This is a genomic window from Brevundimonas sp., from assembly GCF_041919755.1.
Classification (GTDB): Bacteria; Pseudomonadota; Alphaproteobacteria; order Caulobacterales; family Caulobacteraceae; genus Brevundimonas.
Map to the genome: position 1 here is coordinate 1 of NZ_JAYRTD010000013.1, position 56,266 is coordinate 56,266.

At 63.6% G+C, this 56,266-nt stretch carries 54 protein-coding genes and 1 other RNA gene (1 of these 55 cut by a window edge); 46 read left to right on the plus strand and 9 right to left on the minus strand.

Annotated features, from left to right (window positions below; translation table 11 throughout):
* Window positions 1-3,385 (minus strand): M10 family metallopeptidase C-terminal domain-containing protein (locus ACE3TH_RS13335; RefSeq protein ID WP_374600397.1); only part of this gene is annotated, 3,385 nt, incomplete at its 3' end.
* Between the two features lie 217 nt (window positions 3,386-3,602).
* Here ACE3TH_RS13335 and gmd point away from each other — a divergent pair.
* The 10 genes from gmd to ACE3TH_RS13385 are packed head-to-tail and all read left to right on the plus strand — an operon-like array spanning window position 3,603 to window position 12,189.
* Window positions 3,603-4,715, plus strand: a complete 1,113-nt coding sequence (gmd, locus tag ACE3TH_RS13340) for a GDP-mannose 4,6-dehydratase (protein ID WP_374600399.1) — start codon at window positions 3,603-3,605, stop codon at window positions 4,713-4,715.
* Window positions 4,716-4,720: 5 nt separating this feature from the next.
* Window positions 4,721-5,194 (plus strand): dTDP-4-dehydrorhamnose 3,5-epimerase family protein, encoded by a 474-nt coding sequence (locus tag ACE3TH_RS13345; RefSeq protein ID WP_374600401.1) that lies wholly within the window; start codon window positions 4,721-4,723, stop codon window positions 5,192-5,194.
* A 2-nt stretch (window positions 5,195-5,196) separates the two neighbouring features.
* A complete protein-coding gene (locus tag ACE3TH_RS13350) occupies window positions 5,197-5,967 on the plus strand; it encodes a glycosyltransferase family 2 protein (protein ID WP_374600403.1) in 771 nt (256 codons plus the stop codon).
* On the plus strand, window positions 5,964-6,713 hold the full coding sequence (locus ACE3TH_RS13355; protein ID WP_374600405.1) for a cytidylyltransferase domain-containing protein: 750 nt from the start codon (window positions 5,964-5,966) through the stop codon (window positions 6,711-6,713). Before ACE3TH_RS13350 ends, ACE3TH_RS13355 begins: the two co-directional genes overlap by 4 nt.
* Before the next feature lie 2 nt (window positions 6,714-6,715).
* The gene (locus tag ACE3TH_RS13360; RefSeq protein ID WP_374600406.1) at window positions 6,716-7,891 is read left to right on the plus strand and encodes an N-acetyl sugar amidotransferase; all 1,176 of its coding nucleotides are present in this window, start codon (window positions 6,716-6,718) and stop codon (window positions 7,889-7,891) included.
* Window positions 7,892-7,902: 11 nt separating this feature from the next.
* Window positions 7,903-8,526 carry an imidazole glycerol phosphate synthase subunit HisH gene (hisH, locus tag ACE3TH_RS13365; protein ID WP_374600408.1) on the plus strand — a complete coding sequence of 208 codons (624 nt, stop codon included), beginning with the start codon at window positions 7,903-7,905 and terminating at the stop codon, window positions 8,524-8,526.
* Window positions 8,526-9,302: an imidazole glycerol phosphate synthase subunit HisF gene (gene hisF / locus ACE3TH_RS13370; protein WP_374600410.1), complete on the plus strand. Its 777-nt coding sequence runs from the start codon at window positions 8,526-8,528 to the stop codon at window positions 9,300-9,302. The genes hisH and hisF overlap by 1 nt, the downstream gene beginning before the upstream one ends.
* A complete protein-coding gene (locus tag ACE3TH_RS13375; RefSeq protein ID WP_374600412.1) occupies window positions 9,299-9,964 on the plus strand; it encodes a hypothetical protein in 666 nt (221 codons plus the stop codon). The genes hisF and ACE3TH_RS13375 overlap by 4 nt, the downstream gene beginning before the upstream one ends.
* 9 nt (window positions 9,965-9,973) lie before the next feature.
* Window positions 9,974-11,374, plus strand: a complete 1,401-nt coding sequence (locus ACE3TH_RS13380) for a glutamate-1-semialdehyde 2,1-aminomutase (protein WP_374600414.1) — start codon at window positions 9,974-9,976, stop codon at window positions 11,372-11,374.
* Window positions 11,374-12,189 (plus strand): SDR family oxidoreductase, encoded by an 816-nt coding sequence (locus ACE3TH_RS13385; RefSeq protein WP_374600416.1) that lies wholly within the window; start codon window positions 11,374-11,376, stop codon window positions 12,187-12,189. The genes ACE3TH_RS13380 and ACE3TH_RS13385 overlap by 1 nt, the downstream gene beginning before the upstream one ends.
* A gap of 14 nt (window positions 12,190-12,203) precedes the next feature.
* Here the strand turns inward: ACE3TH_RS13385 and ACE3TH_RS13390 are convergent, their stop codons facing one another.
* Window positions 12,204-12,431, minus strand: a complete 228-nt coding sequence (locus ACE3TH_RS13390; protein ID WP_374600417.1) for a hypothetical protein — start codon at window positions 12,429-12,431, stop codon at window positions 12,204-12,206.
* On the opposite strand from ACE3TH_RS13390, the gene ACE3TH_RS13395 reads away from it, so the two are divergent.
* From ACE3TH_RS13395 to ACE3TH_RS13405, 3 genes are read left to right on the plus strand one after another with little or no spacing between them, the layout of a single operon-like run.
* A complete protein-coding gene (locus tag ACE3TH_RS13395) occupies window positions 12,420-13,460 on the plus strand; it encodes a lipopolysaccharide biosynthesis protein (RefSeq protein ID WP_374600419.1) in 1,041 nt (346 codons plus the stop codon). The two genes, ACE3TH_RS13390 and ACE3TH_RS13395, sit on opposite strands and share 12 nt — an antisense overlap.
* Window positions 13,457-14,404: an NAD-dependent epimerase/dehydratase family protein gene (locus ACE3TH_RS13400; RefSeq protein WP_374600421.1), complete on the plus strand. Its 948-nt coding sequence runs from the start codon at window positions 13,457-13,459 to the stop codon at window positions 14,402-14,404. Before ACE3TH_RS13395 ends, ACE3TH_RS13400 begins: the two co-directional genes overlap by 4 nt.
* Window positions 14,401-15,855, plus strand: coding sequence for a hypothetical protein (locus ACE3TH_RS13405; RefSeq protein WP_374600423.1), 1,455 nt, complete (start codon window positions 14,401-14,403; stop codon window positions 15,853-15,855). The genes ACE3TH_RS13400 and ACE3TH_RS13405 overlap by 4 nt, the downstream gene beginning before the upstream one ends.
* On the opposite strand, the gene ACE3TH_RS13410 is transcribed toward ACE3TH_RS13405, so the two are convergent.
* Window positions 15,839-16,669 (minus strand): 2OG-Fe(II) oxygenase, encoded by an 831-nt coding sequence (locus ACE3TH_RS13410; protein WP_374600425.1) that lies wholly within the window; start codon window positions 16,667-16,669, stop codon window positions 15,839-15,841. The genes ACE3TH_RS13405 and ACE3TH_RS13410 overlap by 17 nt on opposite strands.
* Before the next feature lie 218 nt (window positions 16,670-16,887).
* Here ACE3TH_RS13410 and ACE3TH_RS13415 point away from each other — a divergent pair, with 218 nt between their 5' ends.
* Genes ACE3TH_RS13415 through ACE3TH_RS13450 form a run of 8 tightly spaced genes read left to right on the plus strand, consistent with a single transcriptional unit; the run spans window position 16,888 to window position 25,131 of the window.
* Window positions 16,888-17,991: a phytanoyl-CoA dioxygenase family protein gene (locus tag ACE3TH_RS13415; protein ID WP_374600427.1), complete on the plus strand. Its 1,104-nt coding sequence runs from the start codon at window positions 16,888-16,890 to the stop codon at window positions 17,989-17,991.
* A gap of 37 nt (window positions 17,992-18,028) precedes the next feature.
* Complete coding sequence (locus ACE3TH_RS13420) at window positions 18,029-19,366, plus strand: oligosaccharide repeat unit polymerase (RefSeq protein WP_374600428.1); 1,338 nt, start codon at window positions 18,029-18,031, stop codon at window positions 19,364-19,366.
* Complete coding sequence (locus tag ACE3TH_RS13425) at window positions 19,359-20,297, plus strand: NAD-dependent epimerase/dehydratase family protein (RefSeq protein WP_374600430.1); 939 nt, start codon at window positions 19,359-19,361, stop codon at window positions 20,295-20,297. Before ACE3TH_RS13420 ends, ACE3TH_RS13425 begins: the two co-directional genes overlap by 8 nt.
* Entirely contained in the window at window positions 20,294-21,340 is a 1,047-nt protein-coding gene (gene neuB, locus ACE3TH_RS13430; protein WP_374600432.1) for an N-acetylneuraminate synthase, read from the plus strand. Before ACE3TH_RS13425 ends, neuB begins: the two co-directional genes overlap by 4 nt.
* Window position 21,341: 1 nt before the next feature.
* Window positions 21,342-22,472, plus strand: a complete 1,131-nt coding sequence (gene neuC, locus ACE3TH_RS13435; protein WP_374600434.1) for a UDP-N-acetylglucosamine 2-epimerase — start codon at window positions 21,342-21,344, stop codon at window positions 22,470-22,472.
* A gap of 2 nt (window positions 22,473-22,474) precedes the next feature.
* Window positions 22,475-23,095 carry an acetyltransferase gene (locus ACE3TH_RS13440; RefSeq protein WP_374600436.1) on the plus strand — a complete coding sequence of 207 codons (621 nt, stop codon included), beginning with the start codon at window positions 22,475-22,477 and terminating at the stop codon, window positions 23,093-23,095.
* Entirely contained in the window at window positions 23,092-24,567 is a 1,476-nt protein-coding gene (locus ACE3TH_RS13445; RefSeq protein ID WP_374600438.1) for an aminotransferase class I/II-fold pyridoxal phosphate-dependent enzyme, read from the plus strand. The genes ACE3TH_RS13440 and ACE3TH_RS13445 overlap by 4 nt, the downstream gene beginning before the upstream one ends.
* Before the next feature lie 3 nt (window positions 24,568-24,570).
* Entirely contained in the window at window positions 24,571-25,131 is a 561-nt protein-coding gene (locus ACE3TH_RS13450) for a sugar transferase (protein ID WP_374600440.1), read from the plus strand.
* Window positions 25,132-25,156: 25 nt separating this feature from the next.
* On the opposite strand, the gene ACE3TH_RS13455 is transcribed toward ACE3TH_RS13450, so the two are convergent.
* Window positions 25,157-27,094 (minus strand): UDP-N-acetylglucosamine 4,6-dehydratase family protein, encoded by a 1,938-nt coding sequence (locus tag ACE3TH_RS13455; protein ID WP_374600442.1) that lies wholly within the window; start codon window positions 27,092-27,094, stop codon window positions 25,157-25,159.
* Window positions 27,095-27,311: 217 nt separating this feature from the next.
* Between ACE3TH_RS13455 and ACE3TH_RS13460 the strand changes: the two genes are divergently transcribed.
* From ACE3TH_RS13460 to ACE3TH_RS13475, 4 genes are all read left to right on the plus strand, one after another.
* Window positions 27,312-29,525 (plus strand): AGE family epimerase/isomerase, encoded by a 2,214-nt coding sequence (locus tag ACE3TH_RS13460; protein WP_374600444.1) that lies wholly within the window; start codon window positions 27,312-27,314, stop codon window positions 29,523-29,525.
* A gap of 103 nt (window positions 29,526-29,628) precedes the next feature.
* The gene (locus ACE3TH_RS13465; RefSeq protein WP_374600446.1) at window positions 29,629-30,423 is read left to right on the plus strand and encodes a tyrosine-protein phosphatase; all 795 of its coding nucleotides are present in this window, start codon (window positions 29,629-29,631) and stop codon (window positions 30,421-30,423) included.
* 21 nt (window positions 30,424-30,444) lie between these two features.
* Window positions 30,445-31,140, plus strand: coding sequence for a polysaccharide biosynthesis/export family protein (locus tag ACE3TH_RS13470; RefSeq protein WP_374600447.1), 696 nt, complete (start codon window positions 30,445-30,447; stop codon window positions 31,138-31,140).
* A gap of 3 nt (window positions 31,141-31,143) precedes the next feature.
* Complete coding sequence (locus ACE3TH_RS13475) at window positions 31,144-32,181, plus strand: M48 family metalloprotease (protein ID WP_374600449.1); 1,038 nt, start codon at window positions 31,144-31,146, stop codon at window positions 32,179-32,181.
* Here the strand turns inward: ACE3TH_RS13475 and ACE3TH_RS13480 are convergent.
* Window positions 32,151-32,480 (minus strand): hypothetical protein, encoded by a 330-nt coding sequence (locus ACE3TH_RS13480; protein WP_374600451.1) that lies wholly within the window; start codon window positions 32,478-32,480, stop codon window positions 32,151-32,153. The genes ACE3TH_RS13475 and ACE3TH_RS13480 overlap by 31 nt on opposite strands.
* Before the next feature lie 250 nt (window positions 32,481-32,730).
* Between ACE3TH_RS13480 and ACE3TH_RS13485 the strand changes: the two genes are divergently transcribed.
* The 5 genes from ACE3TH_RS13485 to ACE3TH_RS13505 all read left to right on the plus strand — a co-directional run bounded on the left by ACE3TH_RS13485 (window position 32,731) and on the right by ACE3TH_RS13505 (window position 39,135).
* Window positions 32,731-35,004, plus strand: coding sequence for a GumC family protein (locus ACE3TH_RS13485; RefSeq protein WP_374600453.1), 2,274 nt, complete (start codon window positions 32,731-32,733; stop codon window positions 35,002-35,004).
* Window positions 35,001-36,293 (plus strand): hypothetical protein, encoded by a 1,293-nt coding sequence (locus ACE3TH_RS13490; protein ID WP_374600455.1) that lies wholly within the window; start codon window positions 35,001-35,003, stop codon window positions 36,291-36,293. Before ACE3TH_RS13485 ends, ACE3TH_RS13490 begins: the two co-directional genes overlap by 4 nt.
* A 139-nt stretch (window positions 36,294-36,432) precedes the next feature.
* On the plus strand, window positions 36,433-36,657 hold the full coding sequence (locus ACE3TH_RS13495) for a hypothetical protein (RefSeq protein WP_374600457.1): 225 nt from the start codon (window positions 36,433-36,435) through the stop codon (window positions 36,655-36,657).
* Between the two features lie 341 nt (window positions 36,658-36,998).
* On the plus strand, window positions 36,999-38,060 hold the full coding sequence (locus ACE3TH_RS13500; protein ID WP_374600458.1) for an O-antigen ligase family protein: 1,062 nt from the start codon (window positions 36,999-37,001) through the stop codon (window positions 38,058-38,060).
* Between the two features lie 52 nt (window positions 38,061-38,112).
* Window positions 38,113-39,135 (plus strand): NAD-dependent epimerase/dehydratase family protein, encoded by a 1,023-nt coding sequence (locus ACE3TH_RS13505; RefSeq protein ID WP_374600460.1) that lies wholly within the window; start codon window positions 38,113-38,115, stop codon window positions 39,133-39,135.
* Window positions 39,136-39,195: 60 nt separating this feature from the next.
* On the opposite strand, the gene ACE3TH_RS13510 is transcribed toward ACE3TH_RS13505, so the two are convergent.
* On the minus strand, window positions 39,196-42,006 hold the full coding sequence (locus tag ACE3TH_RS13510; protein WP_374600461.1) for a M16 family metallopeptidase: 2,811 nt from the start codon (window positions 42,004-42,006) through the stop codon (window positions 39,196-39,198).
* 311 nt (window positions 42,007-42,317) lie between these two features.
* Between ACE3TH_RS13510 and ACE3TH_RS13515 the strand changes: the two genes are divergently transcribed.
* Window positions 42,318-43,634: an ammonium transporter gene (locus ACE3TH_RS13515; protein WP_374600463.1), complete on the plus strand. Its 1,317-nt coding sequence runs from the start codon at window positions 42,318-42,320 to the stop codon at window positions 43,632-43,634.
* A 58-nt stretch (window positions 43,635-43,692) separates the two neighbouring features.
* On the opposite strand, the gene ACE3TH_RS13520 is transcribed toward ACE3TH_RS13515, so the two are convergent.
* Entirely contained in the window at window positions 43,693-44,424 is a 732-nt protein-coding gene (locus ACE3TH_RS13520) for a cytochrome c family protein (protein ID WP_374600465.1), read from the minus strand.
* 165 nt (window positions 44,425-44,589) lie between these two features.
* Here ACE3TH_RS13520 and ACE3TH_RS13525 point away from each other — a divergent pair, with 165 nt between their 5' ends.
* Window positions 44,590-45,327, plus strand: coding sequence for a 3-deoxy-manno-octulosonate cytidylyltransferase (locus ACE3TH_RS13525; protein WP_374600466.1), 738 nt, complete (start codon window positions 44,590-44,592; stop codon window positions 45,325-45,327).
* Here the strand turns inward: ACE3TH_RS13525 and nudC are convergent.
* Entirely contained in the window at window positions 45,324-46,253 is a 930-nt protein-coding gene (gene nudC / locus ACE3TH_RS13530; RefSeq protein WP_374600468.1) for an NAD(+) diphosphatase, read from the minus strand. The genes ACE3TH_RS13525 and nudC overlap by 4 nt on opposite strands.
* A gap of 55 nt (window positions 46,254-46,308) precedes the next feature.
* Here nudC and ffs point away from each other — a divergent pair.
* The 12 genes from ffs to ACE3TH_RS13590 all read left to right on the plus strand — a co-directional run bounded on the left by ffs (window position 46,309) and on the right by ACE3TH_RS13590 (window position 54,292).
* Window positions 46,309-46,404: signal recognition particle sRNA small type (ffs, locus tag ACE3TH_RS13535), an RNA gene on the plus strand.
* 181 nt (window positions 46,405-46,585) lie between these two features.
* Window positions 46,586-46,987: a DUF3597 domain-containing protein gene (locus tag ACE3TH_RS13540; protein WP_374600470.1), complete on the plus strand. Its 402-nt coding sequence runs from the start codon at window positions 46,586-46,588 to the stop codon at window positions 46,985-46,987.
* A gap of 61 nt (window positions 46,988-47,048) precedes the next feature.
* Window positions 47,049-48,920, plus strand: a complete 1,872-nt coding sequence (locus ACE3TH_RS13545) for a DNA polymerase III subunit gamma/tau (RefSeq protein WP_374600472.1) — start codon at window positions 47,049-47,051, stop codon at window positions 48,918-48,920.
* 47 nt (window positions 48,921-48,967) lie between these two features.
* Entirely contained in the window at window positions 48,968-49,297 is a 330-nt protein-coding gene (locus tag ACE3TH_RS13550) for a YbaB/EbfC family nucleoid-associated protein (RefSeq protein WP_296167823.1), read from the plus strand.
* 1 nt (window position 49,298) lies between these two features.
* Window positions 49,299-49,901 carry a recombination mediator RecR gene (recR, locus tag ACE3TH_RS13555; protein WP_374600474.1) on the plus strand — a complete coding sequence of 201 codons (603 nt, stop codon included), beginning with the start codon at window positions 49,299-49,301 and terminating at the stop codon, window positions 49,899-49,901.
* A gap of 83 nt (window positions 49,902-49,984) precedes the next feature.
* Window positions 49,985-50,377: a DUF4870 domain-containing protein gene (locus ACE3TH_RS13560; protein WP_374600476.1), complete on the plus strand. Its 393-nt coding sequence runs from the start codon at window positions 49,985-49,987 to the stop codon at window positions 50,375-50,377.
* A gap of 112 nt (window positions 50,378-50,489) precedes the next feature.
* Complete coding sequence (locus ACE3TH_RS13565; protein WP_374600478.1) at window positions 50,490-51,719, plus strand: DNA recombination protein RmuC; 1,230 nt, start codon at window positions 50,490-50,492, stop codon at window positions 51,717-51,719.
* Between the two features lie 74 nt (window positions 51,720-51,793).
* Window positions 51,794-52,234 (plus strand): hypothetical protein, encoded by a 441-nt coding sequence (locus tag ACE3TH_RS13570; RefSeq protein WP_374600480.1) that lies wholly within the window; start codon window positions 51,794-51,796, stop codon window positions 52,232-52,234.
* Between the two features lie 9 nt (window positions 52,235-52,243).
* Entirely contained in the window at window positions 52,244-52,435 is a 192-nt protein-coding gene (locus tag ACE3TH_RS13575; protein ID WP_292171488.1) for a helix-turn-helix transcriptional regulator, read from the plus strand.
* 41 nt (window positions 52,436-52,476) lie between these two features.
* Entirely contained in the window at window positions 52,477-53,475 is a 999-nt protein-coding gene (locus ACE3TH_RS13580) for a TraB/GumN family protein (protein ID WP_374600482.1), read from the plus strand.
* A gap of 287 nt (window positions 53,476-53,762) precedes the next feature.
* Window positions 53,763-53,939, plus strand: a complete 177-nt coding sequence (locus tag ACE3TH_RS13585; RefSeq protein ID WP_374600484.1) for a hypothetical protein — start codon at window positions 53,763-53,765, stop codon at window positions 53,937-53,939.
* Complete coding sequence (locus ACE3TH_RS13590; protein WP_374600486.1) at window positions 53,936-54,292, plus strand: hypothetical protein; 357 nt, start codon at window positions 53,936-53,938, stop codon at window positions 54,290-54,292. Before ACE3TH_RS13585 ends, ACE3TH_RS13590 begins: the two co-directional genes overlap by 4 nt.
* Before the next feature lie 103 nt (window positions 54,293-54,395).
* Here the strand turns inward: ACE3TH_RS13590 and ACE3TH_RS13595 are convergent, their stop codons facing one another.
* Window positions 54,396-55,190: a Bro-N domain-containing protein gene (locus ACE3TH_RS13595; RefSeq protein ID WP_374600487.1), complete on the minus strand. Its 795-nt coding sequence runs from the start codon at window positions 55,188-55,190 to the stop codon at window positions 54,396-54,398.
* A gap of 464 nt (window positions 55,191-55,654) precedes the next feature.
* Here ACE3TH_RS13595 and ACE3TH_RS13600 point away from each other — a divergent pair, with 464 nt between their 5' ends.
* Window positions 55,655-55,843 carry a type II toxin-antitoxin system HicA family toxin gene (locus ACE3TH_RS13600; protein WP_374600489.1) on the plus strand — a complete coding sequence of 63 codons (189 nt, stop codon included), beginning with the start codon at window positions 55,655-55,657 and terminating at the stop codon, window positions 55,841-55,843.
* Between the two features lie 16 nt (window positions 55,844-55,859).
* Window positions 55,860-56,266: the 5' portion of a type II toxin-antitoxin system HicB family antitoxin gene (locus tag ACE3TH_RS13605; RefSeq protein WP_374600491.1), read on the plus strand. It continues 100 nt past the right edge of the window; only the first 407 of its 507 coding nucleotides appear in the window; its start codon is at window positions 55,860-55,862; its stop codon lies beyond the right edge, outside the window.

A 56,266-nucleotide genomic window follows, 5' to 3' on the forward strand; every position in this document is an offset into this window, starting at 1 on the left:
CGATCAGGACGTCATAACCCGCCCCGCCGCGCAGGACATTCGAGCCCCCATCGCCCAGCAGCACGTCATTGAACGCCGACCCGGTCAGGTTCTCGATCCCGCTGAACGTGTCGGTCCCGCCGTCGCCATCGTTGGACGCCACGCCCGTGTTCAGCTGCGCCGTCACCCCGGCCGCCGCCGACGAATAGTCCGCCGTGTCGATCCCGGCCCCGCCAATCAGCGTGTCATTGCCCGCCCCGCCGACCAGACGGTCGTTGCCATCATTGCCGTTGAGCGTGTCCGAACCAGCTCCACCGGCGACGAGGTCATCACCGCCATTGCCATTCAGGATGTCGTCCCCACCCTGACCAAAGAGCTCATCCGCAAAGGCAGTGCCGTTGGTGGTGTCGTTGCTCGAAGTGCCGCCAAAAAACTGGCCGCCTCCAGCGCCAACGATCAAGGTACCGTCGGCGAACTGCAGGCGCTCAATGCCGGTCAAAGTGTCTGTACCGTCGGGGCCAACGACGGTGGTAACGCCGTTTGACGTGGTGACCGTCGACCCCGCGATGTTGCCCGAGAAGACTGCGGTATCGATGCCCTCACCGCCATTGATGGTATCGTTACCCGCTCCACCAGTAATGATATCATCGCCCGCGCCACCGTTGATGACGTCAGCGTCCGACGTGCCCGCAAGCGTATCGTTGCCGGATGTGCCGTTGATCGGGCCGCTGGTGACGGGCGCGCCGTTGATGTCGAACAGGCCATTGGCGAACTGAAGGCGCTCGACATTGGTCAGGCGGTCGGACCCGTCGGCTCCGGTGATTGTTGTCACACCATTGGTCGTGCCGATCGTGTAATCAGCCCTGTTGCCAGTGAAGACCGCCCTGTCGGTTCCGGCCCCGCCATCGATAATGTCGTCGCCACCCGCACCGATCAGTATGTCGTTGTCGTCACCGCCGTTCAGCGTGTCCGCCCCTAATCCCCCTTCAAGCCGATCGGCGCCAGCGTCGCCATTCAGCGTCGAGCCAACCGAAACGATTGGGGCCGCGGGGGCGCTGGGAACTGAAATGTGCAGTGTGTAAGTTCCGCCGGCAGCAGGTGGCTTGGAGGTGAAGGAACCGCCCGAGTTTGCGGCCCATTCGGCAACCTGTATGTAAAAGGTGCCTGTAGTCGAAAACACATGTGTAATTGCAGAGTCGGTTTCAGAGCCACCATCCGTCGCGGAATCGTCGTTCAGCGCCAACTCGAAGCCGAACTGATCGAATAGCCTCAGCGTGCTGTCAAATGACGCATTATCTATATCGAAAACGACCCGGTCGCCGGCGGCAACCGTGACTGCGTAATACTCAACACCTCCATGGGTGGTGGCGACCACCGTGGCGTGGGGGACCGTCGTTGAGTTCGCAATATTGGCATCGGGAAGCAGATCGAACCGCCCCGTCAGAGACACAGCGGTTTCGATGGTAGCGTTCGCCGTGCTGGAGGGCTTAATCAGATCAGTCGCGGTAGTGGTTTGACCCGGTGCGCCGGCGAAAAGTTGGTCATCGCCCCCACCCCCACTGATGGTATCCGACCCGCCACCTCCACGCAGAACGTTGGCATTGGCATCCCCGGTCAAATTATCGACGAATGCTGTGCCCGTCACGTTCTCGACACCCGCAAGCGTGTCGCTACCGCCGCCGCCCGAAGCCGTCCCGTTGACCAGATTGACGACAATTCCAGCACCTGCAGAGGAGTAATCGGCTGTATCGCTGCCGCCTCCACCATTCAGCGTATCGTTGCCCAGACCGCCGATCAGGAGGTCATCACCAAGGCCCCCATTCAAGGTGTCATTCCCGGAACCGCCCTCGAGCGTATCATTCCCATCCAACCCATTGAGGGTGTCGTCACCCCCCAGGCCAGCGATAGTGTCAGCAAGGCCAGTGCCGTTGACTGTCTCGTTGGTGATGTCACCCGCCACAATCAATCCGCCGGTGGGTGTGGCGGCAATCGTCTGGTCAGAGAAGGCCAGGAACTCGACGTTTCTGACCGTGACAGTTCCGCCCGGCCCGGTGACCGTCCCCACCTGGCCGTTCCATGTGATGGTGTACGATGACCTGGCACCCGAGAACACGACAGTGTCCGATCCAAGTCCGCCATCGATGGTGTCGTTACCGCCACCGCCTGTGATGCGGTTGTCCGCGGAGTTGCCGCGGATGGTATCGTTGCCCGTACCGCCGATGGCGTTTTCGATAACGGCTCCCAAGGCGATCGAAACGTTACCGACCATGCCGCCCACGCTTGAGAACGCAGCCTGGCGGAGATCGATCGTGCTGTTGGACGTGTAACCGGAGAAGTCAAAGGTATCGATTCCGCCTGCATCCCAGACAGCGAAAATAAGGGTCGACGTTGAACTGGTCGCGCTGAACCAGACCTGACCAGCGTTCGAGTTGAAGCCGTAAGTTGTGTCGCCCGTACGGGTCGTCATGTTAGCACCGTAGAGGCGCTGAACCGCGGAGATGTCATCAAGCTGCGGGACAGATGCGTAGCGGGTAGTCCCAACCCCATCGACGCGATAGTTCGCCCCGGTCTCGCGCTCCGAGAAATAGCTCATCACGCTGTACTGGAGGGAGTCCTCGAAATAGGTGGCGTTCGCACCATAGGTGATCTGGGTGCCGGCCGAGGCGTTATAGGCCGCAGGATGACTCAGACCGATGGCATGGCCGATCTCGTGCAACATCGTCAGCTGGCCGTAGCCTTGCTGAACCGGCGTGGCGTTATAGGACAGGGAGTTATTGATCCAGACATCGCCCTGGACGGCACTGGCTGCAGTGGCACCGGGTCGCCCGCCTGGAAGATAGGCAAAGGCCGCGGCACCGCTCTGGCCGGAGCTGTAGTTGCCCAGAACAATGGTGGCATTGTTGGAATATTCGCTGCCCGCATCCGTCACCCGGTTGAAGGTGATGTTGGCCACATCGGCCCATGCCGCAAACGCCAGCTCTGCTGCTGCGATCTGGCCCGCGCTGAATTGGCTGAAGCCCTGGGTGTCGCTCGGCATGGTCGCGGCGCTGGCACGGTAGGCATAGGTCACCACCGCGGCCGTACCCAGAGCGGTGGCCCAGCTCTGGCCGGTCCGCGTAATCTGAGCGCCGGCATCGTCCGTGAACAGGGACGGCTTGCCATTGCTCCCGAAACCGCCCCTATCGTCACCATTGAGGATGACGCCCTGTCCGCCATCGGTACCGTCCGTCGGTCCGCGATAGACGCCGCAACAGCCGCAGACCTGATAACTGGCGATCGCGCCGAAATAGGGATTCATAGCCGGGCCGTCGCCCTCGACGAAGCGTGCCCGCCCCTCGTCCGAACTGACCCCGGAATCGGGGCGATCAAGAGCGTCATAACGTTGGGCTGCAAGGGTGTCGAACATGGGATGTCCCCCGATTGAAAACGCGTTACCCGCACACTAGCGCGACCTTCGGCTACGACAAGCGTAACCGCGCTATGTTTGATGTCGCATACACCCACCCTTGTGAAAGGGCCGCGGCCTGCGATAGGACCACGGCCGCGATGTTGGCGATGGACGTAGGCGACGTCGGCCTGGCTTTTTCCTGTAATGCGGCCCTGTTTCTGGGCTGGAGACCCCTATGACAAAGACCGCGCTGATCACTGGCGTCACCGGCCAGGACGGTTCCTACCTTGCCGAATTCTTGCTGGAGAAGGGCTATCACGTTCACGGCATCAAGCGTCGTTCGTCGCTGTTCAACACCGATCGTGTGGATCACATCTATCAGGACCTGCACGAGGGCGATGTGCGGTTTCAGATGCACTTCGGCGACCTGACCGACACCTCCAACCTGGTCCGCATCATCCAGGAAGTTCAGCCGGACGAGATCTACAACCTGGGTGCCCAGAGCCACGTCGCGGTCAGCTTCGAGACGCCGGAATACACCGCCGACGTCGACGCCTTGGGTACGCTGCGGCTGCTGGAAGCGATCCGCCTGTTGGGGCTGGAGAAGAAAACGAAATTCTATCAGGCTTCGACGTCCGAGCTGTATGGTCTGGTCCAGGAACCGATCCAGTCGGAGACCACACCCTTCTATCCGCGCAGCCCCTATGCGGTCTCCAAGATGTTCGCCTACTGGATGTGCGTGAACTACCGCGAGGCTTACGGAATTTTCGCCTGCAACGGCATCCTGTTCAATCACGAGAGCGAGCGGCGGGGCGAGACCTTCGTGACCCGCAAGATTACCCGGGGTCTAGGTGAGATCGCGCAGGGGCTGAGCGACTGTCTTTACCTGGGCAATATGGATGCCCTGCGCGACTGGGGCCACGCCAAGGACTATGTTCGCATGCAGTGGCTGATGCTTCAGCAGGATGAGCCCGAGGACTACGTTATCGCCACCGGCAAACAGTACAGCGTGCGCCAGTTCGTCGAGGTGTCGGCGGCGCGCATCGGCGTGACCCTTCGCTGGGAAGGCGTGGGCGTCGAGGAAGTCGGCATCGTCGAGGCGGTCGATCCCGCCCATGCCGAGGTCCGCTGCCCGGCGATCAAGGTCGGCGCGACCATCATCCGTGTCGATCCGCGCTACTTCCGTCCAACCGAGGTCGAGACTTTGCTGGGCAATCCGGCAAAGGCCAAGGCCAGGCTGGGTTGGGAGCCGGAGATCAGCTTTGAGGCCATGGTCGACGAGATGATGGAGGCCGATCTGCTGGCGGCCCGCAAGGCCGTCCTGCTGAAGAACGCGGACTGGGGCTGATCATCGTGGATCCGTTCGTTCGGCTGGATCAGACGGCCCATCGCCGAGAAGACAATCGCGGCTGGCTGGAGGTGCTGTACGAAAGCGACAGCATGGTCCTGAAACGCTCGTTCTCTAAGAAGGGCGTGTTTCGGGGGCTGCATGTGCAGTTGGCTCCCTCTGCCCAGACCAAGGTCATTCGCGTGGTATCCGGCAGCATCGTCGACGTGGTGGTGGACGTGGCTGATCCTGCGCTGGAACTGAGGACGACCACACTGACCCCTGGCGATGGCTGGGTTCAGATCGCGGCGCACTATGCTCACGGGTTTTATGCGCTGGAGGACACGGTGTTCGAATATGCCTGCGATGGCGGCTATGATGAAGCGTCGGAGAAGGCGTGGTCCATCGCCGACCGGCTGCCGGCACTATTGGGGGTCGATACGGTGATATTGTCCGACAAGGACCGTGCAGCCCCGCCTCTCGCTGCAGAAGGCCGCTGAGCATGGCCAGGTTATCCCTGATCACAGCATGCTGGAACAGCGCCAGGACGATCGGTGACACGGTTCGCTCGGTCAATGAACAAACCCTGCCTGATCTCGAATATCTGGTCATCGACGGTGCGTCGACGGATGACACGATGGCCATCGTGGCGCGCGAAGGTCGCCGGGTCACTGCGGCGGTATCGGAACCCGACAGAGGGATTTTCGACGCCTACAACAAGGGCATCGCCCGCTCGACCGGTGACGTGATCGGGTTTCTGAACTCCGATGATTTCTACGCTTCACCGACCGTGCTGGCAGATGTCATGGCGGCGTTCGAGGACGAGACGATTGACGTGGTCTATGGCGACCTGACCTATGTGGATCCCGTGAATACCGACAAGATCGAGCGCGTATGGCGCTCTCGTCCACCGACAAAAGCCAATATCGCGCGCGGCCATCATCCGGCCCATCCGACCCTATTTCTTCGTCGCCGCGTTTATAACCAGGCGGGAGTCTTTGATCTGGGGTACCGACAGGCAGGTGACGTCGAGTTCATGATGCGGGTCTTCCACACGCTGGACCTGAAATGGGTCTACCTGCCCAAAATCATGGTTCGCATGCGCTCCGGCGGGGCGACAGGCGGCAACTTCGCCAGCCTGATACGTCAGAACAGGGCGGTTCGTAAGGCTCAGGTCGACCTGGGCATACGGTATCCGTTGGTCGGCTTTGCCCTGCACAAAATCATGGACAGATTTCAGCAGCGCCTTCGCGGGCGGATGGCGACACTATGATCGACGGCAAGCGGGTTCTGGCCATTATCCCCGCGCGCAAGGGCTCCAAGGGATTGCCGCTGAAGAACATCCGCCCCTTGGCGGGAAAGCCCCTTCTGGCTTGGCCCATCGCAGCGGCGAAGGCCTCGGCTCATGTGGACCGGGTCATTATCTCGACCGATGATCAGGGCTTCGCCGACATCGCCGTGGCGCACGGTGCCGATGCCCCCTTCCTGCGTCCCGAGGGGTTGGCCAGCGACGCGGCACCTAGCCTGGGCTTCATCCTGCATGCGCTCGACACGCTTGAAGCTGACGGCGATTCCTATGACATCGTCGTGTTGCTGGAGCCGACCTCGCCCCTGACGGAAGCATCGGACGTCGATGCCGCGCTGCGCCAGATGACCGAAGGCGGAGCCGACGCCATCGTGGGCGTATCGAAGTTGGAGGCCACCCACCCGGCCTTTGCCGTGCGACGCTCTAGCGATGGAGCCATCACGCCCTACGCCAGCGCGTCATTCGCCGAAATGCCACGCCGTCAGGATATCGAGCCCCTGTTTGTGCTGGACGGCACGCTCTACATCTCCTCCGTGGAAGGTCTTCGCCGCGAGCAGAGCTTTTGCCACGGGCGCACGCTGGGCTATGAAAGCGCGCGTTACAAGGCGCAGGAGATCGACGATCTGGTCGACTTCATCTGCGTCGAAGCCGTCGCCACCCACCGCGACATGCTGGAACAACTGGATCGGGCCTCCCCGCCCGAAGTGGAATGATCATGCGTAAGTGCACCCGCTGCCTGACCCCCGAAACCGTCGACACCATCACCTACGATGAGGAGGGCGTCTGCTCGGTCTGCCGTCAGGTCGAGTTCAAGCAGGACAAGATCGACTGGGCCGACCGCCAGCGCCAGCTGGATGAGATCGTGGCGGCTCACAAGGGCAAGGGACTGTACGACTGCATCGTGCCCTATTCCGGCGGCAAGGACTCGGTTTTTCAGCTCTACTACATCATCAAGGTTCTGAAGCTGAAGCCGCTGGTGGTACGCTACAATCACTGGGGCTATCGGCCCAAGATCGACGAGCTGAACACCTCGGTCTTCAAGCAGCTGGGCTGCGACGTGGTCGAGTTTACGCCGAACTTCCACGTCGTGCGCGAGCTGATGCTGGAGAGCTTCAAGCGACGCGGCGACTTCTGCTGGCATTGCCACACCGGCATCTATTCCGGCGTCATGCACATGGCCGTCCGCTTCGAGGTCCCGCTGCTGTTCTGGGGTGAGAGCACCGCCGAATACCACAGCTGGTACACCTTCGAGGAGATGGAGGAGGTCGACGAAAAGCGGTTCAATCGCCTGATGAACCAGGGCATCACCGCCGACGACATGTATGAGTTCCTGCAGGGTCGGGTCGAGCGCCGCGACCTTTGGATGTTCGACTATCCCAAGCGCAAGGACCTGATCAAACTGAAGGTCCAGTCGATCTGCCTGGGCAACTATATCGAGTGGGACACCAAGGCGAACGTCGCCCTGATCGAGAAGGAGCTGGGCTGGAAAGGTCAGGAGGTCGAAGGCGTCCCGCCCGAGTACGACTATGAAAAGGTCGAATGCACCTTCCAGGGCATGCGCGACTATTCCAAGTTCGTGAAGCGTGGCTATGGCCGGGCCAATCACCTGCTTTCGATCGACATCCGCAACGGTCGCAAGACCCGCGAGGAGGCATTGGAGATCGAGGCCAAGTATGACGGCAAGCGCCCGGCCTCGATGGACTGGTTCCTTGAGCAGATCCAGATGACCGAGGACGAGTTCTACGCCTATCTGGAGCCCCACCAGGTCCATCCCTGGAAGTTCGACCGCAAGAACATGGAAACGGGGCCCGTCCTGCCCGACTTCGACAAGTGGGACCGCACGGACCTGAGCCACATCCCGGTCGGCCCGCCAAAAGCCAAGGTCGAGTAGGGACGCAAGGGATGACCATCGCCATCATCGACTACGGTATGGGCAACGTTCGCTCGCTGATGAACGCCTTCGAATACATCGGCGAGGATGCGGTGGTGACGGCTGACTTCGACGAACTGGAGGCGGCCGACCGACTGGTCCTGCCAGGCGTCGGAGCTTTCGGAGACGCAATGAAGGCGATCGAAGCCCGCGAGGGACTGCGGGCCTTGCTGGATCGACTGGCAATGGAAGATAAGAAGCCGGTGTTGGGGGTCTGCCTCGGCATGCAGTTGTTTGCCCGCGTCAGCCACGAGCATGGCACCCACCAGGGCCTGGGCTGGCTGGATGCCGAAATCCTACCGCTGGACGTTGCGCCACCAGCAAAGGTGCCGCATGTCGGCTGGAATGCCGTGTCGTTCTCTCCGGACGAATGGCTGTTCAAAGGTCTGCCTTCAGGCGAGAGCGACTACTATTTCGTGCATTCCTTTCACATGGTCTGCCAGGATCCGCAGGACCTGATCGCCACAACCGATCACGGTGGCACGGTGACGGCGGCGGTGCGGCGTGGAAATCTGACCGCGACACAGTTCCATCCGGAGAAGAGCCAGGACAACGGCCTGCAACTGTTACAGAACTGGTTGGCGCACGAATTCTGATGCTGAAGAAACGGATCATCCCGAAATTCCTGATCCGGAACGGCCGTCTGGTGAAGATGCGCCGTTTCCACGACGATCAGCGCGAGGCGGGGAACCCCGTCTCGACCGCCAAGGTCTATGACAGCTATGGCGTGGACGAACTGATCTTTGTCGACATCGACGCCTCGGCCGAGAGCCGTACCGTGGCCCGCTCCATCATCGAGCGGGTGGCCGAGGAGGTGTTCGTGCCGTTGACCGCCGGTGGCGGCGTGCGCACCCTGGCCCAGATCGAGAGCCTGCTCAAAAGCGGTGCGGACAAGGTCAGCATCAACTCAGCCGCCATCGATGACCCGGATTTTGTCACCCAGGCCGCCAGCCGGTTCGGCGACCAGTGCATCGTCGTTTCGGTTGACTACAAGGCCGACGAGTTCGGTCGCAAGCGCGTCGTCGGCCACGGCGGCAATATGCAGACGACGCACGACCCGGTCGATTTCGCCCTGCGCATGCAGGACCTCCATGCGGGCGAAATCCTGATGTCGTCCATCGACCGCGACGGCATGATGAACGGCTATGATCTGGAAATGATCGACGCGCTGGCACACCGGCTGGACATTCCACTGATCGCCTCATCAGGCGCGGGCAGTCTGGCGGACTGCAAGGCGGCGCTGGATGCTGGCGCTTCGGCGATCACCATCTCGTCGATGTTCATCTTCACCGATCACAGCCCGATCAAGGTCCGCACCTATCTGGCGACCAACGGTGTCAACGTGCGCAATCAGAAGGGCAGCCGCTCATGACGCGACTGGTAAAGTCGAGTCTGGATGCGGCAGGGCTGGCGGCCTATGCGGCTGCACAAATGAATGCAATGTTTCCTGACCCGGCCCCGGTTGCTAAAGACGACCTTCGATCAGCCGTCGATGTCGCGCTGGCGCGGCTGGACCATTGCTTTAGCCATATCGATAACCGCTACTTCTTCGATGGCGAGAACACGGTATTTAACCATCTGAATGGCGACCAATACGCCATGTGGCTGTATCTGCTGGCAAACGAACTATATCGCCAAGGCGGTCCAACTTCCATCTGTTCGAAGCTGTTTCTGTTGAACAAAGCCCTTCATGGCTTGGATGCATTTTACGAAGTCGAACTGCCGAGCGTTTTTCTCCTGGTGCATCCATTGGGGACTGTGCTGGGACGCGGGCGATACAGCGACTTCTTTGTCGCTTATCAACGATGCGGGATCGGTTCCAATCGCGATGTCTATCCTGTTCTAGGGCGGCATCTGACCCTCAGACCCGGTTCGGCCATCCTCGGACACTGCACTATTGGTGACCACTGTCAGCTGGCTTCGGAGTCCCTGATTCTGGACCGTGACCTGCCCGACAACACCCTTTACATCGGCAACCCGAAATCTGCCGTTACAAAGCGCCAGGACGAGCCCTACCCGCTGTGGCGGGTCTGAGAAATTCCGATGACGACCGCAACAGACCCTGCTTCCAACACCCAAGCCGACTTCGCGGCATTGCGCGCACGGCTGCATGCGGCCATTCCCGGTGGAGCCCACACCTATTCGCGGGGCGACGACCAGTTTCCGTCCAGTGCGCCGCCCGTTCTGGCGCGTGGCAAGGGGGCCTATGTCTGGGACACACACGGAACGAAGTACCTGGACTACGGCATGGCCTTGCGGGCCGTCACCATCGGCTATGCCGACGAGCGGGTGAATGCCGCCGCGATCCGCCAGATTGAAAACGGCGTGAATCTGACGCGCGCCACCGAGATCGAACTGGAAGCCGCCGAACTGATCTGCGACCTGATCCCGTGTGCGGAAATGGTCAAATTCGGCAAGAACGGCTCCAACGTCACCACCGCCGCCGTAAAGATTGCCAGAGCCTATACCGGCAGGCGTTACGTGTGCGTGCCGCGCCAGCATCCGTTCTTCTCGTTCGACGACTGGTTCATCGGGGTAACGGCGATCAAGCGGGGCACACTGGCGGATCAGGCGGCGACGACCCTGGTATTCGACTATAACGACATAGACTCGCTGAAGGCCCTGTTCGACCAGTACCCCGGCCAGATCGCGGCGGTCATGCTGGAGCCCGCGACGCATATTACCCCCTGCCCCGACTGCCCGACCAAAGCGCAGTGGCCGCAGACACCGTGTTCGGCCTGCCCGCGGAACGAGGGCAACTTCCTTCATCAGGTCAAGGCGCTGGCCCACGCCGAGGGGGCGCTGTTCATCCTTGACGAGATGATCACCGGCTTTCGCTGGCACCTGAAGGGCGCACAGCACTTCTTCGGGATCGAGGCGGATCTGGCTACCTATGGCAAGGCGATGGCCAATGGCTTTTCGCTGGCCGCAGTGGTCGGAAAGCGTGAGTACATGCAGGTCGGCTCCATCGTTGAACCGGGGATGGAGCGGACGTTCCTGTTATCCTCCACCCACGGTGCTGAAATGCCGGCACTGGGAGCCTTCGTCGAGGCGACGCGCATCAATGCCGCCGAGGATGTGCCGGGTCATCTATGGGACTATGGCGCGCGCCTGAAATCCGGGTTGGCCGAGGTCGCGACGCGACACGGCGTGCAGGATCATGTCTTCATGGAAGGGCCCGCTGTCGCCCTGAACTATGTCACGCGCGATGCCTCCGGCCAGCCCTCCCTGCCCATGCGTACGCTGTTCGCGCAGGAGATGCTGAAGCACGGGGTGATGATGCCCTGGCTGGCCGTGTCGCAGGCGCACGGACAGGCTGAGCTGGATCTGACCCTGGAGGCGTTCGACGGTGCTCTGACCGTCTATGCGCGCGCCCTCAACGACGGGGTCGAAGCACATCTGAACGGGGCCGCGATCAAGCCGGTGTTCCGGGCCCACAACTGATGACCGACGTATCGACATTTGCTGCCGCCCGGCTGGATGGCCAGGTCGCCCTGGTCACGGGTGGGGCAGGCATTCTCGGTCGTCTGTTCTGCCGCGCCCTGGTCGAAGCCGGGGCGCAGGTCGCCTTGGTGGATCTGAACGCGGACGCAGCCCGCGCTGTTGCCGGCGACATCGGCGAAGGCGCCGAGGGCTTTGGCTGCGACGTCTCCGACGCGGCCTCGGTGAAGGCAGCGGTAGAAGCCGTCATGGCCCGGTTCGGTCGTATCGATGTGCTGGTCAACAATGCCGCGACCAAGACCGCCGACGTGCGCGCCTTTTTCGAACCGTTCGAAAGCTACAGTCTGGAGACCTGGCGCGAGGTCATGGGCGTCAATATCGACGGCATGTTCCTGATGGCCCAGGCCGTGGGCAAGGAGATGCTGAAGGCCGGACGCGGCGGACGCATCGTGCAGACGGCCTCCATCTACGGACTGGTCGGCCCCGACAGCCGCATCTACGAGGGGTCGGACTATCTGGGCGGCCCCATCAATACGCCCGCCGTCTATTCCGCCTCCAAGGCGGCGGTGGTCGGGCTGACCAAATGGCTGGCGACGCATTGGGCCGACAAGGGGATCCGGGTGAACTGTCTGGTGCCTGGGGGGGTCTCCAGCGGTCAGAACAGCGTGTTCGGAGACAACTATGCCGCCCGGGTCCCGATGGGTCGCATGGCGAGGGCTGAAGAAATGTGCCCGCCCCTGGTGTTCCTGGCCAGCGAGGCCTCCAGCTATGTGACAGGCCAGGTGCTGGCCGTCGACGGCGGATGGACCGCCTGGTGACCACCGCCGCAGTGTCACAGAGGCATCGCGATCTCCTTCTGGTCGGCGTGAAGCTGATGGACGTCGCGGCGCGGGCCGGACTGGTCCTGACCGCCACCTATGGCCTGCGCGTCGATCAGGCGGGGCAGTTTGGCCTGATCGCGACACTGGTCGGCCTGTTTGCCTTTGCCTTCAACTTCGAGCGTCAGATCGACATCCAGCGCCGCGCGGCCGGCGAGGCGGACGCCGTGATGGATCGCCATGTCACCCAGGCCCTGAAGTTTTTTGCCTTCAACTGGGCGCTGATGATCCCCCTTTTTATCGCAGCGGTATCGTTCTGGGCCCATGCACCCTGGCCGATCCTGCTTTTGGCCACAGTCGTCGTGGTCGGCGAACATCTGTCCAATCAGGTCTATCAATATGCCCTGATCAACCATCGCTACGCGCCTATGCTCGTGGTCGTAACACTGAAGAATGCGGGGCTGGCGGTGGCAATGCTTGCCACAGCGCTGTTCATGAGACCGGTCTTCGACTTGGATTTCGTGATCGCAGCCTGGGCCATTGGTGCGGTCCTGTGCACCCTTGTGCTGTCCGTCATGTTCGTTCGGCTGCGAAAGGCCGCGCCGAAACTGACACCGTTCAGCCTGACCGCCGATATCTTCGGCCAGCATCGGGCCTCGATGACGCACTTCCTGATCGGCCTGATCGCCATTCTGGTGCTTCAGTTCGACCGCCTCGCAGTCGGGGGGCTTCTCACGCTCGATCAGACCGGGCGTTACTTTCGCCATGCCCTGCTGGTCTCACTGGCCTATCAAATTTTCAACATCACCTCGTTCAACCGGATCACGCCGAGCGTTTTCGCCGCAGCAAAGACCGAGACAACTCAGTCGCTGGCGAGGCGGGTGCTCAAGGAATATCGCCTCACCTTGATAGCGACGCCGATGTTGCTTGCGGCATTGTGGCTGGCCGATCAACTGACGCAAGGAGATTGGTCAGCGCGGTTTCAGGTCGATATGGCGCTCGTAGCAGTCATGCTTTTGGGCTTTGTGCTGCGCGGAGCAGCTGATTTTGCGGCCCTGATCATGAATGCCAAGCATCTGGAACGCTGGGTGCTTCACCGACAGGCTGTCGCATTTGCGACGGGCGGTGCTCTGCTGATGGGGCTGACCCATCTCTACGGTTTGTGGGGCGCAGCCTGGGCAATGGTCGTCACCAGCGGACTGTACGCGCTCTTGAACTGGAGCGTCCTCCCAAGGCTGAACGGTCACGTGGGCAAGGGCGAACACGCATGAAGATACTGGTCACTGGTTCCAGTGGCTTTGTGGGCCACGCCTTGATGCACCATCTGTTTCAGCAAGGGCACGAGGTGCGTGGCCTGTCTCGACAAGCGCGCCCTGACACGCTGCTTGGGGACCTGCTGGACCCCGAAACCCTCGTTTCTGCTCTCGACCAATTCCAGCCTGAAGTCGTCTTCAACATGGCGGCGGAGACCGACCTCAAGGGTCAAGCCGTCAACGGATATCGCGCCAATACCGAAGGTGTGACCAACCTGCTGAATGCCGTGGCCGCGTCACCTCATGTGCGGCGGATAATCTGGGCATCGTCTCAGTTGGTACATCAACCGGGACTTCAGCCGGAGTCTGATACAGACTACGACCCCGTCGGGGGTTACGGGCATTCGAAGGCCGAGGGAGAACGTCGCGTGCGGAGTGCCGACGGCGCTGGCCGCGAATGGGTGATCGTGCGCTCCACCACCATCTGGGGACCGGGAATGAGCCCTTATTATACCGGCATGTTTGGACTGATCCGCAGGGGCCTGTATTTCCACATTGGCCGTCGGCCACTTCGCAAATCCTACTCCTACATCGAGAACCTGACGGCTCAGCTCAGCAGTCTTGCGACAGCCCCGACCGAGGCTGTCCATGGCCGCACCTTCTATCTGGCCGACAGCGACCCGATCGAACTTCGAGCCTGGGCCGACGGTTTCGCCACAGCCTTCGGTCGACGCATCGCGACGCTTCCTCTGCCTCTTGCGAAAGCCCTGGCAGTCGCCGGAGACGTGGCCAGCCGCCTCGGCCTGCCTGCGCCCCTCACAACGCCGCGCCTGAAGAACATGCTGACCGAGTATCTTTACGACACCTCCCCCATCGAAGCCGTTCATGGCCCGACGACCATCCCCAGTGCCGAAGGCGTGCGCCGGACGGCGGCCTGGTTCCTGGTAAAGGAGCACCAGTGAAGCACGTCCTGATCTATGCGATTTTTCGCACCGAACCCTGGTGGACCCATGTTGGGCGCAACATGGGCATGGACCGTGTGACGGTGATGACCGACAAGCGTGGACGCGGCGACCGCTGGGTCACCGACGATTTCTACGCTGCCTATAATCGGTTTAAGACCAGCGCTGATAAGGCCTCGGATCTGGTCTCGCAGGCTGAGGTCACCGACGCCATAGCCCGCTGTCGCGTGCTACGCTGGATGCCCCGAGCGAAGGCCACCGCCATGGTGCTGGGTATGGCAGAGGCTATGGACAAGGCGCTGGCCGATCTGGCACCCGATGCCATCGTCAGCTTGCCGATCGACAACTATGTCACGGACATGCTGGAGCGTCGGGCCCGCGCCCGAGGCATTTCGTATTTTGAGCTGACGGCGAGCGCGCTGCCCGGCATGAGTATGCTGCTCTATCGAGGGATGCTGATCACGTCGCAACAGAGTCCGCCTACTGAAGTGGTCGCGGCCAGAGTCGCAGAGATCGCGGACCCCGAATTCGCCCCTGCTTATGTGCAGAAGGCGAAGACATTCACCCGCACCAAATTTTACCTGACACAACTGCGCTTCTGGGTTCGTGGGGTGGTCATGAGGCTTTATGCTTGGGCTCTTCGTGACCCCTTGAACCAACATTTTCTCGATGCCCAATCTTGGTTGGGACACAAGGCGCGGCTTCGGGATGTGGAGGTCGTAGACATGGTCGAGCACGATTGGCAGGAAAAGCTGGAAGCATTTCCCAAGGCCCGTCGAGTTCTATTAGGCCTTCAAGTGTTTCCTGAAGCGGCCATCGATTACTGGCTCGACGATCTTCGGCTCATCAAGCAGGAAGACGTGCTGATCGATTTGGCTGATCGCCTGTCGAAGGCGGGCTTTCAGATCGTCGTGAAGGATCATCCCCTTCAATTTGGCTTTCGTCAGACGGCATTCTTGCGGGCATTGCAGGCTATCCCCAATGTCGTTCTGGTGCCCTACGAGATCAGCGGAAACGCCATGTTGGCCGAATGCGGTGTCAGCGTTACGGCGACCGGGACGCTAGGCCTACAGGCCGCACTGTTGGGCAATGCATCGGTGACCGGAAAGGCCTATTACGTCGTCGATCAGGATTTTCTGGTGCTTAGGAACTGGCAAGATCTGGCAAGCGTCGCAGATTGGCTGCTGGAAACCGCACAGCCCCTGTCCATCGAGGAGCGACAGACCCGAATTATCAGTCATCTACTGAGCGGCAGTTTCAACGGGCCATTCATGTCGCTGTTCGGCTTCCGCGACGAAAGACCTAATCCCGAAGCCGACCAGATGGGCCGCGAGCTGGGGCTCCGCCTGCGACGGATGGGGCCGCAGGGTGAAGACTGGCACGGCCGCAACCTGGGCCCCCACATGGGGGGCCACGAAGGTTCCCCCTTGAACGTCAGGCTTGGGCCTTAGGCGGCGTCGTCCTGGCGTTACCCGCATCGGCGGCCCGCTTCATGCCCAGCTTTTCGCGTGCGAACTGACGGGCCGTATTGTCGAGTTTGCTCCACAAACGGCGCGCGGGCTGCTCCGGGCGTCCGTTGTATGACGTCACATGGTAGTAGTCGCTTTCGTCGGGCGACTGAGCCGAAAAATAATAGTTGGATACGCAACACCGGGGGGGTCCGGCGACGATTGGGCTGACGGAATGCCACGATCTGCGGTTCGTTTCCATGAAGACGAGCCGGTTGAATTTCGACACCACCGTGTACGGCACCGACACCTCTTCGTCCCACAACTCCAGATTTCCGCCGTTCTCTTTTTCCCAGCCGGGCGTGACGTAGAACAGTGTGTTGATACGCCGATATTTGGACTTGCTCGCTTCGTGACTGTTGTCAACGTGGGGGTTGAGAAACTGACCGGGAAACATCATGGACAGGCCGCCAGCATAGAGAGTCGGGTCGCCATCGAGATCAGCAATGCCGGTCAACTCACCCACCCGGTCTACGACGCGCCGGTCCTGCAGAGCATAGGTTATTTCCGTCAAAATCGGCGGAAATCCACTTAGGTCGAAGGCTTGGCGCTTGTGTTCGCGGAACGATTTCAAGGTGCGGAAGCCTTCGGCGTCCTTCGGAAAGGCGTCGAAAATCTGATGTGCAACGGAGGCCGGCAGTAAATCGTCCACAATGGCGCAGCGCGTGGCCGTTCCCGCCACGGGTGTGGCCCACTGATCCGAAACGGACCTATCGAGGCGCGAAATGACAATGTCGATCAGGTCTTCGCGATTCATATCTATCTCCTAACGCCCACGAAAATGGGCGGGTTGGGTCGTCGGTAAAGCACACCTCCCCCCCCAATGACGAGCGCCTTAGCAGTGCCTTGAACTTGACCCGCTTCAGCGGCATTGGCTAGAGCCTGCGCCACTTGTCACGGAGCCCCATCGTCAGTGGCAGGGTTTCAGGCTAAAGTTTTTACGTCGGGTCTTGGCCCTCGAGAGGATCGGATTGCATGGACGGCGAGGGCTACAGATTGATGGAGCCTGACGCAGCCATCGCGGCTCTTCCGGAGCAGACCTGGCGTTACGACCTGGTCGATTATACGGCTCATGACGCCTATCGTGATCTGGCCGTCAGACCGAGCCTGGCCAACAGGATCGGTGGTTTGTCCATCTTCCTGTCCAGCATGGCCGTGTTGCTGATCAAGCGACTGGTCCGGTATGAAATGATACCCAACGACGTTCGATCCGACGCCACGTTTCGCGGCTGCGCGAGCATGGTCGGACATGCTTTGAAGAATATCGTCGTGCGCCCCCCTGCACGTTCCGCTCGTGTCATGCGGGCTGATCCCGGTACGGGCCATCTTGGCCGCGACGGGATTCATGTTGTGACCATAACACCCAAGGACATTGCCTCGCTGGAGGAAGTTGCTGGCCCACAGTTCGAGGTCCTGCGCAAACGTAGGGAACAGGGTGCCGGAAGAAAGCGGGCGTTCGAGGAATCGCGTGGCCGAACAACGCGGCGCGAGCAGCAGGCTCTTTTCGATGTCATAGAGCGCGTTCTGACAGATGCCGGCATTATGGATGTCGCCTCGGCCTACATGCAGCGTCCGAGCAAGGTCATCGACGTCAACCCACAGATCAACGACGCCAGCGACACCTTCTGGAAGGACATCTTTCCCGACACACCACCGTCGGAGCTTCCGGGGGCGGCCTATTGTCATCGCGACGCCTCCGGCGGCGATCTCAAAGCCATCATTTACATGACGGATGTGGGGCCTACGAACGGCCCGTTCAGCTATGTTGTCGGATCACATCGGATGCAGATCAGCACTGTGGACGATTTGATCTGCGAGGCAAACGATTCCAATGGCCTGGCCGGAACGGACGCGGTGTCGCGCGCTAGGTTCGCCGCCCTGCCTGCCAAGTTCAGGCAAAAGGGCAGCTTCGGCAACGATCTGCTGCCCACGGCCCCTTTGGCCAAAGACATCGCCTGCGGCCTTTGGGCTATTGCCGCTCCAAAGGGATCCATTGTGCTGTTCGACACCAAGGGCATCCACCGGGGCGGTATGGTGGAAAGCGGTGAGCGCCGCGTCATTACCTGCGTCATAGGATGACGAACCCAACCGCTCCAACGCGAAGTCGGAAGACTCCATGAAGTTTCACCCAGCCGTCCTGATGCTGATCGTCTGGTCGGTTTGCGTGGTCATGTTCTACGTGCTGCCGTTCCAGCTCGAGAACAGGGTTATGTCGCTCTACGGCCTGCTGATCCTGTTGATGTTCATCGCGGCCTACTGCTTGGGGGCGACCGCAGCGTCCCGTCGCATGGTCCAGCGTCCGATGCCCATCGATGTAGCCATCGACTTCCGCATGACCGACCGCATTCTGATCACCACCTCGGCCATCGCCTTGGCTGCATGCATCATGGATGTGCAGGGGCGCGACCTGTTCAACCTCATCGATTCGTATCAGGTGCGGTCAGACAGGGCGGGCGGTTTGCTGAGTGCGGCGGAGTCGGCAAGTACCGTATGGTTCCAGATCGCCTTCATCACATCTCCAGCGGCCTACATCTACCTTGTCCGTGAGATTACATTCCGGCCAAGACCTATACTCTGGCGCACCGCCGTGTTCGGTTTCGGCCCGATCCTGATGGTGTCACTTTCCGCCGGCGGACGTAATCCACTTTTCTACGCCATGCTGGTGACAGGCTTTTCTTACCTGCTACGCAAGCACGTCTTCGCCAACGGAGTTCCCGGAGCCAAGGCCTCAGCGACAAAACGGAAGCGTAGGCCGATCTTCAAGCTGAACACCGCGTCACGCATTTTGATTGGCGTTCTGGTCGCCTGTACAACCGTATATTTCGCGCGGGTTTTCATCGTGCGGGCCGATGTCGTCGGGGGCGTTGACGCCATGTTTGGGATCGCCGGATCGTCGTGGGGCGTAAATTTCAACGGCCCGCTCGCCGACGTCTTCTTCGCCGTCCTGGGTCCGGATTTGACGTATCTGGTCTTCGTCTTCGTTTGGTATGTGGTCCAGGGCTTTGTGATGTCGAACACCATCTTCACCAGCTACGAAGGCCCGATGATGTGGACTGCCTATGGCATCGACATCTCCTCGGCCATCGTGCGTCGGACAAACAGCGAGTTCCTGGCTACAGGATTTGGCCACCTGCTGAGTCTGAATACCTACGGCTTTCTTCCCTCTGCCTTCGGATCGCTGTTCGTCGATTTCAAGTTCTTGGGACTGCTGCCCTGTTTCATCTGGGGCTGGTTATCCGGCACCGTCTACAAGAAGGTCAAACAGGCTAGCGATCCTCGCTGGTTGCTGGCGGCACCGATCGTTGTGATCGGCATCCTGCTGAGTGTCATCAATACGCCCATAGGTTTCTCGAACGGCTTGGTGACGCACGCCTGGTTGATCGTGGCCTTCATGTCGGCCCGTGTTATGCGGTGGCGTCCTGCCGTCGCGGCGACGGGGCTCGTTAGTGACTGACCGATCCGATCGACACCTGCTGATCACCGGAGGTAACGGGTTCTTGGGGCGCGCTCTGGCTGCCGATCTATACAATAGGGGGTGGCTGGTACGGGTCACGACGCGCCAGCCGCTGTCGAACCAGAAAGGCGTCGAAAGCGTCATTGTGGGCGACATGGCCACTGCGATCGACTGGTCTGCATCATTGATGAACGTCGACTGCGTGATCCATACGGCAGGCCGCGCCCACCAGACGTCCGCTGCCGGTGCTCAGGATTATCAGGCTTTCCGCCGGACCAACGTGGATGCCACCTTGGCTCTGGCTGAACAGGCAGCCGCTGCCGGCGTGCGACGCTTCATCTTCATATCTTCGGCCCACGTGAATGGCGGGGCGACCCACGGTCGTGGGTTTCGGTACGACGACACACCGCAACCAAACGGCCCCTATGCCCGATCCAAGCTGGACGCCGAGCGCGGCCTGGCTGAAATCGCGAAGCGAACGTCGCTGGAGCTTGTCGTTCTGAGACCGCCGTTGATTATCGGGCTGGGCGTCAAGGGCAACCTTGCGACCCTGTATCGTGCCGTGCGCAGGGGATGGCCACTGCCGTTCGCCACCATCAATCGCAACCGGCGCGATCTGGTATCTTGCGGCACTTTGGCGGACCTCGCCCACGTCTGCATTGATCACGACCAAGCTCCTGGTCAGACCTTCATGGTTAGCGACGGGCGTCCTCTGTCCACTCGCGCTCTGGTTCAGTCCATGGCCGACGAGATTGGGGTGCGCCCTAATCTATGGCCCATGCCCAAAGGCCTGCTGCGACTGGCGCTCAAAGCTGCAGGGCGTGGGCGCATGGCTAGCCAGTTGACCGAGGACCTGGAGATCGACATCTCGCACACATGCCAGCGTCTGAACTGGACCCCTCCGACAGCTGCAGCGGACATCGAACGGTGACAGTTTTCATCATCGCCGAAGCAGGCGTGAACCATAACGGCGACGCTGATCGCGCCTTGGCCATGGTCGATGCGGCCCGTCAGGCCGGGGCGGACGCGGTCAAATTTCAGACCTTCTCGGCCGACAAGCTGGCGGCTCCCGGCGCGGACAAGGCCGACTATCAGAAGCGAGAGACGGGCGAAGGCGGCCAGCACGCCATGCTCAAGGCGCTGGAGATGTCGGACGATCTGCATCGCCGCCTGATCGAACGCTGCGAAGCGGCCGGCATCGAGTTCATGTCCACCCCTTTCGACGAGGAGGCGGCGGATTTTCTGGTCCAGCACGGCATGCAACGGATCAAGGTGCCGTCGGGCGAGATCGTCAATCACCCGTTCCTGAAGCATCTGGCCCGGCTGGACCGACCGCTGATCGTCTCGACCGGCATGGCGACGATGGACGAGATCGTGGAGGCCGTGGCCGTCATCAAGGCCACCCGCGCCGAGGCCGGACTGACCGCCCCGCTGGACCAGATGCTGACCATCCTGCACTGCACCTCCAACTATCCGGCCGCCCCTTCCGATGTGAATCTGCGTGCCATGCGGACCATCGCGGAAGTGACGGGTATGCCGATCGGATACTCTGACCACACGCTGGGCCTGGCGGTATCGACGGCGGCCGTGGCCCTGGGAGCCACGGTGATCGAGAAGCATTTCACGCTGGACGTCACCCTGCCCGGCCCCGATCATCGCGCGTCGCTGACGGTCGAACAACTGACCGATCTGGTCGCCCAAATCCGGGATGTGGAGGTCGCCCTGGGGTCGGCGGTCAAGGCCCCGACCGACGCTGAACTGCCGGTGCGTGCCGTTGCCCGACGCTCGGTCACGGCACGTCGCGACCTAGCCCCAGGCCATGTCCTGACTTTGGACGATCTCATCCTGCTGCGACCCGCCTCGGGGATTGCACCCAAGCATCAGGATGTAGTCGTAGGTCGTACGCTGCTGCATGCCGTTCAGGCAGGCCAGCCGTTGACCTGGAATGATCTGTCCGATCAGGCCACGGACTGAAATGCGCAAAGTCTGCTACATCAGCGGCACGCGGGCAGACTTCGGGCTGATGCGCTCCACCCTGACGGCGATACGCGACCATGCGGAACTGGAACTGTCGATCATCGTCACGGGGATGCATCTGTCGCCCGAGCATGGCGACACCGTCAGAGAGATCGAAGCTGCAAATCTGTCGATAGCCGCAAAGGTGCCGGTGCCACTTACACCGGCGACCGGCGCCACCATGGCCCGAAACATCGGGGCGATGACAACAGCCTTCACTGACGCGCTGGAGAGGGAACAACCCGATATCGTCCTGTTGCTGGGAGACCGGGGCGAGATGCTGGCGGGGGCAATTGCCGGACTGCACCTCAACATCCCGGTGGCGCACATTCACGGCGGCGAACGGTCGGGCACGGTCGACGAGCCCGTGCGTCACGCCATCTCGAAACTCAGTCATCTGCATTCCACCGCAACGGAGGCCTCACGTGAGCGGCTGATCCGAATGGGCGAGGCCGCGACCAACATCCATGTCACCGGGGCACCTGGGTTGGATGGTTTGAATGACACGCCCATCGGTGATCGGCTGACTGTCGCGAGCCAGCATGGCCTGAACTCGGACGAGCCGTTCGCTCTGATGGTCTATCACCCGGTCCTGCAAGAGGCTGACTCAGCGGGTTCAGACGCTCGCGCCATACTGGATGCCCTGCACAAGACTGGCGTCCAGGTGCTGGCCCTGATGCCCAATGCCGATGGCGGCAGCGAGGCCGTCCGGCAGGTTCTGACCAAAGCCCATGGGCAAAAAGGCGTGACGGTGCGGACCCATCTGGCACGACCTGATTTCATCGCAGCCATGGCCCATGCCGACCTGATGATCGGCAACTCCAGCGCCGGAATCATCGAAGCTGCCAGCTTCGGGACGCCGGTGATCAATGTCGGTCGACGCCAGAACCTGCGCGAGCGCAACGCCAATGTCTGCGACGTGTCGGCAGAGCACGTTGTCTTGGCCGAGGCGATCACGGCCGCCCTGGCCCAAGGTCGCTTTCCGGTGAAAAATCTCTATGGCGACGGACACACCGCCGAACGGATTGCCGACCTGCTCGCCACCACGCCTCTGGATGCGGCCCTGATGATGAAGGTCAACGGATACTGACGATGATCCACCTGATCGGAACAGGCGGCCATGGAAAGGTTGTGCTGGATGCTCTGCTGGCAGGAGCTGTTGCCTTGGACGCTATCGTCGCGCGGGACGGTGACTCAGGACGGCACGGCCAATCGTGGCTGGGTCTGGAGATTGCCGGACCGGATATCTGTGAAGCCTTGGCTGGTCAGGCAGTCCATGTGGCCATCGGCAACAGTGCGACCCGTCAAAGGCTGACTGAATGTGCCCTCCAAGTCGGAGGAAGGCCCGAAACCGTCATACATCCGTCCGCCTCTGTGTCGGCGCTCGCGCGCATCGGGGAAGGCTCATTTGTCGGAGCAGGAGCCGTCGTCGGGCCGGAAGCGCATGTCGGCAGGGGTGTCATCGTCAATCACGGAGCCGTCGTCGACCACGACTGCCGGGTCGGCGACTTTGCGCACATGGCCCCCAACAGTACTCTGGGCGGCGCTGTCCGTGTCGGCGCACGGACGCTGATCGGGGCAGGTGCCGTCGTTTTGCCGGGACGGACCATAGGTGACGATGTGACGATTGGCGCAGGTGCGGTCGTCACGCGGGACGTCGCATCCGGACAGACCTGGACTGGCGTACCCGCCATGCTGAAAGACACCGAATGACCGACATCGCTGACTTCAGTGCCGGCCGGGACGCGACCATTCGCGACGCGATGGCGACGATCAATGCCTCGGGCATGCAGATGCTGCTGCTCGTCGATGGCGAAGGACGATTCCTGCGCACCGTGACCGATGGCGACCTGCGTCGCCTGCTTCTGGCCGGGGCCGAAATGGCCGACACCCTGGAGCGCCTGCCGACCTTGAACTCTGTCACGGCACCGGATGACATCAGCCGCAAGGCCGCCCTGGCTGTGATGGATCGGCACGAGATTAATCACCTGCCGCTGATCGACGGTGGGGGACGGATCGTCCGCGTTCTGAACCGGCGCGATATCGGCACGCCCATTCTGCTGTCGACGCCGCACATGGGCGAGGCCGAACTGCATTTCGTTGAAGAGGCCTTCCGCACCAACTGGATCGCTCCGTTGGGTCCAAATGTCGACGCGTTCGAACGGGAGGTCGCCGACCTCGTCGGGGCTGGTCACGCGGCCGCCTTGTCATCCGGAACGGCCGCGATCCACCTGGCGGTGCGCATGTTGGGGGTGAAGCCCGGTGACAAGGTCTTCTGCTCGACACTGACGTTCGCGGCCTCGGCCAATCCGATCGTCTACGAAGGCGGTGAGCCAATCTTCATCGACAGCGAACCGGGCAGCTGGAACATGTCGCCGGTCGCATTGGAGCGCGCGTTCGACGCCGCGCGGACCGAGGGCTGGATGCCGCGCGCCGTCATCGTGGTGAACCTGTACGGCCAGAGCGCCGATATGGATGCCCTGATCGACATCTGCAACCGCCATGGCGTGCCGGTTATCGAGGATGCCGCCGAGAGCCTGGGTGCGCGGTACAAGGGTAAACCGTCCGGCATTTTTGGCCGGATGGGCATTTTTTCGTTCAACGGCAACAAGATCATCACCACCTCGGGCGGCGGCATGCTGGTATCCGACGACGAGGATTTGATCAGGAAGGCCCGGTTCCTGGCGACCCAGGCGCGCGACCCTGCCCCGCATTATCAGCACAGCCAGATCGGCTTCAACTATCGCATGTCCAACATCCTGGCCGGGGTCGGGCGCGGGCAGCTTCAGGTACTGGGTGACCGTGTCGAAGCGAGGCGCAGTGTGTTCGAGGCCTACCGCGACGGCCTGGCCGATATCGCCGGCCTGGAATGGATGCCCGAACCGGACTGGAGCTATTCGACCCGCTGGCTGTCTGCCCTGACGATCGATCCGGCGGTGGCGGGGATATCGGTCAATCAGGTCATCTCCCGACTGGCCGAAGAGATGATCGAGGCTCGCCCGGTGTGGAAGCCCATGCATCAGCAACCTGTTTTTGCCGGTTGCCGACACTTTACCCACGGCAATACCTCGGTTGCAGACCAGATTTTCGAAACCGGTCTTTGCATGCCGTCTGGCTCCAACATGAGCCCTGCCGAGATCGCGCGGATCATCGATGTCATGCGCGGCATCCTGAAGCCCGGCTGAGCCATGAAGCGGTTGTTCGATCTTGTGCTCGCCGGCGGAGCGCTGCTGGTGTTCGCTCTTCCCATGGTGATCATCGCCCTAGCCGTCCGGCTGACGTCGCCGGGACCGGCGCTCTATTGGTCGGACCGGGTCGGACGCGACAATCGCCTGTTTCGCATGCCCAAGTTCAGGTCGATGCGGATCGATACGCCTGCGGTGGCGACCCATCTGCTTGCCGACACCACATCGTGGTTGACCCCGATCGGCGGCTTTCTGCGCAAGTCCAGCCTGGACGAGCTCCCGCAGCTCTGGAGCATACTGGTCGGCGACATGTCTGTCGTCGGACCCCGCCCCGCCCTGTTCAATCAGGACGACCTGATTGCGCTGCGGACCGAACACGGTGTCCACCGACTGCGCCCCGGCCTGACCGGCTGGGCCCAGGTCAACGGCCGCGACGAGCTGCCCATTCCGGACAAGGTGGTGCTGGACATCTATTATCTGCAGAACTGGACGCCAGCGCTGGACATCCGGATCCTCTGGATGACCGTCGGCAAGGTGATCCACGCCAAGGACATATCGCACTAGGCGTTCGGCATCGAAGGTCTGCGGCTCAGGCTCCGATGACCGGCTGTTTTGCGGGCGAGACCGCTCCTGTCTCAACCGCCCGCACCTTGGCCAGGACGTCGAACACCAGGATCCGCGCGGCGGCGTTATCGCCGGATCGTGCGGCTTGTTCCAGCGCGCGCACCGTCGCCTCGGTCATGCGGGCTCCGGCGATCCGGTCCGTGACGCGCATAAGGCTGGGACCCGCAGTTTCCGACACTTCGCTGGAATCGACCAGTTCCTCGAATAGCTTTTCGCCGGGCCGCAGACCGGTGATCTGGATGGCGATATCCTTGTCCGGCACCTTGCCGTAGAGGCCGATCAGCTGGCGGGCCAGATCGATGATCTTGACGGGCTTGCCCATGTCCAGAACGAAGACCCCCAGCGGACCATCCGGCTGCTCCGCCGAATGGGCGGTGGCATGCAGGACCAGTTGCACGGCCTCGGGGATCGTCATGAAATAACGCTCGATCTCGGCATGGGTCAGGGTGACCGGGCCGCCGCGCTCGATCTGGGCACGGAACGTGGGCACGACCGAACCGGCCGAACCCAGAACATTGCCGAAGCGAACGACACTGAACCGGGTGTTGCCGGCCCCGGTCTGCTGCGCCCGGATCACACCTTCGGCCAGGCGTTTGGTGGCCCCCATGACGTTCGGCGGATCGACGGCCTTGTCGGTCGAGATGAAGACCATGTGTTTGACGCCGGCGGCATTGGCCGCCTCGGCGACATTCCAGGTGCCGACAACATTGGTCAGCACGCTTTCGCACGGATGCCGCTCCATCATCGGCACATGCTTGAGGGCGGCGGCGTGGAAGACGATGTCTGGCTTTTCTGCGTCGAAGCATGAGGTCAGCAGGGCACCATTGCGCACATCATGCAGATATTCGGCCCGCGACAGCTCCGGCCAGCGATGACCGATTTCCTGATCGATCGAGAACAGGCTGAACTCCGCACTATCCAGCAGCGCCAGATGGGCGCAGCCCAGGCCGGCGACCTGGCGACAGACTTCCGAGCCGATCGAACCGCCCGCGCCGGTGACCAGCACGCGGCGGCCCGCCACAAGCGCCCGCAGGGGCGCATCGTCCAGCTGGACCGGCGGGCGGGCAAGCAGTTCCTCCAGTGCGAATTCGCGCAGGGCCGTCTCTTCGCCTGTGCCGCCGACCTCGACCGGACTGGAAACAGTCAGCAGCTTCACGCCCTGGAGACGGAGTTGCCCCAGGCGCTCGGCTCCAAAATCGGACGGCTGCAGCTGGTCGTCGACGAAGATCATGGCGGGGGTCAGCCCATGCCCCAGCATGTCGTCCATCAGGTCGGCGGCGACCTCGACTGAGTCCAGTACCCTCACCCCGCGCAGCTGGCGTGTGGCCGCTCCCGGCGTGCGGGTCACAATGCCGATCGGCTGATACGTCTGTTCGCCCCGCGCCAGTTCACGCAGGAAGGTGTCGGCGCGCCCCATGTCGCCCAGCACGATCAGGGGCGTGCGCCGCGACGCCCCGCTGAGGAAGGGCGCGATCGCGACCAGCGCCTCCTTGTCGTGGATCATGCGCCGCAGCAGGACGAGTGCCAAGGTCATGCCGACGTCCAGTACGGGAACGAACAACAGCGTCGAACGTGGCAGCGCCTCGCCACGATCCAGCAGGAAGGTCAGGGCCAGAAAGATCAGGGTCGACAGCACCGAAGTGCGGATGATCGGGCCCACATCGACGATGGACACATAGCGCCACAAGGCCTTGTCGGTGCGAAACAGATTGTCGAGCACAAAGCCCAGGACGGCGAACAGACCGGCATAGAGCGCCGCGTCCTGCAAGGCATTCAGCGTCGTGGCAATGCTGAAGGCATGACCGGAGGCGATCATATAGCCGCCCACCACCGCGGCGAAGCGGATCGCAGCCCGCGCACCGATCTTGAGGCCGCGAAGGAGCAGGAGAGACAACTTACTCAAGATACGGTCTTCCGGTCGTCGTTACGGCGATGGCGGCCCGACACGCCCCGGTGTAAGCGCGGCCAGCCAACCGGCCTTCTAGTGCGTTCGCTGCACAGTGTCACTTGCTGCCTTCAAGGTGGCGGCGGGCCAAGAACCGCAACTTTTTTCCCGCCCGGGATTCGAGCTGAAACAGTTATGGTCTAGAGACATCCGCGTGAACGGGCGTGGAGTGCCGATGACCTTCTATCCAGTGATCATGTGCGGCGGTGCGGGCTCTCGTCTTTGGCCGGCATCCCGTCCCCGACGGCCCAAGCAATTCCTCGCCCTGGCCGGCAGCCGTTCGCTGTTTCAGGAAACCGTCCTGCGCGTCGCGCCGATGATCGCGCAAGGTCAGGACGCCCGTCGGCTGATCGTGGTGGCCGGCACCGGCTATGCGGACGCCATCGCCGCACAGTTGGCCGAACTCGAAACTTCGGCGACGCTGTTGCTGGAACCTGAGCCGCGCGATTCAGGGCCCGCGATGGCGGCGGCGGCGGCGCTGGTCGCCCGGCGCGATCCTGACGGGATCATGGCCATCATCGCCTCGGACCATCACATTCCGGACGATCAGGCATTCCGCGACGCCCTGGATGCTGCGGCCAGGGAGGCCGCATTGGGGCGGATCGTGACTCTGGGCATCGCCCCGACGGAGCCCTCGTCGGCCTATGGTTACATCTGCCCCTCAGGACCCGGACTGGCCCCAGTGGAGCGGTTTGTCGAAAAGCCGGACGCCGGGACGGCTGCCCGCTATGTCTCGGAGGGCTACCTGTGGAACAGCGGCAACTTCATCGTCAGTGCGCGGACATTGCTGGCTGAACTGGAAATCCATGCGCCCGAGATGGTCTCCGCCGCGCGGGCCTCACTGCCGCCCGAGCCCGATCATGAGACGGTCCGTCTGACCGAGGCCTTCCGTGCCGCGCCGCGTCTGTCCATCGATTATGCGGTGATGGAAAAAAGCGACCGGACCAGCGTTTTGCCCGTCAGCTTTGCCTGGTCCGACCTGGGGGCCTGGGATTCGGTTCTTGCCACAGGGTCAGGCGCAGCGGGCCTGCATATCGGCATCGATAGCGAAACCTGCCTGGTGCGCGCGCCCGAAGGCATGGTGGTGGCCACCATCGGGTTGCAAAACCTGGCGGTCATCGTCGAACCGGATGCTGTTCTGGTCGCCGATCTCAGCCGGTCGCAGGAGATCAAGAGCTTGGTCGAACGGATCAAGGCCGAGGCTCCGCATCATGCCGACGCGCCTGATCTGCGCGAGGGCAGACCCTATGTGCGGTTCGCCGACTGGATGCGGACCGCCGCCCTGCCCCTGTGGTCGACGCTGGGCGTGGACGATCGCGGCGGCTTCGTCGAGGCCCTCGATCTGGATGGTCGAGCCGCCCAGATGAAGCGACGGGCCCGGGTCCAGACCCGGCAGATCTTCGTCTTCTGTCGCGCAGGCCAACTGGGCTGGACCGGTCCCTGGCGGGCCCGGGTCGAGGGGGGTCTGAATCGCCTGTTCGAGGCCTATGTCCGACCTGACGGCGCCATTCGCAACATGCTGGAACTGGACGGGTCGGTGCTGGACGACAGCGCGCCCCTGTATGAGCAGGCATTCGGCCTGTTGTGCCTGGCCGCCGCGCACGAGGCCGACGTCATGGCCGAGCGCTGTCAGGCGCAGGCCGCCGTCATGCTGGAGGCCCTGCTGGCCAGTCAGCCGCCGGCCGGCCGGGGCTGGATCGAAGTCGGCAGCCATCCGTGGCAGTCCAACGCTAACATGCATCTGTTCGAGGCGGCCCAGGCCTGGGAGGCGCGCAGCGTCGATCCGCGCTGGAGCCTGATCACGGACCATATCGCGAACCTTGCCCTGACGACCCTGATCGATCCGAAGACAGGGGCTCTGCACGAGTTTTTCGATGCCGACTGGAAGCCTGCGGCCGGCGAGGACGGGCGACTGATCGAACCGGGGCATCAGTTCGAATGGTCCTGGCTGCTGTCACAACACGGGCGGACGCGGAATGACGCACGGGCGATCGCGGCGGCTCGGGTGCTCTACGACCATGGCATGCGCGGTGTCGATCCGCGCCGTCTGGTCGCCGTCGATGCGCTGAATGCGGACCTGACCATGGCGACGGGGCGGGCCCGCCTGTGGCCCCAATCGGAATGGCTGCGGGCCGCATTGAACATGGCGGCCATGAGCGAGGGTGAAACACGCGAACTGCGTCTGGACGATGCGGCCAAGGCCCTGCGCGCCCTGCGTCGGTATCTGTCGCCAAACGGCACCTGGCGCGACAAGCTGGACGAACAGGGTCGCTTTCTACCCGAGCCCGCCCCGGCCAGTTCGTTGTACCACATCATGGGCGCACTGGATGAGGTCGCCGCAGCTTCCCGGAACGGTCTGCTGAACGACGCCTGCGGTGACCTGAGCTGAACCTGGGCCGATGTGGCGCGTTTGACGTCCGGCACCGCCAAGCCACGCTTGCGCCCCAAAATCAGGCTCTAAGCCGTCGTCGTTGGTTGCTGGGACTACATCCTTGATCGATCTGCACTGCCACATCCTGCCCGGCATCGACGACGGTGCACCGGACCTTGAAACCGCATTGGCAATGGCGCGGATCGCTGTCGACGACGGCATAACCGTCACGGCCTGCACGCCGCACATGATGCCGGGCTATTACGACAACACGTCCGAGGGTATTCGCACCGCTGTCGAAGCCTTGCGGGCCGAGCTTGCCAAGGCCGACATCCCCCTGCGCCTCGTCACGGGGGCCGATGTCCATCTGATCACGGGGCTGGCCGGTGCGTTGAAGCGCGACGAGCGCCTGACGCTGGCCGACACGCGCTATTTCCTGTTCGAGCCGCCCCACAACACCGCCCCGCCGCGCATGGCCGAAGCCGTGTTCGATTGCATGGCGGCCGGTTTCCACCCGATCATCACCCACCCAGAGCGCCTGCGCTGGATCGAGGAACATTACGCGCTGATGGGTCAACTGGTGGAGGCCGGGGCCTGGATGCAGCTGACAGCCGGATCGGTGACCGGTCGCTTCGGCAAGCGGACACAGTACTGGGCCGAGCGGATGCTGGAAGAGGGTCTGGTGCATATTCTGGCGACCGATGCGCACAACCTGCGTAGCCGGGCACCGGTCCTGTCCGAGGCCGTACAGGCTGTGGCTCAGCGCCTGGGCCAGCAGGCCGCCGACGACATGGTATTGACGCGGCCCCGGGCGGTGCTTGAAAACGCCTCTCCCGCTTCTGTCCCGGCTGCTGTAGGACAGGCGCGCCCGGCCCCTCGCGCGGGCTTTTTCAAACGGCTGTTCAAGGCCGCCTGAGGTTTCTTCGTCATGTCCCCCATGCTGCGTGCGCTCCCGCTGGTTCTGTCTCTGACCGCCGTCATGCTGTCCGCCTGCGGTGGTGGGACAAAGATGGATGTCACTCAGATGACGGCGGCCCAGCCCGTGGAGGCGGCCCTGTTCTCTCCGCTGGGTCAGGCCAATGAGTATCGCATCGGACCGGGGGACAAGCTGGATCTGCGCGTGTTCCAAGTCGAGGATCTGTCTTTCAAGGAAATCGTTGTCGACGCTTCAGGCGAAATCCAGATGCCTCTGATCGGGACTGTCCGCGCGGCCGGTCGCACGCCCAACGAACTGTCGACGGACATCGCCGGTCGCCTCGGTACCCAGTATCTGCGCAATCCGCAGGTCAGCGTGGTGGTTCTGGAAGCCGCCAGCCAGAAGATCACCATCGATGGTGCCGTCACCAAGCCCGGCGTCTATGAGATGCGCGGCACGACGTCTTTGCTTCAGGCCGTGGCTATGGCCGAGGGCCCGACGCGCGTCGCCGACCTGAGTAAGGTCGCGGTGTTCCGCACCGTCGATGGCCAGCGGTCCGTCGCCCTGTTCGATCTGGGGGCCATCCGTCAGGGCCGTGCCGACGATCCGGCGGTGAGAGGCGACGACATCATCGTGGTCGATACCTCGCGGATGAGCGCCTTCATGCGCGACGTCATCGCCGCCCTGCCCGGCCTGTCCGTCTTCCGCCCCTACTGAGGCATGATGCGGCTGTCCCGCCGCCTCCGCGCGATGGTCGCCGCCGGCCTGATCGCCGCCGGACTGGCGGCCTGCAGCCATCCCGCGCCTCCCAGGACCGACGCGGGCCGCGTGGCAGAGGCCGATGCCGAAGCTCGCCTGACAGCCTTGGTCGCCAAGGATCAAAGGGTCGCCGCCGTCTCCTGGCGGCTGGCCGTCGGCAATGCCGATCTTTGCCCGGCCACGCGGCTCAAGGCGGGCTGGACCCTGCACGCAGCCAGCCAGTACGGCAGCGAACTGCGACGCATTGCCGAACGAACCTATGGCTTGCAGGGAGATCTGCCCGGCATCCTCTCGGCTCCCGTCGCCAGTCCTGCCGAACGAGCGGGGTTACGGCAGGGCGATGTCATCGTGGCCGTCAATGGTCGGCCTCTGAGCACCGGCACCGCCGCAACAGCGCGCGGCCAGACCTACGACGGGCTTCAGGCCAATATCGATCGCCTGGACCGCGCGGCAAGATCGGACTCGATGGTTCTGACGGTGCGCCGCGACGGCATGGAGCGATCCGTGACCGTGCCCCCGCAAAGAGCCTGCGCCTATGACACTCAGGTCGAGGTCAGGGACGACTTGCGAGCGCTCTCTGACGGACGCACGATCTTCGTTTCGGCCCGCCTGGTCGATATCGCGCAGGACGACGACCAGTTGGCCTTCCTGCTCGCCCATGAACTGGCCCATGCGGTGCTGGAGCATGCGACCGTGCCGGATGTCCAGGGCGGGCGGGGTGAAGCCAATGCGCAACTGAGCCTTCGCCGGGGTTTATCGTCCTCTTCGGAGAGCGACGCCGACATATTGGGTCTGTATCTGCTGGCTCGCGCCGGCTTTGACCCCGGGCGCGCGGTTCATTTCCTGAGCACGTATGAGGCGGCGGCACCGGGCGCGCGCTACCCCCAGATCAATCTGCGGGGCGTCTATCGATCCATCCCTGAGCGCCGTCGAGCCCTGGAACCGGTGGTGGCCGAGATCGCGCGACGTCAGGCGGCGCGTGAGCCTCTGATCCCCTGAACCCTCAGGATCGCCAAGCCAGCAAGAATGCCGACGCCGTCCGCGACCACGTCCATCGCATCCGCGTCGCGCCCGACCACGTCGAGACCCTGGATCAACTCCACTGCCACGCCCGCCAGCAGCATCAGTGCCACAAGCCAGAGCCGCGACAGTCTCGGCCATCCCAGCCCGGTCACGACTGTGAGGACCAGGAATGCCGAGGCGTGATTGGCCTTGTCCCAGGGTAGGCCACCTTCGACCTCCATGGCCGGTCTAAAAGCGAACCAGCCCACGACCAAGCCCGCGGCTACAGCAGCCAAGCGAAAAAATCGGTGGTCAGGGCGCGGAAATTCCAGAGACATCAACTAACGCCTGCCACTTCTTCGAATAGCCCTGCACCACAGCAAAATGCCGGGCGACTTGTCATCCTGCCGGCACTCCCGCACAAGTCGCTCGCCTCGTGCGAACGCCGTAAGAGCGAATTTCGTGTGCGTGGCGAGCGTCCTTGGGCTATCAGCCCGACAGTTTCAATGCGCGGTCGATAGTCGCGCCAGTGCCAACGGATACCCTATGCCTGCCGACAATCCGTTCGTTGACGAGCGCATCAGCAAGACCCCTCGCGGCCCGGCCGGTTTCGCGCCCGTGGGGGCACCGACTGCGGAACAGGGTGGATGGTCGGCCGACGAAGATAACACGCCTGTCTTCGACCTGGCAGCCTACTGGCGCCTGGCGCTGAAGCACCGGATTTTGCTGATCGCCTGTTTCCTGGGTGCCTTGGCTGTCGGAACGGCGCTGACCTTGCTGATGACGCCGATCTACACGGCCCAGGCCACGCTGCAGATCGACCGCGAGGCGGCACGCGTCTTCAACTCTGAAGACGTCACGCCGCGCGAGACGATGACGCAGGGCGAAGACTTCTATCAGACCCAATACGGCCTGCTGCGCAGCCGCTCGCTGACCGAGCGCGTGGTCGACAGCCTGGGCCTGGCCAGCTCCGACGCGGCCCTTACCAGTCTGTACGTCTCAATCCCCGCCGGCGACGGCAGCGCCGCAGAGCGGGCCCGTGCTCGTCGCGAACTGGCCATCCGGACGATCCAGCAGAACCTGAGCGTGTCGCCTATTCGCGGCTCGCGCCTTGTCGCCGTCGGCTATGACAGCCCCAATCCCGAAGTCGCCGCGCGGATCGCCAACGGTTTTGCGGAAAACTTCATCCAGGCCAATCTGGACCGCAAATACGAAAGCTCGTCCTACGCTCGCGAATTCCTGGAAGAGCGGATCGCCCAAACCAAGGAAAGGCTGGAGGACGCCGAGCGTCAGCTGGTCGATTACGCCGCCGCCGAACAGATCATCAATGTCGGCGACAACGAGGATGGTTCCGGCCCTGGAGCGACCCAGTCGCTGGCGTCCAATGACCTTGTAGCGATCAACGATGCCCTCGCCCAGGCCAAGGCAGCGCGCACGGCTGCGGAGCAGCGCTGGCGTACCGCCAGCACGACCCCGGTCCTGAACCTGCCGCAGGTTCTGGCCAACGGATCGGCGCAGCGCCTGTTCGAGCAGCGGGCCGCGCTGACGACGGAATATCAGCAGAAGCTGAGCCAGTATCAGCCGGACTACCCCGAAATGGTGCGTCTGCGGGCTCAGATCGCCGAAGCCGACGGTCAGTTGCAGTCGATCGCCAACAGCATTCGCGCGTCCATCCAGAACGAATACACCGTCGCGCTCAACAACGAGCGAGCGCTTCAGGCCCAGGTCAACGGCCTGAAGAACGACGTGCTGGATCTCCGCGACCGCTCGATCCAGTACAATATTCTCCAACGTGAACTGGACACGACCCGCACCCTGTATGAGGGGCTGCTGCAGCGGTACAAGGAAGTCGGGATCACCGGCGACATCACCGCCAACAACATCTCGATCATCGACAGTGCGGTCCCCCCGACCAAACCATCCAAGCCGGATCTGCTGATCAATCTGGCGCTTGCGGCCCTGTTTGGTCTGGGTCTGGGCGCGGTTGCCGTCATCGCCCTTGAGGCGCTGGACGAAACAGTGGCAACCCCCGACGATGTGGAGCGCAAGCTGGGCGTGCCGGTGCTGGGCGTCGTGCCTCTTCTGCCGAAGGGCGAAACGCCCGCCGCCGCCATGGCCGACATTCGGTCCGGATTCTCAGAGGCCTACTACTCTCTGCGAACGGCGCTGCAGTTCTCCACTCCAGATGGCGCTCCCACCAGCATCATGGTGTCCAGTGCGCGTCCGGCTGAGGGCAAGTCCACGACCGCCTACGCCACCGCACTCAACCTCGCCCGCGTCGGCAAGCGTGTACTGCTGGTCGACGGCGATCTGCGCAATCCGTCCATGCACAGGGTCGTCGGCGTCGACAATGACAAGGGCATGAGCAACCTGCTGTCCGGCTCGGCCGATCTGGCCTCGGTGGTTCAACGCACGCGTCAGGACACACTATTCTTCATCCCCTGCGGGCCTTTGCCACCCAATCCGGCCGAGCTGTGGGGCGGCGATCGTGTCCGTGAGTTCCTGGCGGAAGCCGCCAAGAACTTTGATCACGTCGTGATCGACGGGCCGCCCGTGCTCGGCTTTGCCGATGCCCCCCTGCTCGCGGCAAACGTCGGTGGAGCCCTATTTGTCCTGGAGTCTCGAGGGACCCGGCGCGGCCAGGCCCGCGGTGCCCTGAAGCGTCTGCGCGTCGGCCGCGCCCGCCTTTTGGGTGCCGTGCTGACCAAGTTCAATACCAAGGCTACGGTCTATGGCGGATACGATTACGCCTACGATTATAACTATGGCGGCGACTCCGCCGAGGGCGACGTCAAGCCCGCCAAGGGCAAGCGTCCTTGAGAGACGGGGTAGCCGCACCGTCGCCTGCGCCGCGCGCACGGTCGCGACGCGGTGCGAAAGCGGGCGGGTGGCTTCCCTATGCGCTGACGGTCGGTGCTGTCTGGCTGGGCTGGCAAGTGATCTTGCAGCCGGTCATCCAGCGCGCGCCGCCGGAGTTGGCTATCCGGGTCGCGCCCGGCTCGCCCACGGTCATGCGCCGCGCCGCCGAGGCCCGACAACTTGCGGCGGACCGGGCCGGCCAGACGAGCGAAGCGATCGCTCAAGCCAATGAGGATGCGGGCGTTCTGGGCCGGGAAGCGTTAGCCAGGGCACCGTTCAATGCGGCATCGCTGCGCGTTGTGGGTTTGAGCGAGGCCAGAGCAGGACAAGAAGCACAGGCGGACGAGTTGCTGACGCTGGCCGGCAACTGGTCGTTGCGGGACGACCCGTCCCACGCCTGGCTGGTGGATTATCGTCTTCGCCGCGGCGACTATGTCTCATCCTTCGCCCATGCTGACACTCTAGCACGCCGCCGTGAAGCGCTGCGACCCGGCATCTTCCGGCTGTTCACGACCGCCGCGACGGCGGACACCCAACGCGCCCTGCCCGTCATCGCCAGTCTGGTGGCGGCCAAACCGCCTTGGCGGCAGGACTATCTGGACAGCCTTTATGCCAGCGATGAGGGTCTGCGGGTCGCGATCAACCTGGCCATCGTTCTGCAAGCCGGAGACGCACCGCTGACCAACGCCGAACTGCGGCAACTCTACCTCTATCTGGTCGATCGCGGCTTGTTGGACGGCGCGCGCACCGTTCGCGAGCGCCTGAACCGTCCCGCCATGAGCACCCTGGTGGCAAACGGCAGCTTCGACGACGCCTCGTCACCCGAGCCGTTCCAATGGCGAATCGCTCAAGGTGCGGGAATCGTGGCCGAGATTTTGAATGACGACGTCAGAACGGGTGATCCCGCGCTCAGGGTGTCGTTCGACGGCTACACCGAAGAAACTATTGCAGAACAACTGCTGTTTCTTTCGCCAGGAGGTTATCGCCTGGCGTTCGAGGCCCGCAATGAGAGCGGGGATGCGTCTCGAAACCTGCGCTGGTCGATCACCTGCGTTCCTGGGGACCGAGTTGCCTTGAGCGCACCTGCCGCGCCCGCTCAAGCCGATGTCTGGACGGTTGGTGCGGCCCAGTTCACCATCCCTCAGGACTGTGGCGGACAGTGGCTGAGGTTGGAGTCTGTGCCCGAGGAGCGTCGCTCAAGTACCACGGCCTGGTTTGACCGTATGGCAATCTCTCGTGTTGTTCCGTAAGCGGAATTTAGCGGCTCATTTCATGACAGTTTCGCCTCAGAGCCGAAATCGTATTGATTTGGCAACTTCCGGCGCTTATACGAGTTTCACGTGCCACGCGGGTTCGCCTGCACAAACGAGTACATCAAGGGGATACTCCATGCGTAAGACCATCGCCGCCGTCACCGCCGGCCTGCTGCTCGTCGCCGGCCAAGCCGCCGCCGCCAACAACACTGCCGCTGCTCGCGTTGGTGACCGCGTGGGCGCTCGCGCCGACGCCGGTTCGGAGTTCGCCGGCATTCCGCTGCCCGTTCTGCTCATCGGTACCGCCGTCATCGTCGCCACCGTCGTGGTCGCCACCGACGACGATTCGGAAAGCGACTAAATCCGGACGGGATCGCGTACGACCGCTGAACAGCTGACGTTCGCGTGACAAACAGGGTTTTGAAGGGCCAGTGGGATGGCGTTGCAATCGCAGCGTTTGTCCTACTGGCCTTTTCTATTGTTTTTGGCGGTGCCAGTCGCGAGCACGCGCTGCGTCTCGCCTTGGTGGAACTGGCATCGCTTCCTCTTCTGGTTTTGGGTCTGTCACGGCTGATAAGCACCGGACAGTGGCGCAATCACCGTTTTGCACTGGGACTGACAGCGCTAATCGCTGCCGTGCCTCTCATTCAGCTCATTCCTTTGCCGCCCGCCATCTGGACAGGTTTGGCTGGCCGATCGGAGATGGTGCTGGCTCTGGAGCTGGCAGGTTTGCAGCCCGGTTTGGTTCCCGCTTCGCTAAGCCCGGACCTGACCTGGCAGGCGTTTCTGGCGCTGCTGCCACCGATCGCCGCCTTCGTCGGCATGCTTTCTTTGAACCAGGCGACAGCGACACGCATAATCGCCATATACCTCATCGCGGCAGTGCTCAGCGTTCTTCTGGGCGCGGCGCAACTGGCCAGCGGAGGCCAGCAACTTTACGTATGGGCGACCACTGCCGCCGGGTCAGTCAACGGCCTGTTTGCCAACCGCAACCATCTGGCGACCCTCCTGGTCGCGATGCTGCCGTTTGCTGTCGCCATGGGTGCTGCATCCCTGCGTCGCCGACACGACGATCGTCGCCTACCTCTATGGTTCGGGGCCGTCTTCATCGGCATCGTGGTTATAGGTCTGGCGGCGATACGGTCTCGTGCCGGCCTCATCCTGCTGGGTCCGTCGATCGTGCTTAGCCTGCTGGCGGGCTGGATCGCAGCCGGTCGCGGACGACCAGGCCCTGCCCTGATAGGACTGGCTGCGGCCTGTGTGGTCGCGATCGGTGCCGTCTCGGTTGTCGCCTTGCCGCCGATTCTCGAACGGTTCGACAGCCAATCAGCTCCCGAGGGTCGATTCGAGAACTGGCCGATCGTGGCCGGTGCCTCTGACGCCTATCTGCCGCTTGGCTCCGGGATCGGCAGTTTCGACGCCGTCTTTCGATCGGTCGAGCCGCTGGAGACGCTGGATCCCACCTTTTTTAACCACGCGCACAACGACTATCTGGAGCTTTGGCTCGAGGCCGGCTGGCCAGCGGCGGCCCTGCTGATCGCTTTCTTGATCTGGTATGGGCGGCGCACATGGGCGGCCTGGAGGGCCGGAACCTCGCGCGAGCGCGACCTGCAACGCGCCGCCTCTGTCGGCATACTGATGATGCTGGCTCATTCGGCGGTCGACTATCCGCTGCGTACCGCGACTCTGGCTGTGCTGTTCGCCTTTTGCGTTGGCCTGCTGGAAAAGGCCGGACAGCCTTCGGAACGGCAGGCCGAACGCTGAGCTCTTTTATTCGGGTGTGGCGGTCCCAGGCCGTCGGCGGTATCGCTGAACCATGAGCGCCAAAGGCCCCGTCCTCGTCACCGGCTCCGCCGGCTTCATCGGCTTCCACACTGCGCGGCAGTTGCTGGGGCGCGGCGAGCAGGTGGTCGGGGTCGACAATCTGAATGCATACTATGACCCTGCACTGAAGAAGGCACGGCTGGAGCGGCTGACGGCCTTTTCCGGCTATCGTCACCACACCCTCGACCTGGCGGATCGGACGGGGATGGCCGCCTTGTTCGCCGAGCATAAGCCGCGCCGCATCGTGCATCTGGGGGCCCAGGCCGGCGTGCGTTACAGCCTGGAACGCCCCGAGAGCTACGTCGATTCCAACGTCGTCGGCTTTCTAACCATCCTTGAAGGTGCCCGCGCGGTCGGGGCCGAGCATCTGGTCTATGCCTCGACGAGTTCCGCTTTCGGGGCGAACGGCTCCCTTCCCTTCTCGGTGCGCCAAGGCGTGGCCCACCCCCTGACCGTCTATGCCGCCACCAAGATCGCCAATGAGGCGATGGCGCACAGCTATTCCCATCTGTTCGGCTTTCCCTCGACGGCATTGCGGTTCTTCACGGTCTATGGGCCGTGGGGCCGCCCGGACATGGCCCTGTTCAAATTCACCAAGGCCATGCTCGAAGGCCAGCCCATCGACGTATATGGGCATGGCGCGATGGAGCGGGATTTTACCTATGTGGATGACATTGTCGCAGGCGTGATCGCAGCGCTGGATCGTCCGGCGGCGGTCGACTCAGGCTGGCGGGCCGAGAGCCCGAACCCCTCGACCTCTGGCGTCGCCCCCTGGCGGGTGCTGAACCTCGGGGCCGGGCGACGCGAACCGCTGATGCGCTACATCGCCGTCCTGGAAGAGGCGCTGGGCGTCAAGGCGACACTGAACCTGATGCCGGTCCAGGACGGCGACGTCAGCCGCACCGAGGCCGATGTGACCGAGACGCGCGCCGCCTTGGGTTATGCGGCCTCCACGCCCATCGAGATCGGGGTCGGCCGTTTCGTGGACTGGTACCGCGACTTCTACGGCGTTTGAAGCCAACAAAAAGGGCGGTGCCGTCGACGACACCGCCCTCTTCTCACTTCACCATGTCAATCACTGGGTGACCGGCACACCCTCGGGCGTCACGACCTGCACATCGGCGAAGCCGAGGGCGCGGATCTTGGGCTCAATCGTGGCCCGGTCGCCGACCACGACCCATAGATCGGGGCCATCACCGACGATGCTTTGGGCGGCGCGGGCTGCCTCGGCCGCCGTCATCGACCCGACCCGCTGGCCGTAGGTTTCGTAATAGTTTTCCGGCACGCCCCAGACGACCATGCTCTGAAGCTCGCCGGCGATGGCGGCATTGGTTTCCCAGTTGCCGGCCATGCCCTGGACCATGTTGGAGCGGGCCGCCTGGATTTCCGCCTCGGTCAGCGGACGCGAGCCCACGACCTCGGTCAGTTCGCGACGCAGTTCGACCAGGCTTTCGGCCGTCTTGTCGGACTGGACGCCCGCGCTGACGGAATAGATGCGCTCGCCGCGGGCATAGGGCACGCCGCCGCCCGCGCCATAGGACCAGCCCTTGTCTTCACGCAGGTTCATGTTGATCCGGCTGGTGAAGGAGCCGCCCAAGGCTGTGTTCATCGTTTCGATGGCGGGTTCGGTCGCGGCATCGAAAGCCGGAACGATGCGGCCGCCCAGGATGGTCGACTGCGGCCCGGCGCGGTCCACGATCAGGATGCGCGGCTGACCCGGCTCCGGCGCATCGGCCGGTCCCGGCTTGGCGGGCATGGGGGTGGAAGGCGCGCGCCAATCGGCGAAGGCCCGTTCCAGCTTGGGCGTCAGCTCGGCCAGGGTCGTGTCGCCGACCACGACAAGCGTGGCGTTGTCAGGACGGACCCAGGTGCTGTGCCAGGCCTCGGCATCGGCGGGGGTCAGGCTGTTGACCGTCGCCTCTGTGCCCGAGGCGGGACGACCATAGGGGCTGCCAGGCCCCTGAAGCTGTTGCGACAGGATGCGCGAGGCAATGGCCCCGGGGTTGCGGTTCGCCTGCTGGATGCCGGCGACCTGCATGACCTTGGAGCGCTGGAAGTCCTCCTGACGGAACGCCGGGTTCAGGATGACGTCGGCATAAAGGTCGAGCGACGGGTCCAGACGCGAGGACAGGGCCGTCATCGACACCGTCGTGGCATTGGTGCCCGAGCCGGCGCCCAGGGTCGCGCCCAGAAGCTGCAGACGATCGCTGATCTCGATGGCCGTCAGGTCGTCGGTGCCGTTGGTCATGACCTGCGGCGTCAGCTGGGCCAAACCAGCCTGAGCGTCCGTATCGACCACGGCCCCGGCGTCGAGGACGAGGTTCATGGTCACGGTCGGCACGCTGTCGCGACGCACGAACATGATCTTCAGGCCATTGGACAGCTGGGCCCGTTCGACCGTCGGGAAGACCGCGGCCGGGGCCGGCGGTGCGGGTGGCACGCCGGCGGACCGATCCACACCCGTCTGGGCCGTGGTGAAGTCGGGGAAGGGCTGGACCTCCAGCGAATAGCTGCCGTCCGTCAGCCAGCGTTGGCCGGCCTCGGTCAGGTTGGCGGGCCGTGCGGCGACCACCCGCTGATAGCTCTCGCGCCAAGCGCCGGGGTCGCCAAGGAAGACCTGAGAGGCGGCCAGGCGGTCGGACTTGCCGCCGAACCCCCCGATCCGCTCCAGACCGCGAATGTAGCCGGCGGCCGTCTGGGTGCGGACGCGCTCCAACTCCTCATTGGTCGGACCATCGCGCAGCAGGCGCGCCATCTCCTCGTCGATGATGGCCTCGATCCGCTCCAGGTCGCCACCGGCCTTGGCCGTGGCGACGACGATGAATTGACCCGCGATCTGGCGGCTGCCCTGGCTGGCCGAGACCTGGGTGGCCAATTGCTCGTCAATGACCAGACGCTTGTAGAGACGCGATGACCGGCCCGAGGACAGGACGTCGCCCAGCATGCTCAGATAGTCGCTGTCGGCGTCGCCGGTCGGGGTGGTGTTCCAGACCTTGTAGAGGCGCGGCTGGCCGACGCGGTCGAACATGACCTCGCGCTGCTCGCCGACCATGGGCACGATCATGCGGCGGGGTTGGGTGACGGGCGGACCGGAGGGGATGTCGCCGAAATAGCGTTCGACCTTTTCCTTGGCCTCTTCGGGGCTGATGTCGCCCGCCAGGACGATCACGGCATTGGCCGCGCCATAGTAATCGCGGAACCACTGCTGCACGGTCGGAAGGTCGGCGGCGTTCAGATCGTCCATCGAGCCAATGACTGTGTGGCCATAGGGATGTTCGTCGGGCCAGGTGGCGTCGGTGATGGCGTTGAAGACGCGGCCATACGGCTGCGTCTCACCCTGGCGCTTCTCGTTCTGGACCACGCCGCGCTGCTCATCCAGACGCGCCTGGTCGATGGCACCCAGCAGATGGCCCATCCGGTCGCTTTCCAGCCACAGCAAGGAGTCCAGCGCAGTCGTCGGCACGTTCTGGAAATAGTTGGTGCGGTCGGTGTTGGTGGTGCCGTTCTGATCGGTCGCGCCGAGCAGCTCCGTGCCCTTGAAGAAGTCGGTGTTGAAGTTCTCCGACCCGTTGAACATCAGGTGTTCGAACAGGTGGGCGAAACCGGAGCGGCCGTAGGGCTCCAGCGCCGACCCAACGTGATACCAGATGTTGACCGCCACGATCGGGGCCTTGCGATCCTCGTGGACGATCAGGGTCAGGCCGTTGTCCAGCACATAACGCGTATAGGGGATGTCCACGTCCGGCAGGGGGGCCAGCTGGCCGCGTGACTGCGGTGCGGCGACAACGGCACTTGCGGGCAGGGATTGCGCGGAGGCGGTGCCGGTCGCCAACATGACGCCTGCGGCGACGCCGCAAAGCAGGGCGAGACGGTGAGTTTTACGCATGAATGGGGTCCCCTGTGACGCAGTCTGAAATAACACGGTGCGAAAGTGGTAACCGGCATGCTTCCGGACGCAAGACTGTAATTGTTGCAGTTTCGTAATCTGCGCACGACCGCCCACGCATTCGCGAAGCACGCGGGTGTGATCTTGCTCCGGTCCGCAGCAGAACGAGGGAGGCAGCAATCTTGGCTGGATTGTTGCGCCACACACGAAATGGTTTGCCTGTTGCGCTGCGATAGGTTCCTATCCCAACCCGCGGCCACGAACGCGGTTCGGGACGCATCCACGCCGCTCCAAACCGTCCGGACACGCGCATGCCGACCATCACTCTCCGCACCCTCTGTCTGGCCCTGTTCGGATGCATGGCCGTTGCCTCTCCTGCGCTGGCGGCACCCCTCCTGAGCCACCAGGCAACCCTGGAACTCAACCAAGCGTCGTCCGCGTGGATCCTGACCTCGACGGCGCTGGTGCTGCTGATGACCCTGCCCGGACTGGCGCTGTTCTACGGCGGCATGGTGCGGCGCAAGAATGTGATCTCCACCATCGCCCAGTCCACCGCGTCCCTGGCGATCGTGACGGTGCTGTGGTTCGCGGTCGGCTACAGCCTGTCGTTCGGCACAGGGCCGGAGGCGACGAACGGTTTCGTCGGCGGTTTGCAGGCGGTGCTGCTGAACGGCGTCGGCACCGACACGGCGCACAGCCTGGCCCCCGGCCTGCCGGAGTTTCTGTGGATCGCCTATCAGCTGACGTTCGCCGTCATCACCCCGGCCCTGATCGCAGGGGCCTTTGCCGAGCGGATGAAGTTTTCGGCGACCATCCTGTTCTTCGTGTTGTGGCACCTGATCGTCTATGCGCCGATCTGCCATCAGGTCTGGGGCGGCGGCTGGATGGGGTCGCTGGGCGTGCTGGATTTCGCCGGCGGTGCCGTCGTCCACGTCAATGCGGGCATCGCCGGCCTGGTCTGCGCCCTCGTTCTGGGGCCACGCCACGGCTTCGGGCGGGACAATATGGCCCCGTACAATCTGGCCTTTACCGTGATTGGCACAGGGCTGCTGCTGGTCGGCTGGTTGGGGTTCAACGGCGGCTCGGCCTGGGCGGCGGACGGCATCGCGGCGGTCGCGGCCTTCAACACCTTGCTGGCGGCGGCGGCGGCGGCCATCGGCTGGACGGCCATCGAATGGTTCGGTCACAAGCGCCCGACCCTGCTGGGCATGCTGTCCGGCGTCGTAGCGGGCCTGGTCGGCATTACGCCGGCCGCCGGCTTCGTCGATCCCAAGGGGGCCTTTCTGATCGGCATCCTGTCCGGCCCGGCCTGCTATGCCGGTGCGGTCTGGCTGAAGAGGGCGCTGAAATACGACGACAGCTTGGATGCCTTCGGTGTGCATGGCGTCGGCGGCATCGTCGGTGCCCTGCTGACCGGCGTCTTCGCCTCGGCCGCGATCAATCCGGTGGGAGAAGGGGCCAACATCCTCAATCAGGCCATCGGCCTGGTCGCCGTCATCGCTTGGAGCGGGATCGGCACTTGGATCATCCTGATGATCTGCAAATTCACGACCGGCCTGCGCGTCAGCCGCGAGGACGAGATCGAGGGGCTGGACTACACCCAACACGGCGAAAGCATTCACCAATAAAAAAAGAGGCCGCCGGGTGATCTGCCCGGCGGCCTCATGTCTTTCTAAGCTGTCAGCCTCAGTTGCCGGGCGGCTCGCTGGTAGCGGCGGGCGGTGCGGCAGGCGTGGCCTCAGTGGTGGGTTGGGCTGCAGCGCCCGTGACCGGCGCGCCCGTCGCGGCATCGGCACCCGTGGCTGGCGGTGCTTCGCCCTCGGCAGGAGCCGCGCCTTCGGCCGGAGCCGCCGCGCCCGGCTGACGCGCGGGATCGGGGGCCGGGATCGCCAGGCTGGAGCCTTGCGAGCGCAGATAGGCGATCAGGTTGATGCGGGTCGCGGTGTCCCGCAGGCCGGCGAACGACATCTTGGTGCCGGGCACATAGCGGGCCGGGGCGGTCAGGAACTGGTCCATCTCGTCATAGCCCCAGGTCGGAGCCTCGGCCTTGTGCGCGGCCATGGCGTCGGAATAGGCGAAACCGGGACGGTGCATAACCGGACCACCCAGAACGCCCCACAGGTTCGGACCGATGCCGTCAGCACCGCCCTGAGCGATGTTGTGGCAGGCCTGGCAGCGGGCGAAGGCGGCCTCACCTGCGGCCAGATCGGCCGTCGGCAGGACCGTACCCCAATCCGGCGGCAGCTCAGCCTCTTCGGCTCCGCCCGCGACCTCTTCCGGCGCATCGACGAAATAGCCCATCTTCTCGGGCGCTTCCTGATGGTAGATCGCGCCCGCGATCTGCGGCACCGCGATGATGACCAGGGCGGTCGCCAGACCGGCACCAAAGATCTTGTTCCACTCCAGATTGCCGCTCATGCGTGGGGTCGCATCCTGTTTTTAGACGTTCTGACAACGGCCGGAGCGCGCATGCGATCCGGCGTATTCTTGCGTGGCCGTCTCTGACACGCTAGCGCCGCCTTCGCAACGGGCGCAAAGCCGGTTTTGAAGCGACCCGATAGCGCAGACCTGAGGGCCAAGCCGATGAATCCCCTGATATTGATTCCCGCTCGCATGTCGGCGACCCGCCTGCCCGACAAGCCCCTGGCCGACATCGGGGGCAAGCCCATGATCGTGCGGGCCTGGGAACAGGCCATGCTCTCCGGCCTGCCCGTCGCCGTCGCTGCGGGAGATCAAGCGATCGTTGACGTGATCGAGGCCGCGGGGGGTACAGCGGTACTGACCGATCCGGCCCTGCCCAGTGGCTCGGACCGCATTCGGGCCGCCCTCAATCAGCTCGATCCCGACGGTGCGCATGACGCGGTGATCAATCTGCAAGGTGACATGCCGTTCGCCGATCCGGGCCTGGCCACCGCCTGCGCCGCCTTGCTGCATGGCGAGCCGAGCTGCGACATCGCCACCCTGATCGCACCGGAAGCTGACACTTCGGACCGTAGCAATGCGGATGTGGTGAAGGCCGTCGTCGCCTTGGCGGACGGCCAGCATCACGGACGCGCCCTCTACTTCACCCGTTCGACCCTCTATGGCGACGCGCCCGTGTGGCGGCATATCGGCCTGTACGGCTATCGACGCGAGGCCTTGGAACGGTTCTGCGCCGCGCCGCCTTCACCATTGGAAAAACGTGAAAAGCTGGAGCAGCTCAGGGCTCTGGAGATGGGCCTGCAGATCTGGGCCAGCGTGATCGATGAGGCTCCGCTGTCAGTCGACAATCCTGCGGACCTGGAAGTCGCAAGGGCGATCGCCACCGCCGACCGCGCCTAGACCTCGAACCCGTCGACCCACGCCTGCAACAGGGTCCGCGCGATGGCGATGGGTGGCGGAGCCTTGATGGCCGGGTGCCGCCCGGCCAGAACATCGGCGGCTTCTGATCGCGTCAGCCAGGCCACGGCTTCCAGCTCCGTCTGGTCTGGGCGGGCATCGTCGCTGTCGACCTCGGCAACCAAGCCGATCATGAGCTGCGACGGAAACGGCCAGGGCTGGCTGGAGTGGTAGCGCACCGCCGTCACCGTTAGACCGGCCTCTTCCGCAATCTCCCGCGCGCAAGCCTCCTCGATGGTTTCGCCGGGCTCCAGAAATCCGGCGAGCGCCGACATACGGCCCTCGGGCCAGCCGGCCTGACGGCCCAGTAGGCAGATGGGCTCGGGTCCGCCGCGATAGACCGGCAGCATGATCGTCACAGGATCGACGCGCGGGAAATGTTCGCTGCCACAGGCCGGGCAGACGCGTTTCCAGCCCCCGCAGGCGTTTTCGCTTTCGGTGCCGCAGGCGGCGCAAAAGCCATGACGCCTGCGCCAGTCGAACAGGCTCTTGGCCGTTCCCGCCATGGCCGCGTCCGGCCCACTGAGCAGACCCGCCGCCTCGCGCATCTCATGGAAGGTTCCCAGCCCTTGCAGCGGCCCTTGCGTCGGATCGACCGATCCCTCGATCTCGACAGCAAAGACCGGCGCGTCCTTCCACAGCCCCAGGAAGAGCTCCCTATCCGGCACCACGGCCCGGGCGTGTGCCAGCGCCAGCCAGGCCAGACGCGGCTCGTCCCCAGCCTCCAGCAGCGGCCGCCCCTCCCACAGGACCAGGGCCAGGGCGTCGTCGCGCGCGCCCTGCTCCGCCAGCCACTCGGGCTCATTGCGGCGGTCTCCCGCCCGGTCGAGCGGGTTACCGGCAAAGGTGTTGAAAGCGTTCAGGGACATGGCGACCTTTTAACCGTCCGGCGCTTGCATCCACTATCGGAAATCGCGATATTGGGGATGGAGATCGCGGGCGAAGGTTTCGCCAATCTGGTCAGGGCCGGAAGGCAGCAGCCACAACGAATTCCCCTTCGGGTCGCGGTCTCCACCTTCCTCATTTTGGTTGCACTAACGCTCGGCTCTCGAAGCCTCGCTGCTTGAGCGCGTCTGGTAGCGATAGTGCTCGGCTCGCGCAGACTCACTGAATGAGCGCGTGTAGGAATGATCGCAAACTCTTCACGGAACGCTCTGACCGCTGGGCCGCTTGTTTAGCTTCACCTCAAAGGAGCGAGCGGATGAGCATTCTCGGCAAGATCATGGGCAGTATCTTCAAGCGCAAGCCCGAAGAACAGGCTCCCGCGTCACCCGCGCCGACTGGCTCTGCCCCAGCAGCGCCTGCCGCACCCGTGTCCAACGCCGCGGCCACGGCCCCGCAGCCTCAACCCGTCGATGTCGACGGCATCCTGGACTTCATGAACGAGCAGCGGGACCAGAAGCTGAACTGGCGCACCTCCATCGTCGACCTGATGAAGCTGACCGGCATGGACAGCTCCCTGGCCGAACGCAAGGAGCTGGCGGGCGAGCTGGGCTACACCGGCGACACCTCCGATACCGCCACGATGAATGTCTGGCTGCACAAGCAGGTGATCCAGAAAATCAAGGATAACGGCGGCCAGATCCGCGACATGACGGACTGATTTCGCCGGCGATGCGGTGAGGGGGTGCGCAGGTCCCCTCGACCGCGATAAGATTGTCGCCATGAGCGACGCCGACCCGAATCTGGATGGTCCCCCGTGGGACGAAGACGCGCCCGACGTCGAGGAGCGCGATCCCAATACGGACGACATGTTTGGCTCGCCCGAGCCGGTGGGCATGCGCGAGGCCGAGGCGGCGGCGATTCCCGTGACGGCGACGGAACCGGCGACGCAGCCCGCGCCGGACAATGGCCCTTCGGTCCACGTCGATGACGGCGAGGCCTACACCGTCCTGGCTCGCAAATACCGGCCGCGCACGTTCGAAGACCTGATCGGTCAGGAGGCCATGGTCCGGACCCTGACCAACGCCTTCGCCACAGGCCGGATCGCCCATGCCTTCATGCTGACCGGGGTGCGCGGCGTCGGCAAGACTACCACCGCCCGCCTGCTGGCGCGCGCCCTGAACAACGAGACCGACGCCATCGACCGGCCGTCTCTGGCCCTGACGGCGCATGGGCGGCACGACGCCGCCATCATGGCGGGCCAGCACATGGACGTCATGGAGATGGACGCCGCCTCGCACACGGGCGTCAACGACATCCGGGATATTCTGGAGAGCGTCCGCTATGCGCCGGTCGAGGCCCGCTACAAGGTCTATGTCCTCGACGAAGTGCACATGCTGTCCAACCAGGCGTTCAACGCCCTGCTGAAGACGCTGGAGGAGCCGCCGCCCCACGCCAAGTTCATCTTCGCCACCACCGAAATCCGCAAGGTGCCGGTGACGATCCTGAGCCGGTGCCAGCGGTTCGACCTGCGCCGCGTCGAGCCGGAAATCCTGGTCGAGCATCTGGCCCGCATCGCCGATCGCGAAGGCATGCGGATCGAACAGGACGCCCTGGCCCTGATCGCCCGCGCCGCCGAGGGCTCGGTCCGCGACGGCCTGTCCCTGCTGGACCAGGCCCTGGTCCAGGGCGAGCGCGGCGAGACGGTTCAGACCACCACCGTGCGCGACATGCTGGGCCTGGCCGACCGGACGCAGACCATCGCCCTGTTCGAGGCCATCATGGTCGGCCGCACGCCCGAGGCGCTGGAGCTGTTTCGCACGCTGTATGGCTATGGCGCGGATCCGGTGCAGGTGACCAACGACCTGCTGGAACACTGCCACGCCGCCTCGGTCGCAAAGATGCTGGGGCCACAGGCGACGCGCCTGCCCAACGATCAGGCCCAGGCCCTGACGGCGCTGGGGGCCGTGCTGTCGGCGGGCACGCTGGCCCGCGTCTGGCAGATGCTGCTCAAAGCGCTGGACGAGGTGCGTCGTGCACCCAGCCCGGCCGATGCGGTCGAAATGGCTATCGTCCGCCTGGCCTATGCGGCCGACCTGCCCGGCCCGGAAGAGGCGCTGAAGGCCCTGCGCGACGGCGAACCTATGCCGGGTGGCTCTGCGCCCCGTGGAGGTGGCGGCTCGGGTGGCGGCGGCGGTGCCTCGGCACAACTGGCCGCACGCCCGGTGATCGCGCCTGCCCTGCCCGATCCGCAGACCTTCGAACAGGTCGTCGCCCTGATCGGCGAGAAGCGCGAGATCGGCCTGCAGATGGATGTCCAGCGCTACGTGAAGCCCGTCGCCTTCAAGCCCGGAGCCATCACCTATGAGAGCGCGCCGGGTGCCCCTGTCGATCTGGCCCGCAAGCTGTCTTCGCGTCTCAGGGACTGGACCGGCCGGACCTGGCTGATCGCCGCCAACGGCCAGGGCGGCGGCGAGACGATGATCGAGATCGACCGCCGTAAACGTGGTCAGGAACGCGCCGAGATCGAGGCCGACCCCTTCGTCACCGCTGTCATGGCCGCCTTTCCCGGCGCGGTCATCGGCGAGGTGAAGACCATCGCGGCCCCGGTCGAACTGCCGGTCATTCCGGACGAGGCGACGGACGACGACTGATCCGAATGGGTGTTTCGTTGAGGCGCTGAGCGTCCTATCTATCGCCCATGGCAGATCTAAACGCACTCATGAAACAGGCCCAGGCGATGCAGCAAAAGCTGCAGGACGCCCAGGCGAAAATGGCTGAAACGACCGCCGAGGGCACTTCGGGCGGCGGCCTCGTCACCATCGCCCTCAAAGGTCCCGGCGAGATCACGCGCGTGGTCATCGACGACAGCCTGCTGGTTTCCGGCGAAGGCGAGATTCTGGCCGATCTGATCGTGGCGGCCCATGCCGATGCCAAACGCAAGCTGGACGAGGTCAACTCGGCCCTGATGCGCGAGGCCGCCGGGCCCATGGCCGGGATGAACATCCCCGGCATGCCCAAGCTGTTCTGACTTGGCGGCCTCTGCCGGACCCGAGATCGAGCGGCTGATTTCGCTTCTGGCGAAACTGCCGGGCATGGGTCCGCGCTCGGCCCGGCGGGCAGCGCTGGCCTTGCTGAAGAAGCGCGAACAGCTGTTGGTGCCGCTGGCGGCCAGCCTGGCCGAAACGGCGGAAAAGGTGACGTCGTGCAGCGTCTGCGGAGCCCCCGACACGCGCGATCCCTGCTCCATCTGTTCGGACCCTGCGCGGGATAACACCCTGATCTGTGTGGTCGAGGAGGCCGGGGCCCTGTGGGCCATGGAGCGGTCCGGGGCGTTTCGCGGCAAGTATCATGTGCTGGGCGGCCTGCTTTCGGCGCTGGACGGGGTTGGACCCGATGCGCTGAGGGTCGCCGAGCTCGTGGGGCGGGTGCGCGGGGGCGAGGCCAGGGAAGTCGTGCTGGCCCTGCCCGCCACGGTCGATGGCCAGACCACCGCACACTATATCGCCGAGCGGCTGAACGGATCGGGCGTAGAGATCAGCTCTCTGGCGCGCGGCGTGCCGGTCGGGGGCGAGCTGGACTGGCTGGACGACGGCACGATCATCCAGGCGCTGAGGCAGCGTCGACCGGCCTGACACCAAAGCATCAAGCTTGGCCGCTGGCGTTCGGGGCTCACCTGTGGTGAGATGTCGCCGCTCTCCCAGAAGGACTCGCCGAGATGACCTACGACCCCGGCCCCGCACCCGTCACAGGGGATAACCACAAGACGCTGACGATCATCATCTATGTGCTGTCACTGGCCGGGTTCGTGACCGGCGGCATCACGTCCATCATCGCCTTGGTCATCGGTCTGGTGAAGAAGAACGACGTGCGCGGCACGATCTACGAAAGCCATTTCGAGTTCGCCAACTGGACCAACATCTGGATGCTTGTGGCGGGTATCGCGATCTGGATCGTCGGAACGCTGCTGATGCTCGTCCTCATCGGCTTTGTCGTCCTGCCGATCGCCCTGGTGCTGCTGGCCGTCTGGTATGGTGTTCGCCTGATCCTCGGCCTCATCAAGCTGATGGACAATCGCCCGGTCGACAATCCGCGCGGCTTCCTCTTCTAAGGGCTCACGCGCCTCTGATTTTTGCGTCGCCGTGGGGATCGCTCCACGGCGGCGTTTTCGTATCAGCCCTTGCGCGCTTTTCGTCAAGCGCGAACCGGTCTAGGAACGGAGCATGAACATCACCGTCCTGATCCTCGCCGTTGTCTGCGCCGCCCTGGGTACGGGCTTCCTGTGGGCCTTCACCGGCTGGCAGAAGACCCAGGCGCAGCTGATCAGTGCCGAGGATCGCATCGCCCTGGTCGAGGACAGCCGCATCACCATGGCGGACCTCTTGAAAGCCCAGGCCGCGCAGTCGGCACAGGTCGTGGCCGATCATATGGTCAGCCGCGCCACCGAGACCTTCCGCCAGCAGGACCTCCTGGCCCGCGAACGGATGGAGGCCCAGCTCAAGCCGGTCAGCGAGACCCTGGCCAGGTTCCAAGAACACGTGGCGGCCCTCGAGAAAGTGCGCGCCGAAGAGACCGGCGGGCTGAAGGAACAGCTGGCCCTGCTGATGACAGCATCCACCGCCACGCGCGACGAGGCGCGGCGCCTAACGGAGGCGCTGAAGGGCAATACCGGGCGGCGCGGGCGCTGGGGCGAGCAGACCTGCCGCAATGTGCTGGAGGCCGCCGGCATGGCCGGACGGTTCGACTTTCAAGAGCAGACGTCCGAGGCCAATGACGAGGGTCGCCAATCGCGGCCCGACTTCATCGTACGCCTGCCCGGCGGTGGCATGTTCGTGATCGACGCCAAGGTGTCGCTGGCCTTCGGCGACGCCTCGGATGGTGACGAGGAGGCCCAGGCCCGCGCGGCCTCCTTGCGGACCGCCGCCAGCATGAAGACCCACGTCCGCCAGCTATCGTCCAAGGCCTATCAGGACCAGTTCAAGCCCAGCCCCGACTTCGTCGTCATGTTCGTGCCCGGCGACGCCTTCCTGGCCGCGGCCCTGGACCATGAGCCGGAACTGATGACCCAGGCCATGGCCTCGCGCGTGGTCATCGTGACGCCGACCACTCTGTTCGCCCTGTGTAAGGCGGTCGCCTACGGCTGGCGTGCCGAGGAGCAGACGCGCAATGCCGACGAGGTCGCGAAACTGGGCAAGGAACTCTACAAGCGGCTGTCGATCATGGGGGGCCACGCCGCCGCCGTCGGCAGAGCGCTGGACAGCGCGGTCGGCAAGTATAACCAGTTCGTCGGTTCGCTGGAGAGCCAGGTCATGGTTTCCGCCCGACGGTTCGAGGACCTGCAAGTCGATCACGAAGGCAAGGCCCTGCCCGAACTGGGCGTCGTCGATCAGTCGCCGCGCAGCCTCAGCCGACCTGAACTGCTTGCACCGCACGAGACACGAAAACTCGGATAAGCTCCTGACAAGCTCGCTTGACAGGTCGATGTTGTGATGTAAAACATCCTTGTCCTCGCGACAGGGAGATCGTCATGACATCTGGAAAGCCCAGGCGACCGTTCGGTTTGGGAGCTTATCTGGCGGTTCTGGGGCTGACGGCCGTCATCGCCCTGGTCAGCGGCATCATCGCTGCTGTGCTGGAAAGTGTTTTCGGCATCAGAGGGTTCTGGGCAAATGCAGCCCTGCTTCTGGTCGCCATGAGTTGCGCCATGGCTCTGTGTGTCTGGTGGTGGCGCGGCATCGACGAGGCCGCCCGCGAAGCGCACAAATGGGCTTGGTGGTGGGGCGGCACCGGCGGCACGCTGGTGGGTGCCTCCGTGATAATGAGCCTACAGTTGGGCGACACCACCCCGATACAGTCGGCAGACCTGTCCGTAGGCGATGTGGTCGCCGGCAGCATGCTGGCCATCCTGCTGTTCCAGTTGGTTGGCTACAGCATCGCCTGGGCCGCCTGGTGGCTTCGGCATCGGTAGGGGGACAGCATGAACAATCGCCTCAAGGTGCTGCGTGCCGAGCGCAACTGGTCCCAAGCCGAACTGGCCGAGCGGCTGGGCGTGTCGCGCCAGACCGTCAATGCCCTGGAAACCGGTCGCTACGACCCGTCCCTTCCGCTCGCCTTCAAGATCGCCCGCGTCTTCGATCAGGCGATCGAAGCCATCTTCCTCGAAGACTGAAGACCCCTTTCACCTCCCTATCTCCTAACAGGATCAAGACCATGACCTTCGTCTCCCGCCTCAAGTCCACGACAACCGCCGTCAGCCGTCTGGCGCTGGGAGCCGCGCTGGGTCTCGGCCTGGTCGCCGCCATCGTCGGTGCGCCTGCCAAGGCCCTGGCCCAGGCCGCACCGGCCTCCGTCGCCGAAGCGCCCGCCGCTACGCCCTCGCTACGCGCCGTTCCTCAGGCCCAGGGCCAGGGACCCGCACTGTGGGTCATCCGCGACGCCGACTCGACCATCTATCTGTTCGGCACGGTTCATGTGCTTCGTCCCACCACGGCCTGGGGCACGGCCCGGGTCGACGCTGCCTTCGACAGCGCGGATCAGGTCTATCTGGAAATCTCCAACCCCGACGATCAGGCGGCCCTGATTCCCATCATTCAACAGCACGGGCTGGATCCGGCCAATCCGCTGTCGACCCGCCTGACGGCCGAAGAGTTCGCCAAGTTCGACGAAGCGGCCAAGACCATCGGCGCGTCGGGCGCTCAACTCGATGTCTTCCGCCCCTGGTTGGCCGCACTGCAGCTGTCGATGGCTCCCTTGGCCAAGGCTGGGTATGATCCGCAGTCTGGCGTCGAACTGATCCTGAAAGCCCGCGCCGAGGCCGCCGGTAAACCGGTCAAGGGGTTCGAGACTCTGGACCAGCAGATCCGCATCCTGGCCGATATGCCCGAGGACGTTCAGCTGGCCTTCCTGCGTTCGACGCTGGAAGACTACGACGACGCCGCGACCATGCTGGACGGGATGGTCGCGTCCTGGTCGACGGGCGATGTCGATTCCCTGGACCGCGTCATGGTCGAGGAGATGAAGACCGAGATGCCCCAGGTCTATGAAGCTCTGCTGACGCGCCGCAATCAGAACTGGGCTGATCAGATCCAGACACTTCTGGCCGGTTCGGGCACGACATTCATCGCCGTGGGTGCCGCCCATCTGGTCGGTGACGAAAGCGTTCAGTCCATGCTGCAAGACCGCGGTATCGAGGTAGACGAGGCCTCGTAAGGGGGCTGGAGCGGGCGGCGGGAATCGAACCCGCACGAAAAGCTTGGGAAGCTGGAACTTATCCAACCTTCCCAAGCCCTTGGCTCAAAAACCGGGCAGAACCGGTCGCAATCATATCAATGGCTTAGCAGGCGGGTTCAAAACCTATTCTGTCGCTCGAAAGTCCAGGCTGGGCGCTAGCGCCGGTGATGGCTTATGAGAACATTAGCAGAACATTTTTCTTGATCGCGAACCCGGTTCGCCTCTATCACGCCGCTGGGTCGATGGCGTGAGGGAGGATCAAGGCGATGAACGATGAACCCTACGGCCCACACCACCCTGGCTCCAACGCACTCCCCGTCAGCCCGGCTGAGAACGCCCGCATCCTAACCGGCATGATCGCCATGGGCCTGGGCCGCTTCCGGGTCATGTCGGAGCATGAACATCGGCTGGAGTGGGAGCGGCGGTATCGCGGAAAGCGATGACCGACACAGTTATCCAGCTTATCGAGACCGGCGCTCGCGTCACCCGCTACTGCGAGACATGCAAGGATCACGGCGAGATCGATCTCGAGCGCATCCGCAGGGTGAGGGGAGATGACTTCCCCATGCTCGATCACCTGCCGCTGTGCACGAACGGCGATTGCATCGGCATGATCCGGTTTAAGGCCAGCCTCGGCATGCGAAGCCGCTGGCTGATGACCGCGAAAGGTCACGAGCGGTTTCAGAGACATTCCGACTGGGCGTTCACCACAAAGAACATGGCGATCAAGCGTCAGGTTCAGCGAGAGCGGCGGGCAAAGCAAAGCCCCCCGATGCGCGAGGCACCGAGGGGCTAGAGATCATCAGGGGAGGAACGGCGGGGCGCATATTGCCAGGCCACCCCGCGCATCGGCTGGCTCCGCATCAACAGCGCTGGAAGCGGCGCTGCGGTTCCGTGGATTATCTGCGGAAGTAGGCCAGTGTGGGGCTTTTCATCATCCCAGCTTTGGCATCATTCGCAGGTAGCAGCTTCGGCAAATGAGGAAGCGCGCCCGGGTCGCGGCTCTTGAAGTAAGTCGTGCACTTCGGGATCCAGTGCTCCTGAAGGAACTGGACGAACAGCCCGTACATGTCGTTTGGATACTGGCGAGCGGGGAACTCCGATTGCGGCGTCCAATGAACGTAGTAGGTGAAGTTGTCCCGAACCTCTGGATGGTTCGCCTTCAGCCAGTCGCTGAATAGACGTCCTACGCTGTTTTCCGGGCGTATCTCTGTGCCGTTCGCGCTGCGATCCGCGATAGGGTGACCATCGAATTCCATCGGTCCGTAGAGGTGGGTCGCCAGCACCTGGATGACCGAGAAGTGCCCGGCCGCCACGCGGTTGTGGTTCGCGCTGTACCGCTGGAGGAAGAGGGGCTGCTTCGCCGACCCGAAAGACCCAGTCTTCCTGATCTGGGGCAGAACCGTACCGGTCACCCACTTCTTGAACCGCTTGGCCTCTGGTTTGTCGGACCTTAGCACCAAGTTCCAAAGTCCGGACTCGTTGATGATCCGAAGTTTTTGACTGCCGCCAAGGGTGTCGGTTTGAACGACCCCCTTTTCGTCATCATCCAGTCGGCCTGCTGCGTCGCTGGCGTTCTTGATGTCGATGGCTGCACAAACGTCCGCCAAACTAAACCACGGCTCTCCGCCAACATCGAATGTGCGGAACTGATGGTGGTCCTCAGTCTCAAAAATTTTCAGTGCGTACTGCAATGTCTTCGTCCGTTTTTTGTGGCCCTCTGGCCCTAACGGATCGTTGACGAATTCCGCTTAGCGGTGTTTACATCTCGCTCGAGAGAGCTGGCGAAACTCGCTGCCGGTCGATCCAGAACCCGACAGTATCGTCAGAGCAGAGGCCGTCAGTGTTGTCGCACTGGCGGCTTTTCTCGTTCGATATCAACCGTAGGATATGGCACAGATGGCTAACGAGCCGTCAACGGGGTTGACGATCACTTTCTAAGCGAATCCAAAGATGACAGGGGACAGGCCTGTGCATGGCGCTGGCTTGTGATCGGGGGTTCAAGAAAGCCGTTCTGCCGTCGCCAGCCCCGCCGTACCGCACCCAGCCCCATCCACCTTAACTACAGGGCATGCCAGCAGCCGCGCACCCAGTCTAGTTTTGTGGATTTCTACACATTTCCCTTGCGACACCTTCATTCGTGTGTATGAATACACCAATGAAAAGCGCGGACGTGATCAAGGCATTGAAGGCAGCGGGATGGGAGCAAGTCCGTCAGAAGGGCTCGCACTGCCAGTTTCGCAAGCCCGGCTCGCCGAACCTAGTGACCGTCCCTCACCCAAAGCGCGACCTGCCAATCGGCACCTTGCGCTCAATCGAAAAGGCAAGCGGCCTCACCTTCGGGTGAGGCCTTGGAGATAATCATGGCAACGTTGAACTATGTGGCAGTGCTGGAACGCGGACTGAACGGCTCCTTCGGCGTGTTCTTTCCCGATCTGCCGGGATGCGTTTCAGCAGGGCTGTCGGCTGACGAAGCGATGACCGAGGCGCGCGAGGCGCTGGCTCTGCATGTCGAGGGGATGATCGAGGACGGGGCGGTGCTGCCCAAGCCCTCCAGCGTTCACGCGTTCGGCGCAGATGACTTCGAAGGCAGCGATGTCGCAGCCTTGTTCTTCGTTCCTGTCGAAGTGCCGTCGGGGCTGAAGGCTGACGATCCGCCGATGCGGATCAACGTCTCGCTTCCGGAAAGCCTGATCGGAAGGATCGATACCGCTGCTGATGCCAGCGGACTGACACGGTCCGGCCTTCTGGCGGTCGCCGCGCGGCAGTT

Bases quoted from the DNA above. Each gene is read 5' to 3' on its own strand.
- gmd (WP_374600399.1), top strand. From the start codon at position 3,603: ATGACAAAGACCGCGCTGATCACTGGCGTCACCGGCCAGGACGGTTCC.
- ACE3TH_RS13350 (WP_374600403.1), top strand. From the start codon at position 5,197: ATGGCCAGGTTATCCCTGATCACAGCATGCTGGAACAGCGCCAGGACG.
- ACE3TH_RS13355 (WP_374600405.1), top strand. From the start codon at position 5,964: ATGATCGACGGCAAGCGGGTTCTGGCCATTATCCCCGCGCGCAAGGGC.
- ACE3TH_RS13360 (WP_374600406.1), top strand. From the start codon at position 6,716: ATGCGTAAGTGCACCCGCTGCCTGACCCCCGAAACCGTCGACACCATC.
- hisH (WP_374600408.1), top strand. From the start codon at position 7,903: ATGACCATCGCCATCATCGACTACGGTATGGGCAACGTTCGCTCGCTG.
- hisF (WP_374600410.1), top strand. From the start codon at position 8,526: ATGCTGAAGAAACGGATCATCCCGAAATTCCTGATCCGGAACGGCCGT.
- ACE3TH_RS13375 (WP_374600412.1), top strand. From the start codon at position 9,299: ATGACGCGACTGGTAAAGTCGAGTCTGGATGCGGCAGGGCTGGCGGCC.
- ACE3TH_RS13380 (WP_374600414.1), top strand. From the start codon at position 9,974: ATGACGACCGCAACAGACCCTGCTTCCAACACCCAAGCCGACTTCGCG.
- ACE3TH_RS13385 (WP_374600416.1), top strand. From the start codon at position 11,374: ATGACCGACGTATCGACATTTGCTGCCGCCCGGCTGGATGGCCAGGTC.
- ACE3TH_RS13395 (WP_374600419.1), top strand. From the start codon at position 12,420: ATGGATCGCCATGTCACCCAGGCCCTGAAGTTTTTTGCCTTCAACTGG.
- ACE3TH_RS13390 (WP_374600417.1), bottom strand. From the start codon at position 12,431: ATGGCGATCCATCACGGCGTCCGCCTCGCCGGCCGCGCGGCGCTGGAT.
- ACE3TH_RS13400 (WP_374600421.1), top strand. From the start codon at position 13,457: ATGAAGATACTGGTCACTGGTTCCAGTGGCTTTGTGGGCCACGCCTTG.
- ACE3TH_RS13410 (WP_374600425.1), bottom strand. From the start codon at position 16,669: ATGAATCGCGAAGACCTGATCGACATTGTCATTTCGCGCCTCGATAGG.
- ACE3TH_RS13415 (WP_374600427.1), top strand. From the start codon at position 16,888: ATGGACGGCGAGGGCTACAGATTGATGGAGCCTGACGCAGCCATCGCG.
- ACE3TH_RS13420 (WP_374600428.1), top strand. From the start codon at position 18,029: ATGAAGTTTCACCCAGCCGTCCTGATGCTGATCGTCTGGTCGGTTTGC.
- neuC (WP_374600434.1), top strand. From the start codon at position 21,342: ATGCGCAAAGTCTGCTACATCAGCGGCACGCGGGCAGACTTCGGGCTG.
- ACE3TH_RS13440 (WP_374600436.1), top strand. From the start codon at position 22,475: ATGATCCACCTGATCGGAACAGGCGGCCATGGAAAGGTTGTGCTGGAT.
- ACE3TH_RS13445 (WP_374600438.1), top strand. From the start codon at position 23,092: ATGACCGACATCGCTGACTTCAGTGCCGGCCGGGACGCGACCATTCGC.
- ACE3TH_RS13450 (WP_374600440.1), top strand. From the start codon at position 24,571: ATGAAGCGGTTGTTCGATCTTGTGCTCGCCGGCGGAGCGCTGCTGGTG.
- ACE3TH_RS13460 (WP_374600444.1), top strand. From the start codon at position 27,312: ATGACCTTCTATCCAGTGATCATGTGCGGCGGTGCGGGCTCTCGTCTT.
- ACE3TH_RS13470 (WP_374600447.1), top strand. From the start codon at position 30,445: ATGCTGCGTGCGCTCCCGCTGGTTCTGTCTCTGACCGCCGTCATGCTG.
- ACE3TH_RS13475 (WP_374600449.1), top strand. From the start codon at position 31,144: ATGATGCGGCTGTCCCGCCGCCTCCGCGCGATGGTCGCCGCCGGCCTG.
- ACE3TH_RS13485 (WP_374600453.1), top strand. From the start codon at position 32,731: ATGCCTGCCGACAATCCGTTCGTTGACGAGCGCATCAGCAAGACCCCT.
- ACE3TH_RS13495 (WP_374600457.1), top strand. From the start codon at position 36,433: ATGCGTAAGACCATCGCCGCCGTCACCGCCGGCCTGCTGCTCGTCGCC.
- ACE3TH_RS13500 (WP_374600458.1), top strand. From the start codon at position 36,999: ATGGTGCTGGCTCTGGAGCTGGCAGGTTTGCAGCCCGGTTTGGTTCCC.
- ACE3TH_RS13505 (WP_374600460.1), top strand. From the start codon at position 38,113: ATGAGCGCCAAAGGCCCCGTCCTCGTCACCGGCTCCGCCGGCTTCATC.
- ACE3TH_RS13510 (WP_374600461.1), bottom strand. From the start codon at position 42,006: ATGCGTAAAACTCACCGTCTCGCCCTGCTTTGCGGCGTCGCCGCAGGC.
- ACE3TH_RS13515 (WP_374600463.1), top strand. From the start codon at position 42,318: ATGCCGACCATCACTCTCCGCACCCTCTGTCTGGCCCTGTTCGGATGC.
- ACE3TH_RS13520 (WP_374600465.1), bottom strand. From the start codon at position 44,424: ATGAGCGGCAATCTGGAGTGGAACAAGATCTTTGGTGCCGGTCTGGCG.
- ACE3TH_RS13525 (WP_374600466.1), top strand. From the start codon at position 44,590: ATGAATCCCCTGATATTGATTCCCGCTCGCATGTCGGCGACCCGCCTG.
- nudC (WP_374600468.1), bottom strand. From the start codon at position 46,253: ATGTCCCTGAACGCTTTCAACACCTTTGCCGGTAACCCGCTCGACCGG.
- ACE3TH_RS13540 (WP_374600470.1), top strand. From the start codon at position 46,586: ATGAGCATTCTCGGCAAGATCATGGGCAGTATCTTCAAGCGCAAGCCC.
- ACE3TH_RS13545 (WP_374600472.1), top strand. From the start codon at position 47,049: ATGAGCGACGCCGACCCGAATCTGGATGGTCCCCCGTGGGACGAAGAC.
- ACE3TH_RS13550 (WP_296167823.1), top strand. From the start codon at position 48,968: ATGGCAGATCTAAACGCACTCATGAAACAGGCCCAGGCGATGCAGCAA.
- ACE3TH_RS13560 (WP_374600476.1), top strand. From the start codon at position 49,985: ATGACCTACGACCCCGGCCCCGCACCCGTCACAGGGGATAACCACAAG.
- ACE3TH_RS13565 (WP_374600478.1), top strand. From the start codon at position 50,490: ATGAACATCACCGTCCTGATCCTCGCCGTTGTCTGCGCCGCCCTGGGT.
- ACE3TH_RS13570 (WP_374600480.1), top strand. From the start codon at position 51,794: ATGACATCTGGAAAGCCCAGGCGACCGTTCGGTTTGGGAGCTTATCTG.
- ACE3TH_RS13575 (WP_292171488.1), top strand. From the start codon at position 52,244: ATGAACAATCGCCTCAAGGTGCTGCGTGCCGAGCGCAACTGGTCCCAA.
- ACE3TH_RS13580 (WP_374600482.1), top strand. From the start codon at position 52,477: ATGACCTTCGTCTCCCGCCTCAAGTCCACGACAACCGCCGTCAGCCGT.
- ACE3TH_RS13585 (WP_374600484.1), top strand. From the start codon at position 53,763: ATGAACGATGAACCCTACGGCCCACACCACCCTGGCTCCAACGCACTC.
- ACE3TH_RS13590 (WP_374600486.1), top strand. From the start codon at position 53,936: ATGACCGACACAGTTATCCAGCTTATCGAGACCGGCGCTCGCGTCACC.
- ACE3TH_RS13600 (WP_374600489.1), top strand. From the start codon at position 55,655: ATGAAAAGCGCGGACGTGATCAAGGCATTGAAGGCAGCGGGATGGGAG.